Source organism: Neobacillus sp. (assembly GCF_031988165.1).
Taxonomy (GTDB): Bacteria; Bacillota; Bacilli; order Bacillales; family Cytobacillaceae; genus Neobacillus; species Neobacillus rhizosphaerae.
The window spans coordinates 23,758-81,428 of the sequence record NZ_DALZYO010000009.1; the positions used below are offsets into that span (position 1 = coordinate 23,758).

A 57,671-nucleotide genomic window follows, 5' to 3' on the forward strand; every position below is an offset into this window, starting at 1 on the left:
ATACGACAGTTACGTTGCTATCCGACAGTAATGCGCATCTATACGACAGTAATTCTGTTCTATACGACAGTTACGTTGCTATCCGACAGTAATGCGCATCTATACGACAGTAATTCAGTTCTATCCGACAGTAACATAACGCTTTACGACAGTTACCACTTTCCATGATAATGATTTCCTGAAAAACGTGTAACCAACTTCTCATAATGTTATGATATTTATGAACAAAAACCAAAAAGGGGAGTGTAATAAAAGTGAAAAATGAACTCATTGAAAGATTTACTTCCTATGTTAAAGTGGACACGCAGTCTGATGAAAGCAGTGAAACCTGTCCATCAACGGAAGGGCAGTGGACACTGCTCCGCATGCTGGTCGAGGAATTAGAAACGATTGGTATGGAAGAGGTAACGATCGACGAGAATGGCTATGTGATGGCAACCTTGCCGTCCAATACCGAAAAACAAGTGCCTACCATCGGCTTCCTCGCCCATGTAGATACAGCGACGGATTTTACCGGTACAAATGTCAATCCCCAAATTGTTGAAAACTACGATGGCGAAGAAATTGTTTTAAATAAAGCCCTAAAGGTTGTCATGTCACCAAAGGACTTCCCAAGCCTTCCAGAATACAAAGGCCACACCTTAATCACAACCGACGGCACGACCCTACTTGGAGCCGATAACAAAGCTGGTGTCACCGAAATTATGACCGCGATGGCTTACTTGATTAAACACCCAGAAATTAAGCACGGTAAGGTACGCGTTGCGTTCACCCCGGATGAGGAAATTGGCAGAGGTCCACATAAATTCGATGTTGCTGCCTTCAATGCCAACTATGCCTATACCGTGGACGGTGGTCCACTCGGGGAGTTAGAATACGAAAGCTTCAACGCAGCTGGTGCGAAAATCACAATCAAAGGGACCAATATTCACCCGGGTTCCGCCAAAGACAAAATGGTCAACTCAATGAAAATCGCCATGGAATTACATAGTAAACTGCCAGCTGGCGAGGCACCTGAACATACCGAAGGGTACGAAGGCTTCTTCCATCTGCTATCCTTCAACGGCGATGTAGAACAAACAAAACTAAACTATATTATCAGAGACCATGACAGAGAAAACTTCCTTGCGAGAAAAACGACAATTGAAAACATTGTCAACGAAATCAAGGGGAAATACGGCAGTGATAGCATCCTGCTCGAATTGAACGACCAATATTACAACATGGGTGAAAAAATCAAACCGGTAATGGAAATTGTCGATATCGCTCACGAGGCGATGGTGAGCTTGGACATCAAGCCAATTATTAAGCCAATCCGCGGCGGCACTGATGGCTCACAGCTTTCTTATATGGGGCTGCCAACTCCAAATATTTTTACCGGCGGCGAAAACTTCCACGGCAAGTACGAATTTATTTCTGTCGATAATATGATCAAAGCAACAAATACCGTTATTGAAATCATCAAACTTACAGAACAAAAGGCTTAATTTTTTTAAAAAAAGAAAGCTAACCCTATACGAATCACGGGTTAGCTTTTTCAAATATATAGAGCTGCGGCACATTGCTTAAGACTTGCAACAGTCTCTTTCAGCTGAGCATTCAGTTGATCCACTGGCCATTTGCCATCGTCAGCCTGTAAGTCTTTTTGAATAAGTAAGATCATCCAAATCGAGAAAACAGCTGAGAACAAATGATATTCCTTCATAAACACGGCTTCATCGATTTCCAGATTAACGTGGTCAAGATAATATCTCAAAACTCTCTCCCGAAACTTGCTCGTTATTTCCTTTGGAAAAAGGGGGTGGGACATGTCAATAATATGGTATAAATCCCAGTATGGTGTATTTAAATGGGAATGCTCCCAGTCCAAAATCATCAGCTTATTATTCACAATTGCATAATTCCCCAAATGCAAATCTCCATGCGACAAAACCAATTTCTTTGAAAATACAAATCTATCAAGCAGTGAGTAAATATGTTGAATGTGCCGCTCTTCGATTGGTAAAACTGGCAGTAACCGAAGAAATTCATCCTTCTTCAAACAAATATCAGCAGCAATTTCCTCGACCCGTGGTTTCAACCCTGTTAATGGAACATCCCTAAATTTTTCAACTGGAAGGGAATGCCACCAAGCTGTCCACTTGATTACACCCAAAACACTTTTCTCATTAAAATCATGTGAAAGCTGGCCAAGGTCCTCAAGAATCATCCAATTCAATTCCGGATCTTCACTAATCATGTAGGAGATTATTTTAGGAAAAATAGCTGGGAATGAGGAGAGAATATGCTCATGGACCCATACTTCTTTGCCTAATTGACCATCATTCGTTAATGGTTTAAAAATATAGCTTTCCGATGGGGATAAATAGAATCTTTCTACCCATCTTCCATTCATCCCTTTATAGAGGGTTTCTCTTTTTAAGATTAACCCGTCATTTAACATACCGCTGGTTAGGACAATATTTTGTGGCAGCGCCATAGACGACCCACCTATTCAGATAAAATTCGGTTCCACAGTGACCCATTAACATTCAACACCAATTACCCTACATCTAAATTCTCAACTTCGTCCTTTAGCTGTCTTTTCGGCAAAACTCCCATGGAGCTAGGTAGGGGATACAATTCCGACAATCTTTTCACCCGTCCATCGGCAGCTTTAAAAACAATATGGTCACGCGTGAATTTCCGTGGTGTATCGATGCCACAAGCAGCTGCCAGGGCAAAAAGACCTTGGCGGACATTGATAATATAATTCATCACTCGCCATTTCTTTTCCTCCGGCACAAGCGCTTCTTGGTATTTAGGATCGGTTGTCGTTACACCCGCCGGACATTTACCCGTATGACATTGCATCGCCATAATACAGCCATTGGCAATCATAAAGCCGCGGGCAGAATTGACCGCATCGGCACCAATTCCAAGGGCAATCGCAATTTTATCGGCAGATATTAGTTTTCCTGAAGCAAAAATCTTTATTTTGTCGCGAACACCAAACAGACAGGCTTTATCCACAACAGCAATTAAGGCTGGAAAAAGCGGGAGTCCCATGCTGTCCGCCATTGATTTAAAGGTTGCACCCGTGCCGCCTTCACCGCCATCAACGGTGATAAAATCCGGATAAATTTGCAGTTGATTCATGGCCTCAAAAAACTCATCGAGATTCGCATGATAGCCGACGACGATTTTAATACCTACAGGTTTTCCACCTTCAGCTTGTAGGGTTTTGATAAACTGCAAGGTTTCATAGGAATTATGCAAAAATGGAAAGCGGTTCGGCGAATTGATCGTTTGGCCTACGGGCACTTTACGTATGCTTGCCACTTTTGGCGTGACCTTCGTCCCTTCGAGATGGCCACCGCGGATTTTTGCCCCTTGACCAAATTTGAGTTCAAATGCTTTTATATTTGCTGCTTGTGCCTTCAATTTAAATTCTTCAAGCGAAAAATTCCCATCCGGGTCACGGTAGCCAAATAAGCCAGGTCCAATTTGGGCGACAATATCGGCACCGCTTTCTAAATGTTCCGGCGCGATTCCGCCTTCCCCGGTATTAATCCAGGAACCGCCGGCCATACTGCTGCCATGGCCTGTGGAAAGAATATAGTGCTCGCCAACCGCCCCATAAGAGGTTGCTGATGCACCGAAGGGTCCGCAAAGTCTCCAAGGGATATCACGTTCAGGGCCAACAACGATGGCATCTTCTTCAGGATAGAGCCAGCGTGTAACCTCATCCTTTTCAAAGTGTTCACGTCGAGTAAACAATCCCTCATGGTCAATTTTGTATTTCATCGCATGAATTTTTTCTTGATTGTCGACCTTTAATTCTTCATTTAATAGTGGAAATAAACCATTAGCAATATAATAACCTGGTTTTTCAAAGTCACGTTTGGAGCCAAAACTTAACAGGTCGCTGCGATATTTGGCTGAAAAAACAATTCCCAAAAAGTCCGCACGCGAAAAGGGACCGCTGCCATTATCGCTATCAAACCAATATTGCCTGAGCTCAGGACCCATTTTTTCTAACAGGTAGCGCATCCAGCCCAAATAAGGATGTGCTCGGATAATCGAATGCTGTGGTTTTTTCGCCAAAGAATGGAGCCAAAGAAACAAACAAATCGGGCCCACGATAAAAACAATCAATAAAATGATCAAAACCGTCAATAACAAATTCATATCCCCCTTATTGGGTGTCAGGCACCACCCTGCTAAACTAGGAATCTTATTAATAATATATATATTGTGTCAATGTATTTAATCCTAATATTAACATAAGGATTAAATCTGCTCCAACTTTTGGTGCATGAATCATTAATTCTGAAACCTGTCTAAAATACTAAAAAACTCACTTAGAAACTCATAAAATAGCTTTTCTGTTGGCAGCAGTTCACGTTCACTTGGAATAATAACCCCGACGGTCCGGGTGACATTGGGCTCAGTAATAGGGATTTTTACTGTTGAACGGGGGAAGCTGTCAATTAACGTGATTTCAGGAATAAGGGTGACACCAAGGCCGGCGGAGACCAAACCTTTAATCGCATCAATATCCTCACCCTCAAAGGACACTTGCGGATGAAAGCCTATCTGTCCGCAAGCATTGTCAATGATTTCACGTAAAATATACCCCTTAGGGAAGAGGATAAATGAATCCTCCCGTAATTCACCTAATTTTAAAATCCGTTTTTCGGCAAGAGGGTGAATGGAAGGCAGCAAGGCAACGATATTTTCTGTAAATAACGTTTTTCCCTTAATCTTTTTTTCCTTCTTAGGCACCGGACCAAGAAGCGCTAAGTTAAATTCCCCTTTCACGACACCATCGATTAACTCAGGGTAGGAACCCTGGTTCAGCTGGAATTTCACATGAGGATAGCGCTCGCGAAAGGCGGAAATGACCGTTGGCAAGGTGTAGGCTGCCAAACTGCTCGGGAAGCCAATTCGAATCGTTCCTTTCTCGGGATCTAAATATTCCTCCACTTCTCGTTTAGCATTGTCAATCAGCTTCATCGCTTGTTCCATTTGCTCTAAAAACATAGTTCCAATTGGTGTCAGCTTCACATTCCGCCCTTCACGAAGAAACAAACTTACTCCTAATTCAGCTTCCAAATTAAAAATCTGCCTGCTCACTGCCGATTGAGCAACATGCAAGATGTGAGCAGCCTCAGTCACATGCTCTCTTTTTGCGACCTCAATAAAATATTGAATCTGTCTTAACTCCAACACCTACCACTCCTTTTCTCCGCCAATGTGAATGATTTTTTACCATCACAAATGCGGAAATTACATTCGATGAACCGCCAAAGGGCCTACCGTTAGCTCATTTTCTTTATTAATCTAATTATGGCATTAATCTTATCTCTTTTTCATATTGTTTAGATTATTTATTAATAATAAAATAAAACGATACTTATAGGAAGAATATTCAATTAATATATATTTTTTTAAAAAGGGGTGAATTCCATGCAAACAATTGAGGAAGTAAAACAATCTGGAACTACAGCAGCAAGGGATTATGTGAATGAAGTGTTTGAAACTGTGAAAAATCGTAATGCTTTTGAAACAGAATTTCATCAAGCGGTGAAAGAAATCTTTGATTCCCTTGTGCCCGTTTTTGCGAAACACCCAAAATATATCGAACAAGGGATTCTTGAAAGGATTGTCGAACCAGAAAGAGTCATTACATTTCGGGTTCCCTGGGTGGATGATTGTGGCAGGGTTCAAGTAAATCGCGGATTCCGCGTTCAGTTCAACAGTGCGATCGGTCCTTATAAAGGCGGGTTACGTTTCCACCCGTCCGTGAATGCTAGCATTATAAAATTTTTAGGTTTTGAACAAATTTTCAAAAACTCTTTAACCGGACAGCCAATTGGCGGCGGAAAAGGGGGATCTGACTTTGATCCGAAAGAAAGATCGGATGGGGAAATCATGCGCTTCTGCCAAAGCTTCATGACAGAGCTTTATCGCCATATTGGACCAGATGTCGATGTTCCAGCAGGGGATATCGGAGTCGGAGCGAGAGAAATCGGCTATATGTTTGGGATGTATAAAAAACTCCGTAGTGGTTTTGAAGCGGGGGTGTTTACCGGCAAAGGATTGGGATACGGCGGCAGCTTAGCACGGACAGAAGCAACAGGCTATGGCACGGTTTATTTTGTCCACGAAATGTTAAAGGACAAGGGGCTGAGCTTTTTCGGCAGTACGGTTGTTGTTTCCGGCTCTGGCAATGTGTCTATATATGCAATGAAAAAAGCAGCGCAGCTAGGTGCTAAAGTGATTGCCTGCAGCGATTCCAATGGCTATATTTATGACGAAAACGGCATCGATTTAGAGACTGTCAAACAAATAAAAGAAGTCGATCGCAAAAGAATTTGTGAATACGTGAAATACCACCCACATGCACAGTATATCGAAGGGTGCTCAGGGATTTGGTCGATTCCATGTGATATCGCCTTACCGTGCGCCACCCAAAATGAAATTGATGAAAGCTCGGCAAAAATTCTTGTGGCAAATGGGGTTAAAGCAATTGGCGAAGGGGCAAACATGCCTTCAACACTTGATGCGATTGATGTATTCCTGAACAGCGAGGTGCTGTTTGGTCCAGGAAAAGCAGCTAATGCCGGTGGTGTAGCAGTTTCAGCCTTAGAAATGGCGCAAAACAGTGCACGCCTTTCATGGACGTTTGAGGAAGTTGATGCCAAGCTGCACCAAATCATGATTAACATTTATCAAAACAGCGTGAGGGCCGCTGAAGAATACGGTTTCCCTGGAAATTTGGTCGTCGGTGCCAACATTGCTGGTTTCCGTAAAGTAGCTGACGTGATGGTCGCCCAAGGCGTTATTTAAAAATCTCCTGAAAGGGAGATTTTTTTATATCATTAGACTTCGAGAATTGTCCAGCTTAGCGCCCAGCTGCTAGTGTATTGATCCTCTCCTCCTTACGATAAGTCAAGTTCGAATCGCTTACGCTTTTCTTTACATATTTCTATCTCGGTTGGTCACAATAACAATGGTTCAATTTATTGAGGAGGTGGACGACATGGATCAAAGGAACACCCATGAATTTGTCGAAAAACTGAAGGAAGATCAGGAAAAGGCCGAGAAAAACAAAGAACGCCACGGCAAAGGTAATCCAAGCGGGAAATTACCGAATCATAGGCATTAATTACTATCGATAGACATACTTCAAAGGGCTAAACCCCGGAACCAATTATTTGGCCAAGGGATTTAGCCTTTTTATATGCATTTAACTCGGTCCTCCTCATCCGATCACATCCTGCTAGTTCCTCAACCCCAATATGTGGTAGTAAAAAAATTCAATGCCACTAATCAGTCTATTCCAAATTTAACTAACGAAATTTACATCGATCCCCGTCAACATGATGCCCTTACTGCAACTAGAAAAAAAGCCCCGCTATGCTACAATGGCGGGGCCGCTAACTTTACTTATTCATATTCGTAAGAAACCCACTAAGAAGGTCGTCTGCATCAAGTTCTTCTTCTTCAAGTTCCTCTTTATTATGGAGAGGCTGTTTTTTGGTACTCTCCCAATCAAAGACATCTAAGTCGTCCTCAAGATCATTTACTTCACTAGTAGATGCTATTTCATTCTGAAAGTAGTTTTCCTTAAGTGCTGGCATGGCCGATTGATTGGTTGATATCTCTTCTTGAAGGTATAGTGCCTCATCGATATCTAGAGCATTACTATCTAAAGAGGCAAGTAAGGAGGTTGCACGAACAGGATCGGAAATTAGTTGATAGAGAATACTACCTAACAAGGCCTCAGAGTGCTCATGCTTTAACCAGTCCCGCTCTGCCTTCGTCAAATTTTTCGGAAGCGGAATGGTAATTGCCTCCTTTTCTCTGGAAAAAGAATGACTTACCCCCTGCATCACAAACTCGGCCAATTTACTGGAAAAATTCCGTCGCTCGGTTTCCTTTAACTTTTGCAGCTGTTTTAATATGTGATCAGGTGTATCCGAAGGGACACGAAAGGATAGCGCTTGGCCCCTGTTAATTTCATTTGCGGCAGCCTTTTTCATAGGATCACCTTATTTCAATTCTTTACTGGTGCAGCTTTTTGTTTCTCCGTTTTTCTAACAAAGTCCATGATGAGCTTATAATAAGCATTAGCCATCATCCAAATACTTTCTTTATCATCTTCAAAGAATTCAATATTATAACCGTCCAAATTGTTATTTAAAGTTTTAAGATAATCCTTTAATACGTGGGACCCACCACCAACAAAATAACAGATTTCTGTTTGTGAGTTTTTTGACCACACATTTCGCAATAAACGATATTGCTTTTTGGCAAGGTCAAGCAAAATCCGGTCGGTAATATCATGAACACTTGTCCGGCTTCCTTTCACCATGATATGATTTCGATCATTTTTTCGAGTAATAATTTCGACCACATCACGGCGGCTGTCCAGCTCCACTCCATGCTTGGTCCTTATTTCTTCACGAATGGCCTCTAACGATTCTGACACCCCTAGGTTAAACCCCTGTGCCTTATCATCATCGACATTACGATTTTTAATCACAGCAATATCCGTTGATAATCCGCCAATATCTTGAATTAATATGCGCTTATCAATTAAATCCTTATTAATAATTTTTAAATGATTGTCCATTACAAGATTAATAAAGGCAGCAAAACCTTCAGGATAGACCTTTACTTCATTAAATTTGATATTTACCTTCAATCCCTGATATTTAGGTGTGACGAGAAACTCAACCTGGTGAACAGACCCGATTAATTTAGAACGGTATCCAGCATCTTTTCCTTCCTTTACTTCACGAAGAGGCAGTCCTGTTCCTAATGTATAATTAGCATCAATGACATTCTTTGTTCGAGGAAAGTCTCCTTTCACTGCATCCAAGGCCAAAGTTGCAAAAAGCATAATTAATGTTTGATCTTCCTCCGATTTGCTGCTCCCAGGGTCTAATTCGGTAGCATTATTACTTTTAGCCGCTAAATTCCCCACACGATAAATCAGATTATTCTCCTTCAGGGCAGGGGAGTGCACCTTAATATGAATCCCATCTAACGGCTCTTTATTATCAAGTTCTTCGATACCGATCACAGGTCGGTCTTCCGTGTCTCTTGCTACAATGTTAGGAATATTCAATTCATACTCTAATTCTCCGAAAATAGCCTTGATGGAGTCATTGCCTACATCCACTGCTGCAATTCTGGACTTAGTCATAAAAAATCATTCCTTTTCATTTGATAGATTTATGTTAAAGAGGTTATGTATCTCTCTTGCTCTCTTTTAAGGCTATAGGAGTTTAATAGTTTCTACAATGGCACTAACCAAAACGAAACATAAGTGTAAAAAAGTAAACATTTTGTAAACTTAGGAAATCGTGTAAACGCTCTTGTAAACATTGCAGACAAATTTGTATACATCGCGTGGTTAGAAGATGTATACAGGTTTGTATACATGTAAACGGAGTTGTACACATGAAGTATACAAATAGTAAACAAGTTTACGTTTCTGTATGCAGGCAGGAGATGTTACAAATATTTCAGCAAAGAATTCTAGATAAGGAAAATACCTGAAGCATCGTTTATTTCAACTATCATGCCAAATTGAGGCCCTGTAATCATAATAAAGGCCAATACAAAAGGCACCCTCTAAAAGGTGCCTTTGCAAACTATTAAACTATCACACAAAATTGGAGTCGTGTCTGACACTTCCTACTTCATTACCTTCCAAAACTCACCTGCAACTGCTTGATATCCTGTCAAGCTTAGGTGAATATTTTGCGGATTTGGCAGGTATTCTAGAAACTTACTTGCAATCACTGTATCTGTTGGAACAAATGTATCGCCATGCTGGACAGCTTGGGATTGAATTTGACCATTAAATGCGGTTAACAATGGTAATAATTGCGCTTGTTGATCTTGAGGCAGGTATGGGAATGGATTGTAGTAGCCCATTACATAAACCTTCACCTTCGGATTTAGTTGATCAATCGTGCTCAAGATTGTGTTTAAATTTGTCGCTACCGTTGCAATTGCTGCCGGTGCTTGAGCTTGATTTGTTTGAATGACTGGGAGCAAATCATTAGCACCGATATCAAGGGTAATGTGAGTCGCTTCTTTGATTTCCTTTTGAACTTCTGCCTTGTTTAATTGGGCCATTAAATCAACCGTTGTATAACCCGAAACACCAAAGTTATCAAAACCAAGTAATTGATAAGATTTTTTGAAGTTCTGGGCAATATAATCAGGATAGCCTAAATCACCCTCCCGATCTTCTCCATTTGGAGTCATGCCAGCTGCCAAGGAGTCACCTAAAGCAACATATTCAACCTGAATCCATACACCATCTTCACCTATAATATAACCATTAATGGTTGTTTTCGCGGCCATTTCTCCATTTATATAGAGATAATACCATTTACCATCCAATTCCACCCAGCCGGTTGCCATTGTACCGCTATCACTGAGGAAATACTTTTTCCCAGCTTGATCCAACCAGCCTGTTTTCATCGCGCCCGATTCATCAAGATAATACCACTTACCTCGATCTTGCTGCCAGCCCGTTTTCATGGCACCTGAATTAACTAAATAGTACCACTTCCCGCTGCTTGCTAACCAGCCTGTTTTCATCGCACCACTTTTTTCGAGATAATACCACTTGCCATTAGTGAATACCCAACCTGTCTTCATCACGCCTGATCCATCAAGGTAATACCATTTTCCACCTTGGGAAAGCCAGCCTGTTTTAGCTACTCCATTTTCATAGAAATACCAATTTCCATTTGCTTGGACCCAGCCATTTGAGTTTACAGAAACGCCATTGGCTTTCGCAATTGCATCGAAACTGCTATCAGAGTAGGTAATAACGACAGTTGTGTGTAGTTGAATTTGATCATACAGCCATCGAACTTCCTCATTGTGCATCCGTACGCAACCCGAACTTACATACTTGCCAATGGAACTTTCATTATTATTGCCATGGATGCCGTATGTTGTACCATATGTACCCCTTGCTTCTAACCCCATCCAGCGATTTCCTAACGGGTTTCGCGGGTCACCACCAGGGATATTATCTTTGTAATACGGTCGGTTGACAATCTTGGTGACAATTCTAAATTTACCCTCTGGGGTTAGATCCCTTGATCTTCCTGTTGCTACCTTAAAGGTTTTAACTAACTTACCGCCATTGTAATAGGCCATTGTGTTGATCTTTTTGTTGATAATCAGCAGCTGTGAATTGCCAGCTGCATCGGTTGGAATGTTAAAGAAAAAGATACTAAATAAGAGAACAAAAATAATCGATATTTTTTTCATATCTATCTCCCCAATTATGTAGTTACTACTAAAATAACATGTGAAACCAAAATATTTTGTCAGAATTTGGTGTGATTTTTGTATTTTATTAAAAAAATAGTTTAATAGACTTGATGTTTCGACATTTCTATTTTTTAGATAATAGGAGATTGTTGTAATTCCAATATCTTTATGACATAAAAAACCAAACCCTTTATTGCGGAGCACTATGACAGGGGACACCATTCTGCCCATTTCCTTACTTTTTATGTATAGATTTGTCATTATATCCAATATATACAGCAATAACGTCAGAATTCAAGTTTTTTGCAAACGAAAGGGTATTATTCGCAATTCGGTGGATTCTTGAGACGAGAACAACAATCGTTTTTCACATTCTTAATAATAAAACGATGAAAAAAGCATCCAATTGAATGGATGCTCTGGAGAAGTTTTTTCCTTAAAGTATTTTTTCTACGATTGATTCAATATCCTTGGTTGTTGGTTTTCTTGGATTTGTTGGCGTACAGCCATCAATTAGTGCAGCCTCACTTATTTTTCCAATAGAAGCTAGTAATTTCTCTTTAGTAATCCCGCAAGCTCGTAAGTTAACGGGTAGATGTAGCTCTTTTTTTAATTGATTAATATGCTGGATCAGGCTATTGACCCCAATTCTACTATTTGTGGCAGGAAAACCAACAATTTTTGCCAACTGAGCATATTTTTTAGCAGCGAAACTTTGTCCGCCAGTGAAAAAACCTTGTATCTCCGCATTATATTCAATTACCGTCGTTAATAAAAGCGCATTCATTCTCCCGTGCGGAATGTGAAATTGCGCGCCACAGACGTGGGCGATACTATGGTTGACTCCTAAGCCGACCATATTAAAGGCCATTCCTGCTAAACAGGAGGCGTGATGGACCTTTTCCCGTGCCTCTAAATCATTTCCATCTTTATAGCACCGCGGTAAATAGTCAAAAATCAGCTGAACGGCTTTTTCGGCAAACGCATCGGAAAAGTCATTAGCATTGGTAGAAACATAGGCTTCGATAGCATGGGTTAATACATCCATCCCTGTGTCCGCTGTAACCGATGCCGGCACTGATTTTACCAAGGTGGTATCTAAGATGGCTTCGTCTGGTAATAAACTATCCGCGACAAGCGGGTGTTTTACTTGATTAACTTCATCCGTTATGACGGAAAATGAAGTCACTTCTGTTCCTGTGCCGCTTGTCGTTGGGATGGCAATAAATTTCATCGCTTGCTGCTGTGAGGATAATTTTATCGAGAAATCTTTCATTGCCTTTGCGGCATCAATAGCTGAACCGCCCCCAATAGCAATCATTATCCCTGGTCCAAACTCTTGAATAGCTTTTACCCCAGCTGCCACTGTTTCAATCGGCGGGTCTGGGACAATGTCACTAAAAATAAAATAGTCATTATCCTTATTTTCAAGGCGGTTGGTAACTTCCTTCATTATCCCTGACTGTTCAATAAACGGATCCGTAACAATAAACACTTTTTCACTTGTTATTTTCATCAGCCTATCTAATGAGTTTTCCCCGATAAAAATCTTCGTTCGAAAAGAAATTTCCTTCATATAAAAATCTCCTTGAAGTTAGTAAAATACCAATCTATTTAAGATAAACCTACCTACTCTAACTATACTATTACGACACCCCTCTTACAAATGACTTTTTTCTGGATAAGCTACCTCAGGTGATAATAGGAAAAATGGTGCCTGACACCATAGAACTTGAAAATATACGGACAGTTAGGTATTCTTAGACATACAATTATCCGCTTAAGGTGTGGTATAACATGCGAATTAATAAATTTATTAGTGAGTCTGGTAAGGCCTCAAGAAGAGGGGCCGATAAATTAATTAGTGAAGGTAGAGTCACGATCAATGGCAAAGTCGCCGAAATCGGCAGCCAAGTCGAGCCTGGGGATCATGTCCGCATTGATGGCAGCTCCATCAATGTCTCAAAAAACTACGTTTATATTGCTTTAAATAAGCCCGTGGGAATTACTAGTACAACCGAACGACATGTAAAGGGGAATATTGTTGATTTCGTCAACCATCCCTTACGGATTTTCCATATCGGACGCTTGGATAAGGATTCCGATGGCTTGATATTGCTTACGAACGATGGTGATATTGTCAACGAAATTCTGCGTGCGGAAAATAAGCATGAAAAAGAATATATTGTCACCGTCGATAAGCCCATCACTGCTGAGTTTTTAAAAAGAATGGCCGCTGGTGTAGAAATTCTAAATACAAAAACGCTTCCTTGTAAAGTAACACAGCATTCTAAATATGTTTTTCAAATTGTTTTAACACAAGGATTAAACCGGCAAATTCGCCGGATGTGTTCAGCACTTGGCTATGAGGTTGTTAGTCTGCAACGGACGCGAATCATGAATATCCATTTAGGCAACCTTCCGATTGGCCAATGGAGAGACCTATCAAAGAGGGAACGTAATCAATTATTTGAAGAGCTAAACTATGAGCCGAAAGAATGGTAAAAAAATAGAGGATGGATCGAAACACAAACAGTGGTTTCGGTCCATCCTCTATTTTGTATTGAAAAGATTCTATTAACTACACGGTTATTTCACTTGGCCATCTTTCATCTTGACGAAGTTCTTTAATGAGAAGTCCTCAACTACACATTTAAGGGCCATAAGACCCCTGCTGATGGAAGTTTCAATCTATGCAATTTAGAGTAGATTATGCAAATTTTCATAATTCGGAAGACTTCTTTTTGATAAAACGTTCTTTAAAACGAAGGAAATAAACGACCTGGATATTGATCCAAGCAGGATGCTACAGGAAAAAATATTGGCACGAAAATTGCAACTATTTTGAATAATTGGTTAATATTTTTATTTAAGGGAGGTCTGATGAACAGTTGAATAGCAGTTAGGTCCAGCAGACCTGTCAAACAAAATGAAACCCCTTTCATTTTGTTCCTATTTATAAACAATAATACTAATGAAAAGGAGCGCTGATAAATTTGGAGAATGTTACCCTTAAGCGATCACTGGGACTATGGGCAATCGTTGGACTTGGACTTGGTTATATGACACCCACCATTGTGTTTGATACATTCGGGATTGTGTCTAGTGAAACAAATGGAGTGGTCCCGCTTGCCTATCTTACAGCCTTGGCTGTTATGTTGTTTACAGCGATTAGTTACGGAAAAATGGTACAGGTTTTTCCTAGCGCAGGTTCGGCCTATACGTATACAAGGGAGACGATAAACCCGCATCTTGGATTCATTGTTGGCTGGGCGGCGCTACTTGACTATATCCTTCTTCCAATGGTTAATGCCTTGATTATCCGAATTTATATGGTATCTATTTTCCCTGAAGTACCAGCCTGGATTTGGGTTGTTAGTTATGTCGCGGTCGTCACTGCCATTAATGTGTGGAGTATGGGTAAAACCTCCAGTTTGAATTCCCTGCTTGTTATTTTTGAACTTGTCTTAATTGGAGCCTTTATTGTTCTTGCCTTTGTTAAGCTTTCCCATGGGATGGGGCAGGGGACCATTTTAACGACTGCGCCACTGTTTCATTCCGATATTCATCTTGGGGCTATTTTGACAGGGGCAACTGTTGTTTGTTTCTCCTTTATTGGCTTTGATGCCGTAACCATGTACGCAGAAGAGGCTAATGATATCAAAACGATGCCAAAAGCAATCATGTTGACCGTTTTTATCGGTGGGGCTATCTTTTTTATCGCCGGTTATTTCGCCCAAGCCTTATTCCCAGATGTCTCCAATTTCAAAGTAACCGACGACACCCTCCCTGAAATCGGCCTGTTTGTGGGCGGTACACTCTTTCAAATGATTTTTCTCGCTGGTGCCTTTGCTGCAACCGTTGCTTCCGGACTTGCATCCCACGCAAGTGTCTCCCGGCTATTGTACGTGATGGGCCGGAATGGCGTCCTGCCAAGGAAGCTGTTCGGCTATGTTCATCCGAAATTCCGAACACCTGCTTTTAATGTCATCCTGGTTGGCGTTGTTTCCCTGCTTGCCATCTCGCCTAGTCTCGAGTTAATTTCTTCCGTAATCAACTTTGGAGCACTGATTGCCTTTACCTTCGTCAACCTATCCGTCATTGCCCACTTTGTATTCCGACAAAAAAGATATAAAACAGCTAAAGAAATTTTCGCTTACTTAATTATGCCGATTATCGGGGCCGGATTAACGGGCATTTTGTGGTACAACTTACATGCGGATGCCCTCTTAGGTGGTATTGGATGGATTGTAATCGGGTTTATCTATATGCTTTTCCAAACAAAATTCTTTAAAATCAAAATTGCTGATTTAAAACTTGATGAGGCGGAAAGTACTTCATCCCTATAGTAAAAATTCAGAAGTACCGGAATAACGAAAGTCTAGGAAAAAACCGTTCATTGGCAAGTGCCTTTTCAACGGTTTTTTTCCTACGTGCTTTTCTCAACGGTCAGCGCTTTGCTACAATAAGTTACCGCATTTTTTCAAAAAAAGATCGCAAAATCTTGATTAAAGCACTAAGCGGATTTGATTTCCTGCAGGGTCGCTTGTTAAATAATAATCCGCTTCTTCTACAATTGGCGCACCTATTTGCCGCAGTTGTTTGAGCACTTTATCTCTTTCTCCATTATCAGGGAAAACTAGCGTGTACCAATTTAATCCGACACTATTTCTTGGTGCTGCAAGGGCCCCCACTCCCTGCCAAGTATTAATGGCAATGTGATGATGATAACCCCCGGTGGAGAGAAACGCTGCTTGAGGATAGTAGCTGACAATCTTAAACCCAAGCCCCTGTGTATAAAACTCTTCTGCCTTTGGCAAATTGGAAACGTGCAGGTGAATATGACCCATAACTGTGCCAGCCGGCAAGCCTGCCCATTCTGCATCGCTCTCCGCCAGAATCCCTTCCCCATCGAGCTCTTCCGTAGCCATTTCTACTAAGCCATTATTCCACTTCCACTCATTCAAAGGGCGGTCCCGATATACTTCAATCCCATTTCCGTCTGGATCGGTTATATACAGGGCCTCACTCACATAATGGTCCGCTGCTCCGAGTGGATATCCCGTTTGGAGCAAATGCCGTAAAAAGACAGATAAATCTGCACGATTAGGCAGCAAAATGGCAAAATGATACAAGCCTGACGTACGTCCTGCTTTTGGAATCACATCAGCCGGCTGCTCAAGTGTTAGTAACGGTGTTTTTCCGTTTGCCGTTAACACTGCTTTATTACCAGTCTTCTCCAATACCTGAAAACCGATTATATTTTGATAGAAGGTTACAGCGTAGTCCAGGTTTTTAACGTTAATATTGACTTCACCTACAAATATATTTGGTTTTTGATGAAACCGCTCCATAGTCCTCTTTCCCTTCATTAAATTCCTTGAATTTTTCATTCCCTACTTATTTATTATTCAATGTTACGACAAAATAAATTCAGTGTGAATTATTATCTCGAATTAAAGATATTATAAATTGAGATAAATGAAATGTAAATAATAATATGCAAATTTCCTTTTTTTATATTCCTTCCATATAACAGGATATTTCATGAAATATACTGTTATCGTTTTTAAATATGGCTGGTGTAACCATCAATACTCTTTTCCACTAATGCAATATGGTAACCCCTCAATTGACTCCAGATGAAATATATGAGAAAACATAAGAATAGAGATAATTTATGAAAGGAGGATCTCAATGGAACAGCGCTCACTTATTTTGCTTGGTTTGCTCATGAGCCAAAGTCAGCATGGATATCAAATTAATGAATTTATTGAGAGAAACTTAAGTACTGTTACAGACATGAAAAAACCTACTGCTTATGCAACCTTAGATAAACTCAGCCAAAACGGATATATTGATATTCAGTTCGAGCAAGAAGGAAATAGACCGACCCGAAAAGTATATTCCATAAATGAAAATGGCAAGCAATATTTTTACAAATTACTATTAAATAATTTATCTTCAGCAGAAAGTGTTAATTACCAAGGAGATATTGGGTTAATGTTTATTGACTTTCTCCCGTTGGAAAAAACAATACCTACATTACAAGATCGGTTAAATAAAAATAAAAATTTAATCGGGATGTTTAAACAAACCCCAGTCCATGGAATAAGGACCGGAGTCAACCTTGCAGTAGAACATAAAATTACAATGCTAGAAGCAGAAGTTAGATTTCTTACAAAAACCATTAATAATCTTATTCAAGAATCCGAGTAATTCTACCTCATATAATGAAAAAGACAAGGGAACCCTGTTATTGATTGGGTTCCCTTGTTTTGCTGTTAGTGGCTTCAACCATATCCCCTCCTATTTCACCTTTACTTTTCCCATAATGATTGAATTGCCTATTTTTTTAAAAAACATGACGCATTAAACCAAAAAGGAATCTCGCAAATGAATCCTTACCACATTTTTTAGAAACACTACAATACGACGAGAACGAATGTAAGGAGTTGAAAAGATGAACTTACATAGTGGGAAATTTTATTGGCAAACAACGTTGCCTAATCCCCCTGCATACCCTGTTTTAGAAGAAAACATAAACTGTGATGTCCTTATCATTGGGGGTGGATGTTCAGGGGCCCACTGTGCAAACTTTCTAAGCGATACGGACCTCAAAGTGGTTGTTATTGATAAACGAAAAATTGGAACAGGAAGTACTTGTGTTAACACCGCTCTCATTCAATATTTAGGAGATAAAATGCTGTTTGAATTAGTAAACAGCTTTGGTGAGGACGCAGCTATTCTACATACGAAATTATGCGAAGAAGCCATTAATGATATTGAAAAAGCTTCGCTAACGAGTGATATTGATACGGAGTTCAAGCGGAGAGATAGTCTTTATTATGCCAGTGATCATGAAGGCAATGAAAAACTTAAAAAAGAGTTTTATTATCTTCAAAAACACGATTTTAAAGTTGATTGGCTTACAAAAGAGCAAATAAGGAAACGTTATTCTTTTGAAAAGGAATCCGCACTTTATATTTATAATGACGGGGAAATTAATCCATTTAAATATACTCATGGACTACTGTTACATGCTCAAAAAAAAGGGATTCAAATTTTCGAGAATACAAAAATTAGCGGAAAAAAATTACAAAAGACAGTCGCAACTTTTTATACTGAAAATGGCTATTCCATTCAAGCACGTTATGTCATTATTGCTGCAGGTTATGAAGGATTAGAATTTAAGCTAGAGAAAAATAGTGTCATATCGAGCACGTATGCCGTCGTAACAAACCCGGTAGAGGACTTTACAAATTGGTATAAGCAGACACTCATTTGGGAAACAGCTCGGCCTTATATTTATATGCGAACGACTCAAGACCATCGGATTATCATCGGCGGATTAGATGTAAATACCACCTATCCTGATGATCGTGATGCTAAAATCATTCATAAAAAAGAGCAGCTAATTGAGGAATTTAATCATTTATTCCCAAACATAGTCGTTTATCCCGAGTTTTACTTAGGAGCATTTTATGGAGGTACTCATGATGGCCTGCCGATAATCGGGGAATATGAAGAGTTTCCTAATTGCTATTTCTTATTTGCCTACGGGGATAATGGCCTTGTTTATAGTAACGCATTGGCAAAAATAATGAGAGATGTACTAGTAAACGGATCCCATCCCGCTATGGACCTGTATCATCAAACTCGGAGTTGAAGAAGGTCATTAACCAAATAAAAGAAGCGTCAAGGACATTGACTTGTCCTTTAACGCTTCCTTTGATTCCTAGCTTGCAGTAGCACATTAACACACTGAGAGTCAGGCACCCCGCATTTCTTTCTTTTATCCTGACGTAGGCTGACCAAAATTGAGATTTTGCTGGATCAATTGATTTGTTTGCATTTGTGTTTGCTGATAGGTTTGCATTTGCTTGGTAATCTCCTGATTGACAGCGGGTGATGAGGTATTATACCAACCTTGTTGTGCCATTAATTGATATGTCTGATCCTGAAGCTTTAATGTACTTTGCAGAAGTTGCTCAAACATCTGCCGGACCGCTGGACAATTCGATTCAGTAACCGCTGTGGTATATTCCCTAGCAGTTCGTTTTAAATCCGCTAAAAAAGTATAAACGATGTCTTGATCTTGAAGCACAGGTGTCTGTTGATTCATAAAAAAATCCTCCTTCTCTCTTTACTATTGCTTTGGTGCAAGTGGAGCATGCTGTTGTAAGGTCGTTAACAATTGTTGATAATGCTGTTTATGCTGTGGTGTGAATTGTTGAAACAATTGTTGGATAGCAGGGTTTTGCGTATGGGACAAGGCAACAACGGTCTGCTTAATTAATAAATCCTCATTTGACATTGAATCCGTAATGTACTCAAGCTCTTTCGCTGTTATTGGCTGCATCATCGTATCCCTCCTTTTTATCATCCTTACTTTTTCCATATTGAGTGAATTTACTCACGAATTCTTACTAAATTTGTTCGAAATACTCATAATTAAGCCTGTAGACAGAATCCCTTGAGAATACATTCATTCTCAAGGGATTCTGTAAGGTTTTCTAATCAAATTTCTATAGACTACACCATTTTGGTCGTAGGTGGTAAGTTTATTTATGACCATAATACGATTTCTATTCTTATCACTGTGTTCGTCTTTATCACGCTATTTTTCCTTTTTATTGTGCTTTTCCTTGTCGTGTTGATTTTCCTTATCACGTTTCTTCTCCTTTTTTAGTTGATTTTCCTTATCACGTTTCTTTTCCTTTTTTAGTTGTTTTTCCTTATCACGTTGCTTTTCCTTTTTATGTTGTTTTTCCTCATCATGCTGTTTATTCGTTGCAACTACTTCTTGTGAGCCTTGATTTTCTTGCCTAGGTCCTCCTTGGTCCATTTCCACTTTAGTTTCTATTTCATTTTTCTCTTTTTCAGGTATATTAGTGTGGGGGATTTCAATGGCTTGCTTCCAAACTTCCAAAATTTCATCCGCTACTCTTTTCCACTCATATTTCGTGACTGCAAATTCTCGTCCTTTTACCCCCATTCTATTCATCAGAGACTTATCCGATAATATTTCTGTAATTTTTTCTGCAAAACAGCTTGGATCTTCTGGGTTATCAACCACTAGTCCGTTCTCTCTTTGTCTAATAACTTCCGCATTTCCTCCCCTTGCCGTTGTAACGATGGGAAGTCCCGCTGCCATCGCTTCATAATGAACACGTGCTAGAGGTTCTTGCCAAAGGGAAGTACAGACAAATAAATCAGCCGTAGCAAACCAGTTCTGAATTTCAGCTGGCGATACAAATCCTGTTGCCACGACTGGTATTGGCTGTATTTTTGCTAATGCCCTAGTATATGCCACATAATCCGTTACATCATTTTGACTAAACCATTTACTCCCGACAACCACTAAAGCTAAATCTTTGAATTTAGCTGATAGCTGAGGTAATGCTCGAATTAACCTATCTACTCCTTTGTTTACCGAAAGCCTTCCGGCAAATAATATGACCGTTTTATTCTCTAACCCGTGTTGTTTTCGATTGGCATTTCGTATGTGGCGCATTTTTGGATGGTCTCCAGGTAAAAAACGCTCAGTATCCACACCAGAATAAATGGTGCGGATTTTTGATGATGTTTCTGGATAAAGCGTTCGGATGACATTTCCGACATAATCACTGACTGTTACAATATTGGAGACTTCTTCTAGCGCTGCCTTTGCTTCGACAGGATCAATTTTTTCTATATTAAACATATCATTGTGCATGCTTAAGGTAATTTTTGATTGTGGTGCTACACTTCTGATTGGCATAACAAGTCGTGGACGATTAAAAATGTGGATAAGATCAAATTGATTGGCTTCAACAAATCGGACTACCTCTTCTCGATATAATTCAAATACTTTTCCTGTTACTCGAACATATTCGATGCCCTCTTTTGTTTCTTTATCAGGAAGAGATGGATCACTAATCCCCAAAACAGTAATATCATGAAATTTACTTAAGTGTGGGAGAGTACCAGTAATATAAGTTTGTATAGCTCCACCTAATACTGGAGGGACAGGTAGTTTTTCTGTACATACCATTAATATTTTCATATATTTTTACTTCCTCCAGTCATTTTGAATTTCGTTTAACGTAGGCCATTTTGATTGATCAGTATCGACAATCGTTTGAATTAATTGTGTTGTTATTTCATTTAAAAATAGTTCCGGCTCATATACGACCTCTTTAATATTTTTATAAAATTCATTAGGGAGGGAGAAATCTATCATTAATAGCTCATAGAGTTCGGGTGTTAGGGGACTTGCTTCATGGTAAGCTCTAATCATTTCTCGTACCCATGTCACATCCCAATGATATAAATCGGCCATCGTCCCAGAAATCAGTTTCCTTAAATCACGGATTGGTAGGTCGTAGGCAACACCATCTAGGTCAATAATCCACATCCCATTTGGTCCCATTTGGCCGTTTGACCAACCATAGTCCTGATGTACAAGCCCCCAACTCGTATTCCCTTTTTCCACCAACGACCAATAACTTGATTGATTAAGAGCGACTAGGCTTTTTCTAGCCTGTTCTTGAAAACTATCGACCACACTCAATAAAGATTGACTTGCAGGCATCTCCTTGTAAGCTTTAGCAATGTTTCGGAACCAATCCATTTTCCTGACGGTTTTTTCGTAGCTTTTTGGCCATTTGGCCAATCTTGAAGCAACTTCAGCTTGACGGGGCGGTATATACCCTTTGCTTAATTGGTGGAATTCCCCAAGCGCGTAACACAGCTGTTTTGCTCCTGCCAAATCTTTTGATACCGGTGCCAATGGCTCAATCCATTCGGCTACAAACCATAATTTCCCGCCTGCTTCAATGTATTCCTCTCCATTCTTCGTTTTGACGATACCTGGTACTCTTGCCCTCTGAACTTCGACTAAATATTTTTGAGCTCCGAGGCTAAACATACTTCTGGTTGGTCTACGATGTAACAGCTTTAAACTTTTTGGTCCTGAATCCGTTTCAAGTTTCCATATGGCTCCACCTTTATCCGGCTTCGTTGTCACCACCTGCATGCTTTTAACTTGAAAACTGTAATGTTTTAAAACCTCAACAGCTAGCGTATTAATATAATCCGGAATAAAAAATTCATGAGTAAGTTCATCCTCATCCCAAGGTACAATCGCAAAATTATCCAATATATCCCTCCTACAAATTTCGAACACTCCAAAAACTCACCATTTCTAAATTAGAGTGGAATGCTTTAAAAAATGTCATATTTCACGTTCTATAGACCTCATTAAATAATATGAATTTGTCCCAGTTTGGTGAGGGGGCAATTGCGGATTCTGAATCAGAAAAGCGGAAGTGCCCGTTTATCCAGCATTAACGGGCAGTAAGACCCCCACTTCAAGACTTAGAGGAAATCCAATAAGGATAAGAAGGGGAGCATGCAAAACCTGAAAATAGTTACTAAAATTGAAATAAAAGTAATAAACCACCTTTACGAAATAAAAAAACTCCTATTGTAGAAGTTGTTGACTTTGTTTTGTTCCCTTAAACAAACAAGTCTTCTACAAAGGAGTTTTTACTTTGAATAAAAAGGTTTAGGACAAGAAAATCGGCCATCCACCATTGAATCTGGGTAAACGTCAAATAGCCCCCATCTTTTCAAAAGATAGGGGCTATTTGACGTTTACGGAGGAGCACAGTATTTCAAGCTACCGTTAACCCGGCGAGTTAGCTCTTATCAGGTATAGCTGTGTGACTTGTCGACTGAATCGCTTCCCCTTTAGGTGCTGTGATCTGGAAACAACGAGCTGACAATCAAAGACAACGTTTGCTTGTATATTGCATGGGCCGATTGTACATCTCCCAAGTGTCCACCAATGTAAAGATGAATAACGCCGTGGAGCGATGCCCAGAATATACGTACAACGGATTCCGTGCCATACTGGCCAGGAATCAGTCCTTGCTCTTGTGCATTGCTGATCACGGACAATAATTGCCGCATGGCTGTTGCTGTGCCATTCATGCTTTCCTCGTCCGGTTTGAAATCTGCGAATGCGCCTCCGAACATCAGTTTATAATAACTGGAGTACCGCTGCCCGAATTGCCAATAGGCTTCGCCTAAATGAAGCAAATGCTGCGCCGGATTAGCAGCTTTCGGCGTCCCCTCGAATTCGTTAGCGAGAAGCTTACAACCGTCCAGATACAGCTGCTGAGCCAAGCCCTCTTTATTGACAAACAAGCTATAAATGATTTTTGTCGAGCAACCCATTTTCTGCGATACTTTACGCACCGTAACGGCTTCCGGACCCTCTTCTTGCAAGATCGTTGCCGCAGCATCAACAACGAGCTTGCGGAGATTTTCAATATTTTGTAAGCGAGCTTCTTGATAGGTTTTCAACACTCGTGAGTGCTCATTGGAGGAGATATCTTTGCCGCTCATCATCATCACCTTCGGTTATCATATTTTTGTCTGGAAACAAAGTTTCTGACTCTCTTGCAAGGAATTTTATACAGTTGTTAAGCAGTTGTCAATAAGACGTTAGATGTTCAAAAATCATATTGACTTTCTAAAAAGGGCAAGTTACAATGATATCAATTAGAAACACTGTTACCGAATAGTATAATGATTCGTAACTTCTTGGGAATCGGGATTTACTTCTGCTTGTTTGGTAACAATGTTTCTATATTATAACATAGTATCTAAAAGGAGAGTAGCACTATGACAATTCAAGGTAAATGGGCGCTCGTTACGGGAGCTTCTTCCGGTATTGGAGAGCAATTCGCAAGACAACTAGCCAAACAAGGCAGTCATTTGATACTCGTGGCCCGATCGAAGAGCAAGCTTGAAAGTCTGGCATCAGAGCTCAGAAAGATGCATGACATCAAAACCGAGGTTATCTCTATAGATCTTTCGAAAGAGGGTGCGCCCAGCGAGTTATATCAGCAATGTCGATTTTTGAAAGTGGATATCGAACTACTGGTCAACAACGCAGGCTTTGCTACACATGGTTTGTTTGAACAAGTGTCAGGTGAGCGTCAACATGAGGAAGTTATGCTCAATGTTGCCGCTGTTGTAGATATGACCCACTTGTTCTTGCCGGACATGTTGCGCAAAAGCTCTGGCGCAGTTATCAATGTGGCTTCAACCGCCGGGTTTCAGCCACTTCCATATATGGCCGTATATGGGGCGACGAAAGCTTTCGTCCTGTCGTTTACTCAAGCGTTATGGTGGGAAAACCGCAACCGCGGCATTAAATTCTTCGCACTTTGTCCAGGTTCGACGGACACCAGTTTCTTTAGTGTCGTAGGAGCGGAGGAAGCCTCCGTCGGAAAGAAAGACACACCGGAAAGAGTCGTAGAGGTTGCGCTTCGCGCGTTGAACGAAGGGAAACTGTACGTCGTACCAGGTGTGCAGAATTATCTCGGGGCGCAGTTATCAGGAATCATAACACGCAAGCAGGGTCTTCGGCTTGTTGGAAGCATGCTTCGTCCACGCGAAGGATCCGGCAATAACAAAAATCCGGGTAATCAATCTGATCTTGCAGGGAGGACAATTCGATGAAAGCTATACAATTGGCAAACGGCTTCGGCTACTTGAATTGGAGAAGCATTCGCGCTCTTGGCTGAAGGAAAGCAATATTTCGGTAAAATCGTTGTCCAAATCTAAAATCTCAATTATATGAAAAGGAGGCGCTCTAATGCCCACTAAAGCAAATGAAGGCGTAAATCGCCCGAAACGGTCACGACGTGCTAGGATATGCAGATTGGGGTTATCGCTGCTTGTGACGCTCCTTCTAGGAGTGATAGTTTTCTTACTTGTACCTTCACCGATCGAACCGGCAAAATGGTCCGTGCCGACGGCCTCATCCTTTCCAGAACCGGGCCCGTGGCAACAGAACAACAAACTCAGCTCGGCTCAGCTTGTTACTGATGCCCCTAAATCCCCGGAATTCATTACATTCGATAGGGAAGGCCAGCTATATACAGGAGATTCCAACGGGAAAATTTACAAAGTTCCTTTCGATACAAAGGGTAATCCGCAAAAGGCCCAAGTGTTTGCAGACACCAAAGGAACGCCCAATGGGCTTAAATTCGACGCCAATGGAAATTTGATCGTTACTGATATCAAGAGGGGACTGCTGTCTATAAACCCATCCGGGAGCATAGAGGTATTGGCCGATCAAGTTAACGGCAAGCCGATCTATTTAGCTAACGAGCTTGATATTGCCCAGGATGGCTCGATTTATTTTTCCGACACCTCGAACTATGGCCGCGTGACTTTCAGAGAAATTGCCGAGAACAAGCCGCATGGACGTTTGCTAAAGTACGATCCAATGACCAAGCAGACTACCGTCCTGTTAGAAGGTCTCTATTTTGCAAACGGGATTGCTTTGTCTAGTGAGGAGGATTTTGTGCTTGTGGCGGAATCGTATCATTATCAATTGACCAGGTACTGGCTGAAGGGTCCTAAGAAGGGTACATCTGATATTTTCGCAGACAATCTCGCAGGCTTTCCCGACAACATTACGCGCGACGAGCAAGGTCGTTTCTGGGTCGGTATCTTCACGACTCGCATTGCATTTGTAGATCAGATGCATCGTAACCCTTGGTTGGCTGGTACCATGGCGAAATTGCCGGAAACACTGCTTAGCGGCGCAAGCGCACCTGCGAAGCATGGACTTGTTGCTGAGTTCAGCCCACAGGGGCAGCTTATCGGAAGTTGGCACGATCCAGAAGGCTCACTCTATGGCATAACTACGGCTGTAAGTCATAACGGCAATTTATATATAGGAACGGCGCCTGGAGGTAGCCAGGGTGTTCATCGCGTTCCTTTAACAAAATAACGCTAGAATCCGGGAGGGTGCGAAATGAAACTGGATGATTGAGCAGTCCGGGCATGTAAACATTCCGGCACTGACCATCATGCCTGCAAGGCAAGCCCAGCGTTTCAAATAAAGCGATGTCAATTGAGCGTTCAATACCGTGTTCAGATACAACTCTTAAGTTTGGCAATTACGGGCTGTCAGCAAACCACTCGAGAGAGCACTCCACTGGCAGCGATGAGGTCAGAGGTTCGATCCCACTAGCCTTTGCGCAATTTGAAAAAAGTTTCTTAAATCGAAATAAAAGTTATAAAACACCTTTACCAAATGAGAAAAACTCCTATTGTAGAAGTTGTTGACCTTGTTTTACTCCCTTAAATAAACAAGTCTTCTACAAAGGAGTTTTCACTTTGAATAAAAAGGTATAGGACAAGAAAAGCTTATTTGCCAATGTTTATCCCTTCTTCCTTCAGCGGATTTTGATTGTCCCCTGATAGATTATGGAAAGAAGCTTTCCACATAAGCTCTATTAATAATATTTCGTAGCTACTCTGCTGAATCAATGGAGTTCGTATAGCAGGATAGCCAACATGGAGATAAAACTAAGAACGTACGGTTCAACCAACCATCAGTGGGGATGAAAAAAAACCAACTGATGGAAGTTTCAATTTATATCGCTTTGTCCGAACTTTCTTGTTTCTGATTACATATCATATTTCAACGATGGAAAGGTAAGGAGGGATAGAAGATTAATAACATTGCTGGTCGTATATTTGTAACCGGTTGTGCGGGCTTCATTGGATTTCATCTTTCTCAGCGTTTATTAGAGGAAGGCATCCAAGTGCTAGGCATTGATAATATTAATGATTATTATGACACGAGCTTAAAATTAGATAGGTTAGGTATTTTAAAGAGGCATCAGCATTTTAGTTTCGTAAGAGGATCTCTAGAAAACCTTGAGTTATTGGAAAGTCTCTTTGAACAAAATGATATCGACATTGTCGTTAATTTAGCAGCTCAACCAGGTGTAAGATACAGTTTTAAGAATCCCCAATCGTATATTCAATCCAATCTTGTTGGCTTTGCCAATATTTTAGAATGCTGTAAAAAACAGCCAATCAAACACCTCATTTACGCCTCATCGAGTTCAGTCTATGGAAATAATAAAAAAGCCCCATCTTCTGTTAGTGACCGTGTTGATCAGCCGATTAGTTTATATGCCGCTACTAAAAAAGCCAATGAATTAATGGCTTATACGTATAGTCATATATATAAACTACCCACAACCGGATTGAGATTTTTTACTGTTTACGGCCCTTGGGGCAGACCTGATATGGCCGCGATAAAATTTTCGAATGCCATTATTAACCATCAGCCAATTGAGGTATATAACTACGGAAATATGAAAAGGGACTTTACTTATATTGATGATGTAATAGAATCCGTCTTTCGTTTAATAAAAAAAGGACCACCTTCTGAAGCAGTTTCGTTTCATAAAATCTATAACATAGGTAATCATCAACCTGTTGATTTAAATAATTTTATCCAATTGCTAGAAAAACATCTAGATACAAAAGCGGTGTTGAAATTACTACCATTACAGCCTGGCGAGGTTTTGGAAACCTATGCAGATATCGAAGAATTAGCAAACGATATTAACTATACACCAACGACGACGATCGAAGAGGGAATCACCAAGTTTACCAAGTGGTTTAAAGCGTACAAAAAGCTTCCGTAAACATCCTTTAATCGGTAATTTCGATTGGGACAACCTTATTCATAAAAAAATCCCTTAAGAATATTGTTCATTCTCAAGGGATTTTTTGGTCTCTTTTATCCTGATACCGGCTAAATTTTCCTCATCAAATTGATAAAAACAATCTTCTAAAATCTAGGGAGTTTCGTCTTCCAAATGAACTTTATTTAAGCTTCTTTTTGTACTGAAACAACTGTTTCCTGTCTTTTTATTAAGTTGACGAGTAAATAGACAATCGGAGTAGTCGCCATTGATGCAAAAAATTTAAAGACATATTGAGTTAGAATTAAGCTGACCAGAACAGCCATTGGCATCGTACCATAGAAAGCAATCGTAATGAAAATGGTGGTGTCTATCAATTGGCTCAGCATGGTGGAAGCATTATTACGTAACCATAGCTTTTTTTGCCCATGGATGGTTTTTAATTTATTGAACACAAAAACATCCAAATTTTGACTTATCGCGTATGAAGTTAAACTAGCAATAATAACCCGAAAACTCCCGTTTAAAATGGTCTGGAACGACTCCTGATCATTAAATATCGGTGCTGCAGGCAAGTGTATCGTAATGGTGATGAAAAGAAGGGCAAGAATTTGCATAATCAATCCGGCTTTTACAGTTCTCTGTGCTTCTTTTTTCCCATAAACCTCAACGATTACATCTATAATGGGAAAAGTAAAGATATAAATTACCACGGCAGCAGGAAGTATAATCCCATTTCCGATGCTAAAAAGCTTAACTGCCACAATGTTTGCTAATATTAAAAGTCCAACAAATATGCCATTTAAATATAAAATCATTGCTTTATTCCTTCCTTTATCGATTATCCACTTTTTCAGGATAGAGGTCATGATTCATCAAACGAAAATGGGCCATCTCTTCATACTTCGTTCCAGGTTTCCCATAATTGCACCATGGATCAATCGAAATTCCTCCACGTGGTGTGAATTTCCCCCAAACCTCAACATACCTTGGATCGAGTAATTTAATTAAATCGTTCATGATAATATTGACGCAATCCTCATGGAAATCTCCATGGTTTCTGAAACTGAAAAGATAAAGCTTCAGTGATTTGCTCTCGACAATTTTTTGATCAGGGACGTACGAGATGTACATCGTTGCAAAATCAGGTTGATGCGTCAGTGGGCATAAACTAGTGAACTCCGGACAATTAAACTTCACGAAATAATCACGATCCGAGTGAAGATTATCTACGGCCTCCAATACCTCGGGTGCATAATCGAAAGAATATTGTGTATGTTGATTCCCCAATAACGTCAAATCCTTTAATCCCTCTTCATGGCTTCTTCCAGACATAAAAAAACCCCCTTCTAAAATGTATCCCAACACTTTTTAAAAGAGAGATCTGCTCCACCATTCTATATTGCAACTATAAGGATTAAAACATAAAAAAGCCACGTCCGGTATGGACATGGCATATTGTCATGTATCCATAGTTTTTTATAGAGGGTATCAGCTATGAACCTCTCCCGTTCAAGTACGGGTATCTCATCCTCATATGATATAGAATACCTAGCAAAACGTCAAATGGAAATAAATATAATTTACATGCATATTTTATTTCGCCAAAACATGAATGGAGTTTTCAGGTCACTTTCCCATGGAGGAAACTGTCTTATAGAACAGCTCTATTGGACACTATCAACCAGGGGCACCGGGAAACTGGCTTATAGAACCGCTCTATTGGACAATTTCTCCCAGGTCCACGGGGGAACTGGCTTATAGAACCGCTCTATTGGACAATTTCTCCCAGGACCACGGGGAAACTGGCTAATAGAACAGCTCTATTGGACACTATCAACCAGGGACACCGGGAAACTGTCTTATAGAACAGCTCTATTGGACACTATCAACCAGGGACACCGGGAAACTGGCTTATAGAACCGCTCTATTGGACAATATCTCCCAGTCATACCGGGAAACTGGCTTATAGAACCGCTCTATTGGACAATATCTCCCAGGGCCACGGGGGAACTGGCTTATAGAACCGCTCTATTGGACAATATCTCCCAGGACCACGGGGAAACTGGCTTATAGAACAACTCTATTGGACAATATCTCCCAGTCATACCGGGAAACTGGCTTATAGAACCACTCTATTGGACAATATCAACCAGGGACACCGGGAAACTGACTTATAGAACAACTCTATTGGACACTATCTCCCAGTCATACCGGGAAACTGGCTTATAGAACAGCTCTAAAAGACAGTTCACCGTATTATATGAAAATCAGGTTTCTCTACTAATTAATCATTTAAAAAGAACACTAATTTTTTTAACGATCTACTTTTTTAAAATATCGATAAATCTTTTCTAGTTTTTTTGTTTGTTTTCCCTTGGGACTTTCCATATTACCAAACTCAAAGAATTTCACTTTTTTGATGCCTACAAAATGAAATAAGGCTTTTTTCATCAATATTTTATGCGCATTATTTAACCAGAGAAGTGGATAGTTTGTAGGTCCCTTCATGGTGGACACACATACAACTGATTTTCCTTTCAATTGTCCCTCTGGTAGAAGTCCCTTCTTATCCTTGTAAGCAAAATTTGCTGCAAATAATTGATCAATGTATCCCATCAGCATCGCTGGAGGTCTTCCCCACCAAATGGGATAGACAAAGACAATCTTGTCAGCCCAAGTAATCTGCTCTCTATATTTTTCAAGGTGAGGATCACGATACATATCACGTCTTCGTTTCTGTTCATTAAACACTAGAAGTGGATTAAAGCCCTCTTCATACAAATCTAACACCTGTAATTCCTCTATGTTAGGATTTTCATTACTTCCTTTAATGACCTTTTGTAAAAATGCGTAACTTAAACTATTGTGATTAGGGTGCGTGTAAATAATTAGGATTTTCATAACCTACCTCTTTTACTTATCATTTGATAACAAAATCATAACATCCAGAATTTTTAGTTGTCAAATGATAATTGTAATATGATAACAATTTTGTTATCTTCTCAGTAAGAGGTGAAAGAAATGGACAAAGAAGCTCTATTTTTAAAATGTGTGTCCTTTACAACTTCAGTTCATCGTGTAACACATGAATTAACAAAAAATGCAAAATCAGACGACGTCACACCTGTTCAATATAATATGCTTGAGTATATAACTGTTAGTCAGCCTGTTACTCTCAGTGAAATTAGTGATTGCCAGCATATGTCTATGCCAAATACGAGTCGTGAGTTGAAAAAACTGAGTGAAAAAAAGCTAATTGAAAAGATAAGTGATACTGAAGATCGACGGAAACAATACATTCGTCTCACTAAAGATGGAGAAACCATGATGAACGAATCCTTTGCCTGTGTAGAATCTCGTTTCCTGCAGCGAATACAAAATGCTACGAACGATGATTTAGCGGATATTGACCATGCTCTAGATATTCTTCAGACAAAACTATTTTATTAATAGCAATGAAATAACAGGAAAAGAACCCTTTCAATAAGAAAGGGCCATTCTATTAAGTTTACATTAATCATTTTTACCTACTGTGAAATTCAAAAAAACCTATTAAACTAGACATATGTAATACTGAAGCAAAGGAAGTGCCCATATTGGTTGAGAATCATAACTATCCAAACCCAAAACGCGACAATAGCGGCAACAGTCTGCATGCTGATTGTGAAAACTGCTTCGGCTTGTGTTGTGTTGCGCTACCCTTCGCAGCTTCGGCAGATTTTGCCATTGATAAAGACACTGGCAAGCCTTGCCCCAATCTGCAAGCGGACTTCCGTTGCAGCATTCACAAAAGCCTCAGAAAACAGGGCTTTAAAGGGTGTACTGTTTTCGATTGCTTCGGCGCAGGGCAAAAGGTTTCCCAAGTCACTTTCGAAGGAGCCGACTGGCGTGGAGGTCAAGAAACGGCGAAAAAAATGTTCGATGTGTTCCCTATTATGCATCAACTTCATGAGATGCTCTGGTATTTGACCGAAGCTTTGACGTTGAAAGCGGCTCGTCCGATTCATAGAGAGCTTATCATCATGCTCGACGAGACGGAACGACTTACTCAACTTAGTCCCGATTCACTCATGGAACTAAATGTTCCATCACACCGGGCAAATGTAAACACTCTGCTGCTAAGGACCAGTGAACTTGTGCGGACCGAGTCACTTCTCCAGTATAAGAATTCAAAAAAAAGTGAAAAAAGCGACCATCAAAGGGCTGATCTTATGGGTGCAAACCTTAGAGGTGCTGATCTCAGAGGAGCCAACTTAAGAGGAGCATACCTTATTGCTGCTGACCTCCGAAACGCTGACTTGAGAGGAGCTGACCTGATTGGAGTTGATTTTCGAGACGCCGACCTTAGAGGAGCTGATCTCACCGGGAGTATCTTTCTCACTCAAGTTCAGATTAACTCGGCGAAGGGCGATGCACACACAAAATTACCACACTGGCTATCTCACCCAACACACTGGTCTGCTTTTGAGCATAAAAACAAATAATATAACTTTCATTTATTCTAATCTATCTTATGCCTTAAAAAATGTTTACCGTTACAAATGATACGGTTCTCCAAAACGGTTGTAACGCCGAAATAGTATAGATAATATTAAAATGAAATTTACCTTTAATACGATTAAAAAACAACGTTAAAAAGGAATGGCTACTTCCATTCCTTTTTCTGATCTATTTCCTACGAATCATTATTGAATTCTTTGTTCTTTTTGCTTCATAAGGAGCTTCTCCCTATGCCCCCGGATGGTCCAATGCGTAGAGACGTCGGTATCTTTCTTCGTTTTTTAATAAATGTTGGTGGCTGCCAGTCATTGTTATTTTTCCTTGGTCGATGAACAGGATTCGATCCATCTTCTCCATCCCTGCCAGATGGTGGGTTACCCAAATAATCGTTTTCCCTTCTAGCGTATCAAAAATTGTGCTTAACAATTTATTTTCTGTAATGGGGTCAAGGCCGACAGTCGGTTCATCCATTATTACCACGGGTGTCTGCTGCAAAAGAATTCGGGCAAGGGCAATCCTTTGCCGTTCTCCTCCTGAAAAGCGCTGTCCTGTTTCGTGCATGTTTGTGTCATAACCGTTTGGTAATCCGTTAATCATTTGATGCAACTGAACCTTCTCTGCGACCTCATATACCTCTTCATCTGTTGCTTGCGGATTTCCAAGCCGGATGTTATTCAAAACAGATGTATGGAATAAATAGGCTTTTTGATTTAATACCGACAGCATTTTGGGTATCGACACAAGCACATCGTTGGGCTTTCTTCCATTTAAAAGGACTTCACCGCCGGTTGGTTCAAGGGATCCTTGGATTAATTTCAATAAAGTTGATTTGCCGGCACCGCTTGGTCCAAGAATCGCAATTTTCTCCCCTTGGGCCACCTTTAAGCTAAAATCGTTTATCAATAGTGGTCCCGACGAATAGTGGAAACAAACATGATTTAATTCAATCGATATTTCCGAAAAATTAGTTGCATCATTATTGTCTTCTTCACTCCACTTTGGTAAATCTTTAGATTCCATGCTTTCAAGGCGCTTGATCGAATCTTGATAGGTTGATACTTCACTAACCGCAGTGGCAATCGGTAAAAAGGATTCCAATAACGACAACGAGACAAGACCAACTGCTGCAATAAAGGTTGCCGGGATTTCCCCGTTTAGTGTCATCCCATTGGCCCAATAGATTGATACCACCACAATTGCGCCAAGCACAATTTGATTAAGCAGATCCCGCCAATTTACATATGAATGGATTTTTGTTTCAAGCTGTTGCAATTGGTGCTGCTGGTCTTCATAACGCTGAATAAAATCTTTATATCTCCCGCTAAAGAGCCAGTCGTTCATGCCAAACACAGCATCCGTAAACTGCTGATAAAGGCGGTTCCTTCCCTGCTTTACCTTTTCATTATTCTCCCTCATATAAATAAAGGAAAGGATAGGTCCTACAAAGATTAGTAATCCAATTAAGGCAGCTAACAGAATAGCAAATGGAATGGAGAAAAGACCGGCACAAAAAATGATTACTGTGTAAACAACGAGTGAAACAATCGATGGGAACAAGGTTTTCAAGTAAAAGTTCTGTAAGTTTTCAATATCATCGGCGAGAACACCAAGGATATCTCCTGTTAAAAAACGCGACCTTAGTAACACTGCTTGAGGCTCGAGCACTTTATATAGACGGACACGCATGTTGGAAAGAATTTTTAAAACGAACTGATGGCCTGTCAGCCTTTCGATATAGCTTAATACTGACCGGCCAATTCCAAAGGTGCGAACGCCAACAATCGGTACATAAACCATTAAAATCGATTCCGGCCGTGTTGAAGCTTTTGAAATTAAGTAACCGGAAGTAAACATTAAGCCTCCACCAAAAAGAATGGTGAGTCCTCCGAGAAAAATGGCCAGCATAAACAAACCGCGGTATTGCTTTAAATAGGGGATAATCCATTTTTCCTTATCCATCAGAACCCCTCCCATTGCGACTTGACCAGCTGACTATAAAATCCTTGTTGTTCTATTAATTGTTCATGTGTCCCTGTTTCAACCAACTTCCCGTGATCTAAAACCAATATTTGATCCATATCCATCATCCAATGCAGACGATGGGTAGCAAAGAAAACTAATTTCCCTTCAAACAATTGCAACATGGTTTCTTTTAATTCATATTCTGTTTCAATATCCAAATGGGCGGTAGGTTCATCTAACAAAAGAATCGAACGGTTTCCTAAAAATGCCCGTGCAATGGCCATTCGCTGCTCCTGTCCTCCGCTTAACATTCGTCCGCCTTCCCCAACTATCGTATTCAACCCATCCGGCAATGTTTGAATAACCTCCGTCAATCCTGCTGCAGATACAGCGGCTTTAACTTCCTCTTCCGTTGCATGAGGGTGATAAAAACGAATATTGTTAAAAACGGTATCGGAATAAAGATATGGGTGCTGCGGGATATAGGTCACCTGCTTTTGCCAGTTTTTTTGCAAGAGGTTTTTGAATCCTTTACCATCAATCAGAAATTCACCTTCCGTAGCAACTAAAAATCCACTTAATAGATCGATTAATGTAGATTTGCCGGCACCACTTGCGCCAATGATCCCCACTTTTTTCGTTCCTGATATGGAAAAATCAATATGCTCTAACCCATTATCGTTTTGATCATCAAACCGTAAACTCATATCCTTTACAGTGAAAACACTAGTTGGTTGCCATGCTGGAATGGGGTCTTGTCCTAGTTCAGTCATTTCCTTTTGCAGAATTTCCTGCATCTTTTTACCCGCTTCTTTTCCATCAAGTGTCGCATGGTAATCAGCTCCAACTTCCCGAATTGGTAAAAAATATTCCGGTGCCAAGATGAGGATGGTTAAGGCTGGTTTCAGATCCATAGTCCCATTAATTAAACCGATTCCCAGAAATACAGCCACCGTTGCGATAGAAAGCATGGTGAAGAAATCGAGTGCAAATGTGGACAAAAAAGCAATCCGCAATGTAGACATCACGGCTTTTCGGTATCGTTCACTTACGAAATGTATTTTTTCAATATGTTCTCGGCTGAGGCCTAAATACTTAAGCGTCTCTAATCCTCTTAAAGAGTCAACAAAATGGTTGGATAGCATTTGATAAGATTCATACTGACGATTTGCTTTTTCTCTTGCTGCCACCCCAAGAAGAATCATGAAAACAACCAAGATTGGAAGGGCAATGATTAAAATAACCGCGGAACGGATATTTTCAAAAAAGATGAAAAGGCAAACCATAGCCGGAATAACGGCGGTATTCATTAATTTCGGTAAAAAAAGCTCCAAATAGCGCCGAAATTTCATGGTACCTTCCATCATTAAGGTTACGGTCTGGCCGGATCCTTCCGCTGAGACAAACCGCGGACCAAGTTGAAATATCTTTTCCAAAACTAATTCCCTTAAATGAACACTCGTGTTGACTGCAAAACGATAGGAAATCTTTTTTTTCAAAAATGTAAGTACTTGGCGAATAATGAGAGCTAAAAAGAAAAAGGCCAATTCTTTCATGACATGACGAAACAAATCTCCCCCAAAAAGGGAGGAGATTGAATCTGCCAAAAAATAGGCCTGAGTGATAATCATGATACCTTGAAGGATGGTTAATAATGCCAAACTTCCAAGGACCTGCTTTATTCCCGTGTATGAGAACAATGACTTATCCATTAGTACGTTAAATGCTCCTTATCTGTAACTCGTTTTCTAAAGACATAATAACTCCAGATCGTATATCCTAAGACAAACGGTAAAATTGTTAGGGCCACAATGGTCATTATTTTCAAGGAGTATGCTCCACTTGAAGCATTATAAACCGTTAAATCAAAAGCTTTATTTATCGAACTAATCATCACCCTTGGGAAAAGCCCCACGAAAATCGCTGAAACCGTCAACCCTAAGCCAAGACCAGACATCGTAAAGGCTAAACCTTCCCGTTTTTTGGAGATAAAGGTATAGGACATCACATAGGCAAGGACAATTAAAACGACAATGATCAGTTCTGGTATAAGACGAACTTCAAAAATATCAGTCATGGACCAAGATAATCCAACAAAGACGACGAGTGCCCCCAGAACCGCTAGGACTACTTTCTTCGCTAAGGCGGCTGACCGTTCTCGGAGTTCCCCTTCCGTTTTCAACGTCAAGAAGTTTAATCCATGTAAAAGGCATAACAATGTAACAGTTAAACCTCCCCATAGCGAGTATACATTAATGAAATCAGTGAATCCAGCTGTCATATTCATGTCTTTATGGATTGGCATTCCTTTAAGCATACTTGTAAATAAAACACCTAGTAAAAACGGAGGCAACAAGCTGCCAGAAAAGAGCGCCCAATCCCAGACATTTGTCCAGCGACTGCTGGGAACCTTGCTGCGGAATTCAAAGGAAACACCGCGGGCAATTAAAGCAAGTAATACAACTAATAATGGAAGATAGTATCCGCTGAACATAGTTGCATACCAATTTGGGAAAGCAGCAAAAATCGCACCACCGGCAGTTAAGAGCCAAACTTCATTCGCATCCCAAACAGGCCCAATGGCATTGATCATGATCGATCGCTCAGTCTGAGTGCGAGCCAAAAACCTTGTTGACATACCGACACCAAAATCAAAACCTTCAAGAAAGAAGAAACCAATAAATAAAACGGCGATTAAGACAAACCATAATTCACTTAATTCCATCCTAAGCACCTACCTTATCAAACGGATCAATTGTTTTATTTGGGGTAATTCCTAGCTGGTCTGCAGGACCCTTTTTGATTTCTCGAATCATTAAATAAACCATGACAATAGCTAGAACTGTAAAAATTAACACATACAGGATGATTGAAAATAAAACGCTGCCCCCGGAAACATTTGGTGAGACCGCATTGGCAGTGGTCATCAAGCCAAAAACACTCCAAGGCTGGCGGCCTACTTCCGTCATGATCCAACCAAACGTATTGGCCAGGAACGGAAAGGAAATCGCCGGAAGTAAAAACTTCAAAAACAACTTGCTGTTTTCAAGTCTTCCTTTCTTCCATAGGTATAATCCAATCATAGATAATAAGATCATTCCTACACCGAAACCAATCATTAACCGGAAGCTCCAATAAGTTGTTTTTACCGGAGGAATGTAATTTGTCCCTTTACCTACTTTGTCATCATATTTCGCTGCATACTCTTTTTGAAGTGTCTCCATTCCTTTTAAGCTGCCCTCAAATTTGGAATAAGATAGAAAGCTAAGGGCGTAAGGAATGTTAAGTTCAAACTTGTTTTCCTTTTTAGCTGAGTCAATGATCGCAAGAGCTGACCAAGGTGCCGGGTCTGCTGTATCTTGCCAGATGCCCTCTGCAGCCGCCATTTTCATTGGTTGTGTTTTTACTAGATATTGAGCTTGGCTGTGGCCGGTTAATGCAGTACCAATGCTACCAATCAATCCAATGATTAAAGCAATATTCATTGATTTTTTATAGAACTCCATATTGCGTTTCTTTAACAAATTATAGGCGCTAATTCCTGCTGTAAAGAAAGCTCCTGTACATAAGGCGCCTGCCAAAACATGAGGAAATTCAACCCACAGTTGGCCATTTGTGATAAGTGCAAAAAAGTCATTCATCTCTGCCCGTCCATTTTTGATTGCATAGCCGACAGGAACCTGCATAAAGGAATTGGCCGTTAAGATCCAAAATCCTGAAAGAATGGTTCCGATCGATACAAGCCAAATACATGCTAAATGCATTTTTTTAGAGAGACGATCCCAGCCGAAAATCCACAATCCGATAAAGGTTGACTCCATAAAGAAAGCTAGCAGTGCTTCAATTGCAAGTGGGGCACCAAAAACGTCTCCTACAAATCTCGAATAATCAGACCAGTTCATACCAAATTGGAATTCTTGAATAATACCTGTTACAACCCCGACGGCAAAGTTAATCAAAAACAAGTGACCCCAAAATTTTGCCATTTTCTTGTAGGTCTCATTTTTCTTCGTAACATACAAAGTCTCCATTAAAGCGACCATAAACACCAGACCGATTGTAAGTGGAACAAAGAAAAAGTGGTAAACTGTGGTCACACCAAACTGAAGTCTCGCTAAAAAGACTTGATCCATACTCATTTCCTCCCTAAGCATTTTTCATGATTTTTCTGTTTAAATTATGTTCATTACTTCACAAAGATGAGAGTAGTTATTGCGAATTCTAATTAAAAGATTGCTAAAAAAGCCAGATTATTAAAATAAATATTAAATTAAAATTATTATCGTTTTAAAATTAATATTTACATAAGTATAATATCAAACATTTATGAATTAATTCGTCGGTTTTTTGACGAACTTATGACACTTTTCTGAACCGTAGAGAGTATGTGCCAAATAAAGCCCTATTATGAAAGGTTTTATGGCAATTCCATCTTGTTTTTATGCAACTTTTAAAGAAACAACAAAGATATCAATGGTAAAAGTCACTGCTAATATTTTCAAAAATGCTGAAATAAAAACCTGAACACGTTAGAACTAAAATGACCCATGGAAATAGACTCCCTTTATTATACTGATTATCAAATCTAGAATAGTTGAAACTTTCTCCCCTTTCTACCAAATTTCCATATTTTGCACTAGTCAAAATAAAGAATTCTGTTATAATGTGTTTGGAATATAATTTAATAGTTAGAATTGTAGGGGAACCGGTGTTGCCGGTTGAGATTACATCCTTAAGATGTTGACTCTTAAAACCTGATCTGGTTGATACCAGCGGAGGGAACATATTCTTGAACAAATAAAATTGTTTGCTTATATGCGCCCTGGGTTCTCCCCTAGGGCGCTTTTTAATTGTCTAGCTCCACAAGGAAAGCTTCGGCAGCATAAGCAGCGCACGAAGAAAAAGCGTTAGCTTTTTCGAGGAGGTCATACGCCGCTGACCAGGGCGCTTGCGCTTTTCTATTGTCTAGCTCCAGCGCCCTAGCGGCTAGTGACCTTCGCTCTCCGCCCTACGATAAGTCAACATCGAATCGCCTTCGGCTCTTCGTGTTTCCTTTATCTCAGTTGGAGAGCTCCAGGTCATACGCCGCTGACCAGGGCGCTTGCGCTTTTCTAATTATCTACATAGGAGGAGTAGGAATGAAAAAGTGGTTAATCGTTTTATGTTCATTATTAATGATTGCAGGTTGTAGCAATCCGAAATCAGCATCAGAAACGAATAAGAAAAACACACACTCTCTGAAAAAGGTATCTGTCGTTCTAGATTGGACACCAAACACGAATCATACCGGTTTATATGTGGCAAAAGAAAAAGGTTATTTTAAAGACGAAGGATTAGATGTGAACATCATTATGCCAGGTGATGCTGGAGCAGATCAGCTTGTGGCTTCAGGTAAATCAGAGTTTGGGGTAAGCTATCAAGAATCGATCACACAGGCACGTATACAAGGCGTTCCTCTCGTTTCTATAGCAGCCATCATTCAACATAATACTTCAGGTTTTGCCTCACCAGCTGCGAAGAACATTGTTACACCAAAGGATTTTGCAGGTAAAACATACGGTGGCTGGGGCTCACCTGTTGAAAAATCTGTTCTTTCTTCCTTAATGAAAAAAGAAAATGCCGATGTGAACAAAGTTTCGATTGTAAATATGGGTGATACTGATTTCTTTACAGCGGTGAAACGAAACATCGATTTCGCATGGATTTATTATGGCTGGACCGGTGTAGAGGCAGAGCTGCGTGGAGAAAAGCTCAATATGGTATACCTAACCGACTACTCTGATAAACTCGATTATTACACGCCAGTTCTCGCAACGAATGAAAACATGATGAAAGAAAACCCTGATACAGTTAAAGCTTTTGTAAAAGCTGTTTCCAAAGGGTATGAATTTGCTATTAAACATCCATCCGATGCTGCCGACATTTTAATTAAAGCAGTGCCTGACTTGGATCCAAAGCTTGTTAAAAAAAGTCAAGAATGGCTAGCCTCTAAATATCAAGATGATGCACCAAGATGGGGCGAGCAAAAACAAAAAGTATGGGAAAATTATGCTTCATGGATGTTTGACAATGGACTTCTTGAGAAAAAGCTTGATGCTAAAAAAGCATTTACAAATCAATTTTTACCACAATAAGGGGTGATGAAATGACAAATTCACTGATCAGTATTCAAATCATACCAAAAACAAAAAATGGCGAAAGTGTTATTCCATATGTAGATGAAGCAATCCGAGTAATTCAAGAGTCAGGGGTAAAATTTGAGGTACATCCTCTTGAAACAACAATGGAAGGCGATTTACAGCAATTACTGCAGGTGATCACGAAAATGAACGATCGCATGATTGAGCTGGGAAGCAGTAACGTTATCTCCCAAATAAAAGTATTGTACCAGCCATCAGGCATCTCCATGGATCAGCTTACGGAGAAATATAGATAATGATGAAAATCATAGCGAAAGGGTGGAGACCGTTATTGGTTCTCCTCCTTTTATTCATTGTCTGGGAAACGGTTGCGATTAAATCTGGAGTTCCGGATTGGCTTTTACCCACACCGACAAAAATATTTTATGAGGGTTTCGATGGTTGGTCTAACTTTTACCCCCATTTATTATCAACCATCAATCTATCCTTACTTGGATTTGCATTAGGTTTACTAATCGGTCTACTTACGGCTATTCTATTGCACTTGCTCCCTTTCATTCGGGAATCGATTTATCCGTTGCTAATCATTTCACAAAACATTCCTATTATCGTCCTAGCTCCTCTTTTAGTGATTTGGTTTGGCTTTGGATTATTACCAAAAATGATTGTCATCACTCTCGTTTGCTTTTTTCCCATTACCGTTGCCGCATTAGATGGATTTAAGCAAACTTCCAATGAGTTAAAGCATTACATGATTATGGCAGGGGCATCGAATAAGCAATTATTTTGGAAACTAGAGCTTCCCTATGCCCTTCCTTCACTATTTTCTGGTTTAAAAATATCCGCTACCTACAGTGTCATGGGTGCAGTTATATCCGAATGGCTTGGAGCGAAGGAAGGTATTGGTGTTTATATGACCCTTGCCTCCTCATCCTTCCGTACAGATAGAGTTTTTGTAGCCATATTTGCAATTGTGACATTAAGTTTATTATATTTTTCTATCATCGTTCTTATTGAACGCTGGCTCGTTCGGTGGCAGTTGAAAGGGGCGAAATGGAAGTGAGTCATCTTACGGTTTCAAATATTTCTAAGCAATTTGACAAGAATGAAGTGATCAAGAATCTCGCATTCACAGTTGATGAGAATGAGTTTGTCTCCATTCTTGGTCCATCAGGTAGTGGGAAAAGTACCATTTTTAGTCTTATCGGAGGAATCCTCTCTCCGGATCAAGGTACCATTCACTTAGATCATCAAGTCATTAACGGAAAACGGGGTTATATAAGCTATATGCCACAAACCCCTTCTCTCCTTCCATGGAGAACCATTCTTGAAAATGTATTGCTAGGGCAAGAGCTTCAAGGAAAAAAAGAGAAAGAAGCAGCATTAGAAATGATCAATATCGCTGGATTAACGGGGTATGAAAATGCGTATCCTCATGAATTATCAGGTGGTATGAAACAAAGGGCTTCCTTTATTCGAGCATTATTAAGTCCACAATCCATCATTTGCTTGGACGAACCTTTTTCTTCCTTAGATGAATTAACACGACTTGATATGCAAAAATGGCTTTTATCAATTTGGGAAGAACATCGAAGAACCATCCTTTTTGTGACCCATAATATTGAAGAAGCATTATTTCTATCCGACCGAATTATTGTTTTATCTAATAAACCTTCTCAAGTGGCAGCTGAATTTCACGTCCCTTTTTCACGTCCAAGAGAGGAAAGTCTATTTCTAGAAGACGAGTTCTTAGAATGGAAAAGGAAAATTTACTATTCTCTCAAAAATGCAGGAGAGTGATTACATTGCTAAAAATGATTGATGCACATATTCACTTAGATCATTATAACGATCAAGAAATAAAGGATATCATTGAAAGGGACTCATCTTTAGAAGCACTAATATCCGTTTCTTTTGATTTAGAATCAAGTAAAAAAAATAAGGATCTTGCCAAAATATACTCAAAGGTTAAGCCAGCTTTCGGCTTTCATCCTGAACAAACGCCCCCTACGGAGAAACAAATGGAGGAACTTTTCAGTTGGATAAAGAGCAATCAAAATGACATGGTCGCAGTTGGTGAAGTGGGGCTTCCTTATTATTTAGGAAAAGAACAAAAACTAACTACTGTTCAACGTAGCCAATACATTGAACTATTAGAAGCATTTATTAAACTAAGTAAGGAATTAGAAAAACCTATCGTCCTTCATGCTGTTTATGAAGATGCCCCCATCGTTTGTGACCTTTTGGAGAGATACTCCGTTCCAAAAGCCCATTTCCATTGGTTCAAAGGTGATTCCAAAACGATCCTGCGAATGGCAGAAAACGGGCACTACATTTCTGTCACGCCCGATGTTTTGTATGAGGAGGAAATTCAACAGCTCGTTCAATCCTATCCACTTCAGCAAATCATGGTCGAAACAGATGGTCCATGGCCTTTTGAAGGACCTTTTACCGGAAAGATGACGCATCCCTCCATGATGAAAGAATCGATTAAAACGATATCCGAAATAAAAAAGCTTTCAATTAATGAGGTTTGTCATCACGTTTTTTATAATACGAAATCATTCTTTTCTATTTAATGAAGCAAGAATACTGCTGTCTCTTTTTAATGGATCTATATCAAAAATGAAGTGAAAGTACGAAAACACTGGAGAAGGATTTACACCTGCTCCTTTTGTTTCTTTATACCAAAAATAACTGTGGATCAAACAAGAGTGATATCTAAAAAAATAACCCTATATCTCTGGTAATTAAGAGAAGTAGGTTTATTTTAAAACTTATTATTTATTGGGTTACCGTTACTTGTGATAAGGTTCTCCGTAACGCATCTAAATGAGGTTATTTATATAATTTCCTTAAAAGAAAAATTCTCAGGCTAATAAGGATAAAAAACAGACCGCTTGAATGATTCATCAGCAGTCTGAATTTGATAAGCAAATTTATCCATTTTTCTTTACATATTTATAGCCACCGGTTTTAAACTTAATCTTAATTAATTTCTCAAGCTTATCCTCCCAAGAGTCTTGAATATTCTCGGGATTGAATTTTGCAACTCCAGCTTTTACTTTAATCCATTTCTTTGAATCATCATCGTGGAAATACCCAGTTATCGATGTTGATAATGGATGGAATGGGTTAAGTGAAGAATATATTTGTCCGTAATAGATATAACTTTCACCATATTGATCATGAATCCAATCATCATGGACATTCAGAAGCCAGAGCATTCCTTTATCGACACTTCCGACCAATTTGGCCTTTTTCTCAAAGATATATTGCATGAAAACAGCCCCCCTTGTCTGAACTAATCACCAGGAGTCCCTACTTAAATTAATGTTAAGGCTTCTCTTAAAACAGGAATCGCCGTGACAACATGCCTTTGAATTGCCAGTTCTTCAGGTGAGAATCCTAATGCCAATCCGATAAGCTGAGGTAAGTGTAGGATTGGCATTGTAATATCTTCACTGAAGCCCTTTTGTGCATCTGGCTGATAGGCATCAAGCTGCATTTGGCATAAAGGACAAGGTGTAACAATACAGTCTGCACCAGAAGATTTAGGTGATAAACAATTTCTCCCTGTAAGATCCATTACTTCTTTTTCAGCTGGAAACACAGCATGGAACCCGCAGCATGCCAATCGCTGATCAAAATCAACGCTCTCTGCACCAAGTACACTTGCTACCATTTCCATGGACTGCGGATTCATATGATTTTCAAATCCCATAATATTTGGCGGCATCAGGATATGACATCCATAGAAATTGGCAACTTTTAAACCAGTTAGCGGCCGTTTGACCTTTTTCTTCAGATTTTCTAATCCATAGTCCTGAATTAGCGCCCACAATAAATGGGTTACTTCTACTGTCCCCTTGTATTCCATCCCTGTCCTGCCAAGGCCTTCATTTACTCTCGTACGCAGCTTTTCATTCTTGTCCATTTTAAGCTTGGCTGTACGAAGCATTAGGGTACAGGTATTACATACTGTCAGTAATTTATCAACCTTTAGCTCTTCCGCTAGCGAAATATTTCTGGCATTAATAGATGTTGCCAGAAAGTCATCTACATCTTGAATATGGCTCGCTCCACAGCATGTCCAGCCCTTAAGTTCGATTAGCTCAATCCCTAAAGCAGCCGCCACCTTCTTTGTTGAAATCATGAGCTCCTCTGCTGCAGACTCAAGTGTGCAACCTGGAAAAAATGCGTATCTCATTATTATTCAACCTCCTGTGCAAACTTGTAAATTTCCCTAACGCCCTTGATACCCTCAATTTCCTTTGGTATATGAAAAGGATTGATTTTCCCCTTTTTAATCATTCTTAAGGCGAACGGCACCTTTCTCATTGCTGTATTAACTAAGCCATCCGTTTTGATTGGAAGCATCACTTCATTTAAACGTCCTTTGTTTTTTACATCATCATGGAAAGCAAAAGCATGTTTCGCCCCTTGATTACGCACCTGGCCCATCTTGATGGACTCTTGTCTCAAAAAGGCGATTTCATCTGTTAATGGAATTCCTTTTGGACATTTCGTGACGCACTGCATACAATGAAGACATTTCCATAATTCATTTTCATATACTGGCATGATATGCTCCTCAGGAGAACCATCTCTTGAGTCAACTGCAAATCGGTAGGCCCTGTTTAAAATAAACGGATCCAAATAGGTACCATCATTTACGGCCAGTTGATTACATTCAGAAGCACAAACACCGCATAAAATACAATCGGTAGGAGTAGCAATTTGGTGATAATCTTCTTCACTCTGGATGAACCCATCTTCTTTGCTTCCTTCATTAGAAGGAATAAGCCATGGCTTCACTTGCTCCATTTTTTCCATCTTCGGTTCCCATGCTACAGCCAAGTCTTTTATGACATCAAAATTCTTTAATGGTTCAAAGGTTAAACGATTCGTTTTAAATGTCTCAAGTACTTCATCAAGTGAGGTTTTGCATACTAGGAATGCATTGTCATTAATTCTCACAGCGCAGCTTCCACAAATGGCATGGCGGCAAGCCGATGTAAATACAAGAGTGGGATCAAGCTGTTCACGAATGGTGGTTAAGACCCATAAAATGGTTTTTCCCTTTTCATATGGCAGCTCATAATCCTGAAACCATTCATTTTCGCCGTCAAATCGCTTAATTTTAAAATATAGTTTTGTATACATTAGTATTTTCGCTCCTCCGGTTGATATTTTGTAACCTTTACCGGGCTATATTCCAAACGATATTGATCCCCATCTTGATAGATTAATGTATGTTTAAGGAAATTAGCATCATCACGAATTGGGTAGTCAGCCCGTGAATGCGAGCCCCTGCTCTCTTTTCTGTTGAGCGCCCCCATTGTTATCGCCTTTGCTAACTTTAAAATATTTTCGATTTCAACATAGTTAATGAAAGCCATATTATATTTTTCAGAAGAATCGCCGATCACAGCATCCTTATATTTTTCCAGAAGTTCAGACACTTTTTTAAAGGCCTTTTCCATTTCACTTTCCGTCCTAAAGATGCCTACATTATTCCACATGGTTTCAGCTAACTCGTCACGAATCTTAAACATATTAATCCCAGTCTTTTTATGACGGATGGTTCTAAATTTCTCCATCCATTTTTCAGTTTCTTCGCTCAACTTTTCCGTAGTAGTAAATGAGCGTCTCTTCGCACTTTCCTTTGCACCCAGTCCAGCGTACTTTCCAAACAGGACTACGTCAGCCACTGAATTACCGCCAAGTCGGTTGGCACCATGGATAGAAACACAGCAGCACTCACCCGCTGCATGGATTCCTTCAATAGGAGTGCTGCAAGTCTGATAGTCACTTATATGAATGCCGCCCATTGTATAGTGGCAGCTTGGGCGGATCGGAACAGGTTCTTTTATGAGATCCACACCTTCAAAATCCATAGCCAGTTCCCTAACCTGTGGCAGTCTCTCCATAATTCTCTTTTCTCCTAAATGGCGAAGATCCATCAAAACGTATGATTGCATTCCTTCACCAAATCCACGGCCCTCTTTAATTTCTGTTTCAATTGCCCTTGAAACAAGATCACGTGGGCCAAGCTCCATTTTGCCCGGAGCATATCGAGCCATAAACCGCTCTCCGTCTTTATTAATTAAATACCCACCTTCTCCGCGGCATGCTTCAGAAAGAAGAACACCGGTAGAGGCAAGACCTGTTGGATGGAACTGGACAAATTCCGGGTCTTTTAAAGGAATGCCTGCATTAAAGCAAGCAGCCGTTCCGTCTCCCGTCATATTAATTGCATTCGTTGTTCTGCTCCAATAGACACGTCCAAACCCACCTGTTGCGATGACAACTGATTTTGCTTGAATGGCATGTATTTCACCACTTCGAATATCCATAGCAACAATACCTTCAAAATGGCCATTGTTTACAGCAAGCGACAAAAGGTGCCAGTCATTGTGGAACTTTACGCCGTTTTTTAAACACTGTTCATAAAGGGCATGAAGAATGACATGTCCCGTTTTATCAGCTGAATAACAGGTTCTTGGACTAGATGCACCGCCAAACGGTCTTTGAGCGATACGGCCATTTTCATCCCTTGAAAAAGGAACCCCGTAATAATTTAGTTCTGAAATCACCTTTGGCATATTCGATGTAAAAAATTCGACTGCATCCTGATCGGCTAAGAAATCACTGCCTTTTACGGTATCCATGAAATGGCTCGCAGGCGAGTCATTTGCATCCCTGTATCCCATTGCTGCGTTAATTCCACCCTGTGCGGCTCCAGTATGGGAACGCGTCGGGAAAATTTTTGAAAGGCAGGCGACACGAAGACTTTTATCTTCACTAGCAGAGAGGGCTGCCATCATACCAGCCCCACCCGCTCCTACAATTACAACATCATAGCTAAGCATTGTTGTTTCTCCTCTCGTTGGTGATTAATCTTCTACTTTATATTTCTTTACACCAATCTCATATAAATCATTTCCTTCACTGTCAACAGCAACGATACAAGGATAATCTGTCACTTCCATGCGGCGGATAGCTTCAGGACCAAGTTCTTCATAAGCTACAATATCTACCTTTTTAATCGTATCGGCGATTAATGCCGCAGCTCCGCCAATAGCTGCAAAGTAAACAGCTCCATTTTTCTTCATGGATTCGATTACTTCTTTGCTTCTCGGACCTTTACCGATCATGCCCTTTAAGCCCTGTTCCATCATTTCCGGCGAGAAGGCATCCATGCGGCCGCTTGTCGTAGGCCCACAGGAGCCAATCACTTTCCCCGGCTTAGCAGGGGTCGGCCCTGCATAATAGATGATTTGTCCTTCTACATCAATGGGAAGGGGCTTGTTTTCTTTCAAAGCATCTACCATGTTTTTATGGGCGGCATCACGAGCCGAGTATATAACTCCAGTTATAGACACTTGGTCTCCTGCTTTCAGGTCTTTAATTTGATCGTATGTTAATGGTGTGTTCAACCTTTTTATGTTTGTCATTTTGTTCACCCCTTATAAAATAGCTTCTTTATGACGAGCAGCGTGGCAGTTCAAAGTGACACAGACAGGCATCATGGCAATATGTGTCGGATAGGTCTCAATATGAACAGCAAGAGCAGTTACCTTTCCTCCAAATCCCTGAGGTCCGATTCCAAGCTTGTTAATCCGCTCTAACAGCTCAGCTTCCATTTCTGCATAGGCCGGATTAGAATTTGGCTCTCCAGCTTTTCTTGCCAATGCCTTTTTTGCTAATAACGTACATTTATCCATTGTCCCTCCAATACCGACACCGACAATAACTGGAGGACATGGGTTTCCGCCAGCCTGAGTTATGGAGTTAACAATAAAGTCCTTTACTCCATCTATTCCCTCTGCTGGCTTACACATCTTGACTGCTCCCATATTCTCGCTTCCTGCGCCTTTCGGAAGCACCTCAATCTTTACTTTGTCTCCTGGGACAATTTCCATATGGATGACTGCAGGGGTGTTGTCACCTGTATTTTTACGATCAAATACAGGATCCTTTACTACAGATTTACGCAAATAACCTTCCTCATATCCCTGTCGAACCCCCTCGTTAATGGCTTCGGTCAAATCTCCATCAACAATTCGAGCTTCTTGCCCGACCTCAACAAATACTACAGTCATGCCAGTATCCTGGCACATTGGGGCATGCTCGGCACGAGCTAATTTAACATTCTTCAATATTTTCTCCAGGCTATACTTCCCAAATTGTGATTCTTCCTTTTCCAGCCCAGCTGCAATAAGAGCTTCTACATCCTCTGGAAGGTCACAAGCAGCCTGCATACAAAGATCTCTGACCGTTTTGGTAATTAATATTGCTGAAATTTCACGCATTCTGTTCTCCTCCTGCAATTAAGCAATTGCTTCTTGTTTGTTTTCCTCTATATATTGGAAATTAACTGCTCCGCACTTTGTACAGATAAGGTAGGGTATCATTAATTCATAATCATCATCACACCCGTGGTAAAGCTCCGAAGAATATTGAGTTTCCAAACTTTCAAAACAGCAAGTGGACTTCATTAAACCTCATCTCCTCAATCTCTCGTTTACCAAAGACCTAGTAATTTCCACCATGCACCGCCAATACCAATCCAGACAACAATATGAATGATAGAAATGATGAATCCGAGTGACCACCATTTATTCTGAGTGACATATCCACTGCCGAAAAAGACAGGAGCTGGTCCGCAGCTATAATGAGTTATACAGCCAAACAGATTACTGAATACCCCCAACAATAGAGCTGATACAAGTGGCGGTGCTCCAGCAGCAACCAAAACGGCAAGGAATGCTGAATACATGGCACTGACGTGAGCCGTGTTACTCGCAAAGAAATAGTGAGAATAAAAATAGACAACAGACAGGATGATCAGTGTCCAAATCCAAGGCAAACCGCTGACTGCACCTTGCATAGTGTGGCTGAACCATGGTATTAAACCTAATTCATTCAGGAAGCTGGCCATCATAACTAGGACAGCGAACCAGATTAATGTATCCCAGGCGCCCTCTTCTTTTTTAATGTCTGACCAATTTAGTACTTGTGTAACTAGCAGTGCACCCAGTCCAATAAAAGCTGTAGTAGTAGCGTTGATGTTTAAACTTGTTCCGAAAATCCAAAGGGATAAAATAAGAAGGAAAACACCGATCATGTAGTATTCTTCTTTTTTCAGTGGTCCCATTTCTTTTAATTTCTTATCAGCCATTTGCGCTGCTGCAGGTGTTTCTTTAATTTCCGGTGGATATAACTTATATATTACATAGGGAATCAATATCAAGCTGAGCAGTCCAGGAACGATTGCCGCTGTTGCCCAACCTAACCAGGTAATGTGTTTACCGGTGATATCCCCGGCAATTTGAGCAGCCAGCGGGTTTGCAGCCATAGCCGTTAGAAACATCGCAGAGGTAATCATGTCACCCTGGAAGGCTACTTTTGTTAAAAATGCCCCAACTTTTCTTTCCGTTCCGTCCCCTACCTTTGAGCCATATGCTTCGGATAGGGAGCGGATGATTGGGAGCAGTATTCCGCCCGCACGAGCCGTGTTGGATGGCATAGCCGGTGATAGAATCAAATCGCTCGCAATCAAGGAATACGATAAGCCGAGCGTCTTCTTCCCAAACTTTTTAACAAACATATAGGCAACCCTTGTACCTAATCCAGTCTTTATAAATCCTCTTGAAATAAAAAACGCAATGACAATCAACCAGATTGTTGTATTTTGAAACCCACTAAGCGATTGCTCAATCGTGAGTGTTTGTGTAATAACAGTCGCTGTTAGCGCCAAAATCGCTACACTTCCCATTGGTAAAGGCTTGATGATTAAGCCGACAATGGTAGCCACAAAAATAGCAAGTAAATGCCAAGCCTGCAGGGATAAACCTTCAGGGGGATGAATAAACCAAATGATGGCCCCAAGTGCAAGTGTTACTAATAATGGAACAAATTTTACTTCTCCTGAAATCTTTGTTGTTAAATTGGGGTTTTTGGGATGTTGCTGTAATTTCATAGCAGGGATAGCCATTATTTCAGCTCCTTTTAGTTTTAGATAAAATGTTCACAAAATGTTCAATAATGTGATATATTTCACAAACTTTCTTAAAAAATAACGACTAATGCATGATTAGAAGTTTTCCATTCAAACGATTGATTTTTATTGGTTTAAAGTTATTTCTGAACTATCAATCCCTCCGCCGCCAAGATATCTACTAACATAAGAAATATATAACTACACCTGTAGAATACTAGGTACTGCATGTCAGGAATAGTTTATGGAATTTATTAAAGAGTTTAGTAATTAAAGTAATTGACTTAAGTAAAATAAGAAAAGCGCAAGGCGCCCGAAGCTGGACATTTCTCAAAGTTCAATGTAATAAATTCTTATATTAGAACAAAAAAAACAGTGTCTCCCTTCTTGGGAACACTGCTTCATTGGTTTGTATAAATTTTTTAAGGCGTGTAAGGTTAAAAGTTATTATCGATGTAGTTTTGGATTATACTACTACCCTCGTTAGCAATCCTATGCATGTATACTGGACGACCGATCGTACCATATACAACTTCAGTTTCCAGTACATGAATATCAGCCAAAAAGATTACATATTTTCTTATGGAAACTCTTGATATTCCTACTTTACAGGCGAGCTCCTCTGTTGAAAAAGGGGTCCCCCCCATTTCTGTTACCTGTTTCCATACTTTACAGAGAGTATTTTTTGTCAGTCCCTTAGGCAAATCGTATCCTGCCGAGATTTTTTGTTCTTTACGAAGAAGGAATTGGTCTAAATCAATTTGATTTAACTTTTCCTGGTCATTCATCATCATTTGTTCTTTTCGATAAGAAAGAAGGGCCGTTTGAAATCTTTCAAACTCAAAAGGTTTTATTAAGTAGTCAACCGTTCCAAAACGAAGTCCTTTTTTTATGCTTTCCTTATCACAGGAAGCAGTTATGATGATAACATCAATCTCTGTTCCTAGACCACGAATCTTTGACAAAAGACTCCAACCGTTGTCTCCTGGCATATGAATGTCGAGCAAAATGAGATCAACTTTATTCCCTTCAAGAAGTGGAATGGCTTCTTCAACAGACCCTGCTATTCCAACAAGCTCAATTCCCTCAATTTGCTCTAAATAACGTCGGTTTATTTCTGCAACCATAGGATCATCTTCAACAATTACAGTTTTAGTCATGATTCCTACTCCTTTCCCTCGAATGGAATGATAACGTGAAGGATTGTTCCCTTTGCAGGTTCAGATAGAATGGTAATCTTTCCATTTAACTTCTTAATTGTCTCCAGGACTAAATATAGCCCAATGCCGCGGTTCTCCCCCTTTGTTGAAAAACCTCTTTCAAATACTTGCTCTTGGACTTCCTCGTTTATTCCCGACCCGGAATCAGAGACTTTTATTGAAAGTTTTTTGTTTTCAATTGGATGTATTTCTACCTCTACCTTTTTCTCCCTACAACCATTTAGAGCTTCTATCGAATTATCTATCAAGTTTCCAAGGATGGTTACCACATCCTGTACTACTTCATTATTATTCGGTTTTGGAAGAAAACTATTCTCTGTAACATATAGTATGGCTCCATGTTCTCTAGCATGGCTAGCCTTGCCGATTATAAATCCTGCAATCACAGGATCTTTAATTCTAGCTGTTAAAAATCCTACTTCCGTCTGAAAAGAATTAGAAATTTGCTTCACATATTCGGCCAACTTATCATAGATTTTCATATGGACCATTCCTAGGATAACATGAAGCTTATTCATGAATTCATGGGTTTGTGCTCGTAACGCCTCCGCGTAAGTCCTTGCTCCAGTAAGCTGTTCAGCCAGTTGTCTGATTTCTGTTTTATCTCTAAAAGTTGCAACTGCTCCGGTAATTTCCTTATTAACGTAAATTGGAACGATATTAGCTACAATTACTAGCTCCCTTAATGAGTATTCTTGGTCAAGTAATTTTTCACCGGTTGCCATTAGTTTGGTCAATTGAAGCTGAGGTAGCACCTCTTCTATTTTCATTCCAATAGCGTCATTAGAAACCCCGATTGATCTCATCAATTTAGAGGCTTCTTTGTTTAGAAGAGTAATTCTTGATGTTTTATCAATAGCAATTACACCTTCTCTGGCATATTCCAATACAGCACTTCTTTGTTCTAGTAAATTAGCTATTTCTGTCGGTTCCATTCCAAACATAATTTTCTTTACTTTCCTTGAAAGTAAGACCGCGCCAATTAAACCAACGATCAATCCTAATAGCATACTAATATATATCACTCTTGTACTTTTCCAAACTTTTTGTTCTACATCGTCAAGTAAAACGCCAACCAAAATGGCACCGATTTGCTTTCCATCTTCATTGTATACTGGAGTAAAATATCTTAACGATTTACCTAATGTGCCTTCTGCTATAGAGATATGTTCATGTCCTTTAAAGACTTCTCCTGCATCCCCACCTGCGTATTCCTTACCAATTTTATCGGGTAATGGGTGAGACTTTCTAATTCCATTCATATCCATTACTACAAGAAAGGGTACATTTGCGGCTTTCCTCATTTTCTCAGCATACTGCTGGATTGTTTTATCACTCGCTTTCCCGCTAAGTCCATCAATAAAAACTGGAGAAACTGCTGCAGTCTTGGAGATGTCCTTAGCTTTCTCTTCTATATGACCAATAATCGTTTTCTCTACATTTTCTTGAATAAAAACATTGGTTACTATTAGACATAGTATACTTACCCCGCATACTAGAAATGTTATTTTAATTTGCAGCGGGAGATTAAATTTATACTTCATAAGCTGATAGTCCCCTTTAACCCTTAATGGAATTTTTCTTCTTATCTCACTTTCTTATATTTTAAAGGTGGAAAAGGAATAAAAGTGTTTCAATATTGTGAAGGAATTAGAATACTAAAAAAAGGGTCAGTCTCCCACTACAATAAGGTAGTAGGGACTGACCCCTTGGACAAAGATCAATGAGTAAATTGAATTAGACAAATGCAGTGATAAAATGAATGTACAAACAACCTATCCAGCTTCGATAAATTTCGGATGGTGCCAGGCAATTGCAAGTCTTTGACTAAAAAATAGAAAACCTCATTTACTTATGGTACGGTTCACCGTTACACCACTATCGGAGGTTCTTTGTTCTATTCACAGATTCATCCTTGATTAATATTCTATCCTTAGATTGTTTTATTTTCTTAACGCAACAGCAGGCTCGGTATGAATGAGCTTATGGCTGGCTATTACACTGATTACAATAACAACAACACCTGTAGAAAACATGGAGAGCAACATCTGCAATGGGGTAATAATAATTGCTAAATCAAAAATCATACCGGCTAAATAGGTACACCCCATAAGAACAACATTGAAAACAGCTGCTATAACGGATAATATCATATTTTCGCAGACAATCATTTTTCGTAATGTTCCTTTATTAAATCCCAGTGCAGATAGCAGACCTAATTCCTTATATCTTGAATTTTGCAGTTTGATCAGTAATATAGTACTTATAAACAAACCAATTGCCAAAATCAATATAGAAACGGTAAGGAATAAGCGATAAAGGCTTTTAAATGTACTTTGTAAAGCAGCCACTTCTTTCGATACATTTTTGCTGTCAATTTTTTTGTCTTTCAGCATTTGACTCACTGAAACAATATCCTCAAAATCTTTTACATCATAGCTGATTGAATAGGATTTTTCATTCCTGACATTCTTATATAACTCTCTCTCAATATCAGAGCTTACAAAGAAGTCATCATAGTCTGCGTTAAAAATTCCACTAATGGTCAACTTGTATTCTTTCTCACCATACATTAAAGTTAACTCTTTCCCAAGCAAGCTGCTAATATCACTTGCAAATTTTTTCGCAAGGCTTGGAGCAAACGCTATCTCATTTTTACTATTCCGCGGCATGGTCCCGTATGACATGTTTTGGGTAGCCATTGGCATTGGGTATTTTTCAGCCATTATTTCTGTTTTATCACCCATACTTAAATTTACATTGGCTATTTTATATTGATAGTAAACATTTTCGATACGTTTATCAGTTTTCAGTATATTAAAAACGGTTGCACCATTCTCGACTTTAATATAACCGTTACTAAATGCTGTGTTTTTTTCTTTGAAATCTGTAATAGACTTTTCGATAATATTACCCGAAGATAAAGACAGCATAAATGCAAGAATACCGATGGCAATTGCCAAGCCAATCGCAATGTAACGTGTGATATGAACATTAAAATTCTTAAATGCCGACTTGAATACAGATACTTTAACCATTCGATTATTAATCATTCTACGCTTACTGTTTATATCTGTTTGAATAGCAGTATCTTTTGAGACAATCTTGCCGTTTTCAATGCTAATTACATGATCAGCAAAGCTACATATTTTCTGATCGTGTGTTATCACCACCACCAAACGGTCTTTTGAAATTTCCTTTAATAGCTCCATAATCTCAGTAGCGTTCTTGCGGTCCAATGCTCCCGTTGGCTCATCTGCTAAAATAATATTTGGACCACTGATTAACGCTCTTGCAATGGCGACCCTTTGCTTTTGACCGCCCGAAAGATTTTCGATTTTCTCATTTATTTTTTGTGACATCCCGAGTTTATTTAATAATTTTTTTGCGTTTCCTATGTTTTCCTCTTCACTTAAAGAGTTAAGCTCACAAGGGCGCAACATATTATCGAGCACGGTGTATCCTCTCAAAAGATGATAATCTTGAAAAATGAAGCCTATGTTGTCTCGACGGTAGGCACACAATTCATTATCGTTCATTTTACTGATAGAAATCCCGCAAACACTTATATCACCGCTATAATCGCTATCAAAGCCTGCAAGCATATTCATTAAAGTGCTTTTACCGCAACCCGATACTCCTAACAGACAAACCAGTCCATTGTTTGGAAATTTAAAACTCGTATCGTCAAGAATGAATGAATCATCATATTTTTTCGTGAGGTTTTCTATCTCTATCATTATCTATCACCTGTTTTTAAAGCGGTGGTAATATTAGTTTTAATAATGGAAATTGAGGTCGTCAGATAGGCAACAACTGCCATTGCAACCATCATAAGTACTCCCGTAACCATCATCTTTGAATTTGAAATATTTACGTTAAATAAGCTTTTCGTAGCCATATTTAAAAGCGGTGAGGTAATAAACATTATAACAATTGCCGTTATGGTGGCTATTGTTGTTTCTGTCAAGTTAAGTAAACTCAATTGCTTGTTATTAAAACCGCTCACCTTATAAATCGCGAATTCTCTTTTTCTCATAAAACCTGTGATAAGGAAAATAGCAATAACCACAATGACAGACAATACTCCGACAATCGCACTTGCAGAACCTGATTGTTCAGTAGTTTGCGTGTTTAATCTAACAAGATCCTCAACAAGCTCAAATCTGCCTATAGGAACAATTCCTTTTTCATTTAGTTCATCTTTAATAGCTATCATATCAGCAGGTGTTTTTGCACGGAATAAAAAATTCAGTTTTCCTATATCCATTCCTGCCTGATTTAGCATATCGGCAAGAGCTGCTTTACTGAAAAGGAATGAGTCATCTACGGTGTATTCCATTACTTGTCCTGCATAGTCATATTTAACGGTCGTATCCATAACACCTACAATTTTAGCCTTTGAAGAAGTGTTTTTTGAAATAGGGGTTCCGTTACTCCAATCGCTGATTGCACCTTTAAACATTATTTCTTTACCAATTACTTCTTTGGGTGAAATACCTAATGTTTTTACAAAGCTCTCTGGTACAACAACTTCATTTCCTGTACCCATTGGCATTTTACCGGCAACTAATTTGTTAATGGTCGGGGTACTTCCTGAGCTTTTTATTTGGTACTCCTTGCCGTCAAGTATTATTTTTATATTGTCAATTGCTTGTAAATAAGCCGTGAATGCAACTCGTTCGTCTTTAGCATACACATCATATAAGCCGCTAATATCTTGAGTAACCTCGCCACTTGGCTTATCATTTTCCTTTCCGTCTGTACCAGCCGCATCTGTAAAGCTGTTGTATAAACCAATATCCAAAAGAGCATCGCCATAGGTATCAATTAGCTTGTCAAATTCACCTTGACTACTGTTCTCCACCGTCCCATTTACAGTGGTAAGCAATAATATTCCTGCTACCATAAGAGCTAAAGTAGCTATTACAAATCGTCCAAATTTGCTTTTTATATTTGACTTTGTAAGTATAAAAGCATTCTTTATAGATAAACTATGGCTATTCTGTATTTTAAGTTCGGAACTTTTGAAAGATACAATTTCTGATTTGGAGATAAGCTCACCCTTATCAAGCTCAAAAATGTTATCTTTAGACGTTATCAAAGAAGTATCATGAGTTACGACTATGACTGTTCTACTCTTAGAAATGTCCCGAAGAATATCCATTGTTATCTTTGCTGTTTTCTTATCCAGAGCACTTGTTGGCTCATCAGCAATAATAACTTGCGGATTTTTCATGAGCTCTCGTGCAATAGCAATGCGTTGTTTTTGACCACCCGAAAGATATTTAACCTTTTGTTCGGCAATATCAAATATTTTTAGCTCTTTCAAAATATTTACGGCAACCTTTTTGTTCTTGTTATTTTTCAAATACTGTGGGAGCAGTACATTTTCTAAAACTGTACCGTCTTCAAGCAGATTGAAATCCTGCCAAACAAAACCAAAGATGTTGTTATAAAAATAGCTTTTTTCGTTGGATGTTAATTCTTTAATACTCTTCCCGCAATATAGAACTTCGCCGTCAAAATCCTGTTCCATACCACTCATAATTTTTAAAAGAGTGGTTTTACCGCTACCTGAAGAGCCTACTATAAAGTTCAGGCCTTTCCCCATCCTAAAAGAGATATCATTTAATGCAAATTCTCCATTATATCGTTTTGATATATTCTTTATTTCGAACATTTTCCTCATCCCTTCAAAACTAGCTTTCTTTTTTCTTCACGAGTGATAGCTTTCCTTCAGATATCCCCCAAATTTCATCCGCATAGCCGGCAACCTTTTTTGAGTGGGTAACAATAATTACACACTTTTTTTCTTTTTTAGAGAGTGAAGTAAGTATTTCCATAATACTTTGTTCGGTTTCAATATCTAAATTTCCCGTCGGCTCATCTGCAATGATAATGTCAGGGTTATGCGATAAAGCTCTAGCAATTCCTACACGCTGTTGCTCGCCACCACTTAACTTTAATACTTTGCGATCAGCCGTTTCTTTATCGATACCAACTTTTTGCAATAAGTTATAAG

Annotated in this window: 49 protein-coding genes and 2 riboswitches (1 of these 51 running past the window's edge); of the genes, 17 read left to right on the forward strand and 32 right to left on the reverse strand. The window is 39.7% G+C overall.

Going from position 1 to position 57,671, the window contains the following annotated elements:
* Window positions 1-254 precede the first annotated feature (254 nt).
* Window positions 255-1,487, forward strand: a complete 1,233-nt coding sequence (pepT, locus tag RTR43_RS06840; RefSeq protein ID WP_312470626.1) for a peptidase T — start codon at window positions 255-257, stop codon at window positions 1,485-1,487.
* A 50-nt stretch (window positions 1,488-1,537) separates the two neighbouring features.
* Here the strand turns inward: pepT and RTR43_RS06845 are convergent, their stop codons facing one another.
* The 3 genes from RTR43_RS06845 to gltC form a co-directional block, all read right to left on the reverse strand.
* Window positions 1,538-2,479, reverse strand: coding sequence for a phosphotransferase (locus tag RTR43_RS06845; RefSeq protein WP_312470627.1), 942 nt, complete (start codon window positions 2,477-2,479; stop codon window positions 1,538-1,540).
* 62 nt (window positions 2,480-2,541) lie between these two features.
* Entirely contained in the window at window positions 2,542-4,170 is a 1,629-nt protein-coding gene (locus tag RTR43_RS06850; RefSeq protein ID WP_312470629.1) for a glutamate synthase-related protein, read from the reverse strand.
* Between the two features lie 135 nt (window positions 4,171-4,305).
* Entirely contained in the window at window positions 4,306-5,211 is a 906-nt protein-coding gene (gene gltC, locus RTR43_RS06855) for a glutamate biosynthesis transcriptional regulator GltC (protein WP_312470631.1), read from the reverse strand.
* Between the two features lie 240 nt (window positions 5,212-5,451).
* Here gltC and gdhA point away from each other — a divergent pair, with 240 nt between their 5' ends.
* A complete protein-coding gene (gene gdhA, locus RTR43_RS06860) occupies window positions 5,452-6,834 on the forward strand; it encodes an NADP-specific glutamate dehydrogenase (protein ID WP_312470633.1) in 1,383 nt (460 codons plus the stop codon).
* Between the two features lie 193 nt (window positions 6,835-7,027).
* Window positions 7,028-7,153, forward strand: coding sequence for a DUF4023 domain-containing protein (locus RTR43_RS06865; RefSeq protein WP_312470635.1), 126 nt, complete (start codon window positions 7,028-7,030; stop codon window positions 7,151-7,153).
* A 277-nt stretch (window positions 7,154-7,430) separates the two neighbouring features.
* Here the strand turns inward: RTR43_RS06865 and RTR43_RS06870 are convergent, their stop codons facing one another.
* The 4 genes from RTR43_RS06870 to RTR43_RS06885 all read right to left on the reverse strand — a co-directional run bounded on the left by RTR43_RS06870 (window position 7,431) and on the right by RTR43_RS06885 (window position 12,874).
* Window positions 7,431-8,030, reverse strand: a complete 600-nt coding sequence (locus RTR43_RS06870) for a hypothetical protein (RefSeq protein WP_312470638.1) — start codon at window positions 8,028-8,030, stop codon at window positions 7,431-7,433.
* Between the two features lie 14 nt (window positions 8,031-8,044).
* A complete protein-coding gene (locus RTR43_RS06875) occupies window positions 8,045-9,199 on the reverse strand; it encodes an Alp7A family actin-like protein (protein WP_312470639.1) in 1,155 nt (384 codons plus the stop codon).
* Window positions 9,200-9,693: 494 nt separating this feature from the next.
* Window positions 9,694-11,295 (reverse strand): L,D-transpeptidase family protein, encoded by a 1,602-nt coding sequence (locus tag RTR43_RS06880; RefSeq protein ID WP_312470640.1) that lies wholly within the window; start codon window positions 11,293-11,295, stop codon window positions 9,694-9,696.
* 439 nt (window positions 11,296-11,734) lie between these two features.
* Complete coding sequence (locus RTR43_RS06885) at window positions 11,735-12,874, reverse strand: 1-propanol dehydrogenase PduQ (RefSeq protein WP_312470641.1); 1,140 nt, start codon at window positions 12,872-12,874, stop codon at window positions 11,735-11,737.
* A 221-nt stretch (window positions 12,875-13,095) separates the two neighbouring features.
* Between RTR43_RS06885 and rluF the strand changes: the two genes are divergently transcribed.
* Together rluF and RTR43_RS06895 are read left to right on the forward strand one after the other, a co-directional pair.
* Window positions 13,096-13,803 carry a 23S rRNA pseudouridine(2604) synthase RluF gene (gene rluF, locus RTR43_RS06890; protein ID WP_312470643.1) on the forward strand — a complete coding sequence of 236 codons (708 nt, stop codon included), beginning with the start codon at window positions 13,096-13,098 and terminating at the stop codon, window positions 13,801-13,803.
* 491 nt (window positions 13,804-14,294) lie between these two features.
* The gene (locus RTR43_RS06895; RefSeq protein WP_312470644.1) at window positions 14,295-15,647 is read left to right on the forward strand and encodes an APC family permease; all 1,353 of its coding nucleotides are present in this window, start codon (window positions 14,295-14,297) and stop codon (window positions 15,645-15,647) included.
* A gap of 159 nt (window positions 15,648-15,806) precedes the next feature.
* Here RTR43_RS06895 and RTR43_RS06900 read toward each other — a convergent pair whose 3' ends face one another.
* Window positions 15,807-16,652, reverse strand: a complete 846-nt coding sequence (locus tag RTR43_RS06900) for a VOC family protein (protein WP_312470646.1) — start codon at window positions 16,650-16,652, stop codon at window positions 15,807-15,809.
* A 343-nt stretch (window positions 16,653-16,995) separates the two neighbouring features.
* On the opposite strand from RTR43_RS06900, the gene RTR43_RS06905 reads away from it, so the two are divergent.
* Window positions 16,996-17,517 (forward strand): PadR family transcriptional regulator, encoded by a 522-nt coding sequence (locus RTR43_RS06905; RefSeq protein ID WP_312470647.1) that lies wholly within the window; start codon window positions 16,996-16,998, stop codon window positions 17,515-17,517.
* A gap of 244 nt (window positions 17,518-17,761) precedes the next feature.
* Entirely contained in the window at window positions 17,762-18,967 is a 1,206-nt protein-coding gene (locus RTR43_RS06910; RefSeq protein WP_312470648.1) for an NAD(P)/FAD-dependent oxidoreductase, read from the forward strand.
* 126 nt (window positions 18,968-19,093) lie between these two features.
* Here RTR43_RS06910 and RTR43_RS06915 read toward each other — a convergent pair whose 3' ends face one another.
* From RTR43_RS06915 to RTR43_RS06935, 5 genes are all read right to left on the reverse strand, one after another.
* Window positions 19,094-19,423, reverse strand: coding sequence for a spore coat protein (locus tag RTR43_RS06915; RefSeq protein ID WP_312470649.1), 330 nt, complete (start codon window positions 19,421-19,423; stop codon window positions 19,094-19,096).
* 24 nt (window positions 19,424-19,447) lie between these two features.
* Complete coding sequence (locus RTR43_RS06920; RefSeq protein ID WP_248735023.1) at window positions 19,448-19,663, reverse strand: hypothetical protein; 216 nt, start codon at window positions 19,661-19,663, stop codon at window positions 19,448-19,450.
* Between the two features lie 255 nt (window positions 19,664-19,918).
* A complete protein-coding gene (locus RTR43_RS06925) occupies window positions 19,919-21,346 on the reverse strand; it encodes a glycosyltransferase family 4 protein (protein WP_312470651.1) in 1,428 nt (475 codons plus the stop codon).
* A gap of 6 nt (window positions 21,347-21,352) precedes the next feature.
* The gene (locus RTR43_RS06930) at window positions 21,353-22,441 is read right to left on the reverse strand and encodes a CotS family spore coat protein (protein WP_312470652.1); all 1,089 of its coding nucleotides are present in this window, start codon (window positions 22,439-22,441) and stop codon (window positions 21,353-21,355) included.
* Window positions 22,442-23,034: 593 nt separating this feature from the next.
* Window positions 23,035-23,694, reverse strand: coding sequence for a TetR/AcrR family transcriptional regulator (locus RTR43_RS06935; protein ID WP_312470654.1), 660 nt, complete (start codon window positions 23,692-23,694; stop codon window positions 23,035-23,037).
* Window positions 23,695-23,973: 279 nt separating this feature from the next.
* Between RTR43_RS06935 and RTR43_RS06940 the strand changes: the two genes are divergently transcribed.
* The 3 genes from RTR43_RS06940 to RTR43_RS06950 all read left to right on the forward strand — a co-directional run bounded on the left by RTR43_RS06940 (window position 23,974) and on the right by RTR43_RS06950 (window position 27,815).
* Window positions 23,974-24,816, forward strand: a complete 843-nt coding sequence (locus tag RTR43_RS06940; RefSeq protein ID WP_312470656.1) for an SDR family NAD(P)-dependent oxidoreductase — start codon at window positions 23,974-23,976, stop codon at window positions 24,814-24,816.
* A gap of 136 nt (window positions 24,817-24,952) precedes the next feature.
* A complete protein-coding gene (locus tag RTR43_RS06945; RefSeq protein ID WP_312470658.1) occupies window positions 24,953-26,098 on the forward strand; it encodes an SMP-30/gluconolactonase/LRE family protein in 1,146 nt (381 codons plus the stop codon).
* Window positions 26,099-26,846: 748 nt separating this feature from the next.
* Window positions 26,847-27,815, forward strand: coding sequence for a GDP-mannose 4,6-dehydratase (locus RTR43_RS06950; RefSeq protein ID WP_312470750.1), 969 nt, complete (start codon window positions 26,847-26,849; stop codon window positions 27,813-27,815).
* A 185-nt stretch (window positions 27,816-28,000) separates the two neighbouring features.
* On the opposite strand, the gene RTR43_RS06955 is transcribed toward RTR43_RS06950, so the two are convergent.
* From RTR43_RS06955 to RTR43_RS06965, 3 genes are all read right to left on the reverse strand, one after another.
* Complete coding sequence (locus tag RTR43_RS06955; protein ID WP_312470661.1) at window positions 28,001-28,633, reverse strand: queuosine precursor transporter; 633 nt, start codon at window positions 28,631-28,633, stop codon at window positions 28,001-28,003.
* A 16-nt stretch (window positions 28,634-28,649) separates the two neighbouring features.
* On the reverse strand, window positions 28,650-29,150 hold the full coding sequence (gene queF, locus RTR43_RS06960; protein WP_312470662.1) for a preQ(1) synthase: 501 nt from the start codon (window positions 29,148-29,150) through the stop codon (window positions 28,650-28,652).
* 130 nt (window positions 29,151-29,280) lie between these two features.
* Window positions 29,281-29,327: riboswitch (PreQ1 riboswitch) on the reverse strand.
* A gap of 804 nt (window positions 29,328-30,131) precedes the next feature.
* Entirely contained in the window at window positions 30,132-30,719 is a 588-nt protein-coding gene (locus tag RTR43_RS06965; protein WP_312470663.1) for an NAD(P)H-dependent oxidoreductase, read from the reverse strand.
* Between the two features lie 120 nt (window positions 30,720-30,839).
* Between RTR43_RS06965 and RTR43_RS06970 the strand changes: the two genes are divergently transcribed.
* Together RTR43_RS06970 and RTR43_RS06975 are read left to right on the forward strand one after the other, a co-directional pair.
* Entirely contained in the window at window positions 30,840-31,268 is a 429-nt protein-coding gene (locus RTR43_RS06970; protein WP_312470664.1) for a MarR family winged helix-turn-helix transcriptional regulator, read from the forward strand.
* Window positions 31,269-31,414: 146 nt separating this feature from the next.
* Window positions 31,415-32,302 (forward strand): pentapeptide repeat-containing protein, encoded by an 888-nt coding sequence (locus RTR43_RS06975; protein WP_312470665.1) that lies wholly within the window; start codon window positions 31,415-31,417, stop codon window positions 32,300-32,302.
* Between the two features lie 244 nt (window positions 32,303-32,546).
* Here the strand turns inward: RTR43_RS06975 and cydC are convergent, their stop codons facing one another.
* The 4 genes from cydC to RTR43_RS06995 are packed head-to-tail and all read right to left on the reverse strand — an operon-like array spanning window position 32,547 to window position 38,413.
* Window positions 32,547-34,277: a thiol reductant ABC exporter subunit CydC gene (gene cydC, locus RTR43_RS06980; protein ID WP_312470666.1), complete on the reverse strand. Its 1,731-nt coding sequence runs from the start codon at window positions 34,275-34,277 to the stop codon at window positions 32,547-32,549.
* Entirely contained in the window at window positions 34,277-35,992 is a 1,716-nt protein-coding gene (cydD, locus tag RTR43_RS06985; RefSeq protein WP_312470667.1) for a thiol reductant ABC exporter subunit CydD, read from the reverse strand. The genes cydC and cydD overlap by 1 nt, the downstream gene beginning before the upstream one ends.
* Entirely contained in the window at window positions 35,992-37,005 is a 1,014-nt protein-coding gene (gene cydB / locus RTR43_RS06990; protein ID WP_248735004.1) for a cytochrome d ubiquinol oxidase subunit II, read from the reverse strand. Before cydB ends, cydD begins: the two co-directional genes overlap by 1 nt.
* Window position 37,006: 1 nt before the next feature.
* Complete coding sequence (locus RTR43_RS06995; protein WP_312470668.1) at window positions 37,007-38,413, reverse strand: cytochrome ubiquinol oxidase subunit I; 1,407 nt, start codon at window positions 38,411-38,413, stop codon at window positions 37,007-37,009.
* A gap of 555 nt (window positions 38,414-38,968) precedes the next feature.
* Window positions 38,969-39,078: riboswitch (TPP riboswitch) on the forward strand.
* Window positions 39,079-39,418: 340 nt separating this feature from the next.
* Here RTR43_RS06995 and RTR43_RS07000 point away from each other — a divergent pair.
* Genes RTR43_RS07000 through RTR43_RS07020 form a run of 5 tightly spaced genes read left to right on the forward strand, consistent with a single transcriptional unit; the run spans window position 39,419 to window position 42,999 of the window.
* Window positions 39,419-40,414 (forward strand): ABC transporter substrate-binding protein, encoded by a 996-nt coding sequence (locus RTR43_RS07000; protein ID WP_312470669.1) that lies wholly within the window; start codon window positions 39,419-39,421, stop codon window positions 40,412-40,414.
* Window positions 40,415-40,425: 11 nt separating this feature from the next.
* The gene (locus tag RTR43_RS07005) at window positions 40,426-40,716 is read left to right on the forward strand and encodes a thiamine-binding protein (protein ID WP_312470670.1); all 291 of its coding nucleotides are present in this window, start codon (window positions 40,426-40,428) and stop codon (window positions 40,714-40,716) included.
* Window positions 40,716-41,483 carry an ABC transporter permease gene (locus RTR43_RS07010; protein ID WP_312470671.1) on the forward strand — a complete coding sequence of 256 codons (768 nt, stop codon included), beginning with the start codon at window positions 40,716-40,718 and terminating at the stop codon, window positions 41,481-41,483. Before RTR43_RS07005 ends, RTR43_RS07010 begins: the two co-directional genes overlap by 1 nt.
* On the forward strand, window positions 41,480-42,220 hold the full coding sequence (locus RTR43_RS07015; protein ID WP_312470673.1) for an ABC transporter ATP-binding protein: 741 nt from the start codon (window positions 41,480-41,482) through the stop codon (window positions 42,218-42,220). The genes RTR43_RS07010 and RTR43_RS07015 overlap by 4 nt, the downstream gene beginning before the upstream one ends.
* Window positions 42,221-42,225: 5 nt before the next feature.
* Window positions 42,226-42,999 (forward strand): TatD family hydrolase, encoded by a 774-nt coding sequence (locus RTR43_RS07020; RefSeq protein WP_312470675.1) that lies wholly within the window; start codon window positions 42,226-42,228, stop codon window positions 42,997-42,999.
* Window positions 43,000-43,359: 360 nt separating this feature from the next.
* Here the strand turns inward: RTR43_RS07020 and RTR43_RS07025 are convergent, their stop codons facing one another.
* From RTR43_RS07025 to RTR43_RS07080, 12 genes are all read right to left on the reverse strand, one after another.
* Complete coding sequence (locus RTR43_RS07025; protein ID WP_312470677.1) at window positions 43,360-43,701, reverse strand: molecular chaperone GrpE; 342 nt, start codon at window positions 43,699-43,701, stop codon at window positions 43,360-43,362.
* A 44-nt stretch (window positions 43,702-43,745) separates the two neighbouring features.
* Entirely contained in the window at window positions 43,746-44,630 is an 885-nt protein-coding gene (locus RTR43_RS07030; RefSeq protein WP_312470678.1) for a CoB--CoM heterodisulfide reductase iron-sulfur subunit B family protein, read from the reverse strand.
* Between the two features lie 2 nt (window positions 44,631-44,632).
* A complete protein-coding gene (locus RTR43_RS07035; RefSeq protein WP_312470679.1) occupies window positions 44,633-45,586 on the reverse strand; it encodes a succinate dehydrogenase/fumarate reductase iron-sulfur subunit in 954 nt (317 codons plus the stop codon).
* Complete coding sequence (locus RTR43_RS07040) at window positions 45,586-47,295, reverse strand: FAD-binding protein (RefSeq protein ID WP_312470680.1); 1,710 nt, start codon at window positions 47,293-47,295, stop codon at window positions 45,586-45,588. The genes RTR43_RS07035 and RTR43_RS07040 overlap by 1 nt, the downstream gene beginning before the upstream one ends.
* A 24-nt stretch (window positions 47,296-47,319) precedes the next feature.
* Entirely contained in the window at window positions 47,320-47,880 is a 561-nt protein-coding gene (locus RTR43_RS07045) for a Fe-S-containing hydro-lyase (RefSeq protein ID WP_312470681.1), read from the reverse strand.
* A 12-nt stretch (window positions 47,881-47,892) separates the two neighbouring features.
* Complete coding sequence (locus RTR43_RS07050; RefSeq protein ID WP_312470682.1) at window positions 47,893-48,738, reverse strand: fumarate hydratase; 846 nt, start codon at window positions 48,736-48,738, stop codon at window positions 47,893-47,895.
* Between the two features lie 212 nt (window positions 48,739-48,950).
* Complete coding sequence (locus RTR43_RS07055; protein ID WP_312470751.1) at window positions 48,951-50,408, reverse strand: anion permease; 1,458 nt, start codon at window positions 50,406-50,408, stop codon at window positions 48,951-48,953.
* 455 nt (window positions 50,409-50,863) lie between these two features.
* Window positions 50,864-51,586 carry a response regulator gene (locus RTR43_RS07060; protein WP_312470683.1) on the reverse strand — a complete coding sequence of 241 codons (723 nt, stop codon included), beginning with the start codon at window positions 51,584-51,586 and terminating at the stop codon, window positions 50,864-50,866.
* A 5-nt stretch (window positions 51,587-51,591) separates the two neighbouring features.
* Entirely contained in the window at window positions 51,592-53,190 is a 1,599-nt protein-coding gene (gene dcuS / locus RTR43_RS07065) for a DcuS/MalK family sensor histidine kinase (RefSeq protein ID WP_312470684.1), read from the reverse strand.
* 399 nt (window positions 53,191-53,589) lie between these two features.
* Window positions 53,590-55,386, reverse strand: a complete 1,797-nt coding sequence (locus tag RTR43_RS07070) for an ABC transporter ATP-binding protein/permease (protein WP_312470685.1) — start codon at window positions 55,384-55,386, stop codon at window positions 53,590-53,592.
* Entirely contained in the window at window positions 55,386-57,329 is a 1,944-nt protein-coding gene (locus RTR43_RS07075) for an ATP-binding cassette domain-containing protein (protein WP_312470687.1), read from the reverse strand. The genes RTR43_RS07070 and RTR43_RS07075 overlap by 1 nt, the downstream gene beginning before the upstream one ends.
* A 19-nt stretch (window positions 57,330-57,348) precedes the next feature.
* Window positions 57,349-57,671, reverse strand: the 3' end of a protein-coding gene (locus RTR43_RS07080) for an ABC transporter ATP-binding protein (protein ID WP_312470689.1). It continues 355 nt past the right edge of the window; only the last 323 of its 678 coding nucleotides appear in the window; the start codon falls outside the window, past its right edge; the stop codon is at window positions 57,349-57,351.

What these genes read in the sequence shown, in the direction of transcription:
- RTR43_RS06955 (WP_312470661.1), bottom strand. Translation starts at nt 28,633, where the DNA reads ATGATTTTATATTTAAATGGCATATTTGTTGGACTTTTAATATTAGCA.
- RTR43_RS07070 (WP_312470685.1), bottom strand. Translation starts at nt 55,386, where the DNA reads ATGATAGAGATAGAAAACCTCACGAAAAAATATGATGATTCATTCATT.
- RTR43_RS07075 (WP_312470687.1), bottom strand. Translation starts at nt 57,329, where the DNA reads ATGTTCGAAATAAAGAATATATCAAAACGATATAATGGAGAATTTGCA.
- RTR43_RS06920 (WP_248735023.1), bottom strand. Translation starts at nt 19,663, where the DNA reads ATGATGCAGCCAATAACAGCGAAAGAGCTTGAGTACATTACGGATTCA.
- RTR43_RS07000 (WP_312470669.1), top strand. Translation starts at nt 39,419, where the DNA reads ATGAAAAAGTGGTTAATCGTTTTATGTTCATTATTAATGATTGCAGGT.
- RTR43_RS06875 (WP_312470639.1), bottom strand. Translation starts at nt 9,199, where the DNA reads ATGACTAAGTCCAGAATTGCAGCAGTGGATGTAGGCAATGACTCCATC.
- RTR43_RS06845 (WP_312470627.1), bottom strand. Translation starts at nt 2,479, where the DNA reads ATGGCGCTGCCACAAAATATTGTCCTAACCAGCGGTATGTTAAATGAC.
- RTR43_RS06865 (WP_312470635.1), top strand. Translation starts at nt 7,028, where the DNA reads ATGGATCAAAGGAACACCCATGAATTTGTCGAAAAACTGAAGGAAGAT.
- RTR43_RS06880 (WP_312470640.1), bottom strand. Translation starts at nt 11,295, where the DNA reads ATGAAAAAAATATCGATTATTTTTGTTCTCTTATTTAGTATCTTTTTC.
- RTR43_RS07035 (WP_312470679.1), bottom strand. Translation starts at nt 45,586, where the DNA reads ATGTATACAAAACTATATTTTAAAATTAAGCGATTTGACGGCGAAAAT.
- RTR43_RS07010 (WP_312470671.1), top strand. Translation starts at nt 40,716, where the DNA reads ATGATGAAAATCATAGCGAAAGGGTGGAGACCGTTATTGGTTCTCCTC.
- RTR43_RS06965 (WP_312470663.1), bottom strand. Translation starts at nt 30,719, where the DNA reads ATGAAAATCCTAATTATTTACACGCACCCTAATCACAATAGTTTAAGT.
- RTR43_RS07025 (WP_312470677.1), bottom strand. Translation starts at nt 43,701, where the DNA reads ATGCAATATATCTTTGAGAAAAAGGCCAAATTGGTCGGAAGTGTCGAT.
- RTR43_RS06935 (WP_312470654.1), bottom strand. Translation starts at nt 23,694, where the DNA reads ATGAGCGGCAAAGATATCTCCTCCAATGAGCACTCACGAGTGTTGAAA.
- RTR43_RS06900 (WP_312470646.1), bottom strand. Translation starts at nt 16,652, where the DNA reads ATGGAGCGGTTTCATCAAAAACCAAATATATTTGTAGGTGAAGTCAAT.
- RTR43_RS07045 (WP_312470681.1), bottom strand. Translation starts at nt 47,880, where the DNA reads ATGACAAACATAAAAAGGTTGAACACACCATTAACATACGATCAAATT.
- dcuS (WP_312470684.1), bottom strand. Translation starts at nt 53,190, where the DNA reads ATGAAGTATAAATTTAATCTCCCGCTGCAAATTAAAATAACATTTCTA.
- cydC (WP_312470666.1), bottom strand. Translation starts at nt 34,277, where the DNA reads ATGGATAAGGAAAAATGGATTATCCCCTATTTAAAGCAATACCGCGGT.
- RTR43_RS06850 (WP_312470629.1), bottom strand. Translation starts at nt 4,170, where the DNA reads ATGAATTTGTTATTGACGGTTTTGATCATTTTATTGATTGTTTTTATC.
- RTR43_RS06870 (WP_312470638.1), bottom strand. Translation starts at nt 8,030, where the DNA reads ATGAAAAAGGCTGCCGCAAATGAAATTAACAGGGGCCAAGCGCTATCC.
- RTR43_RS06905 (WP_312470647.1), top strand. Translation starts at nt 16,996, where the DNA reads ATGGAACAGCGCTCACTTATTTTGCTTGGTTTGCTCATGAGCCAAAGT.
- cydB (WP_248735004.1), bottom strand. Translation starts at nt 37,005, where the DNA reads ATGGAATTAAGTGAATTATGGTTTGTCTTAATCGCCGTTTTATTTATT.
- RTR43_RS07030 (WP_312470678.1), bottom strand. Translation starts at nt 44,630, where the DNA reads ATGAGATACGCATTTTTTCCAGGTTGCACACTTGAGTCTGCAGCAGAG.
- RTR43_RS06925 (WP_312470651.1), bottom strand. Translation starts at nt 21,346, where the DNA reads ATGAAAATATTAATGGTATGTACAGAAAAACTACCTGTCCCTCCAGTA.
- RTR43_RS06940 (WP_312470656.1), top strand. Translation starts at nt 23,974, where the DNA reads ATGACAATTCAAGGTAAATGGGCGCTCGTTACGGGAGCTTCTTCCGGT.
- RTR43_RS07050 (WP_312470682.1), bottom strand. Translation starts at nt 48,738, where the DNA reads ATGCGTGAAATTTCAGCAATATTAATTACCAAAACGGTCAGAGATCTT.
- RTR43_RS06885 (WP_312470641.1), bottom strand. Translation starts at nt 12,874, where the DNA reads ATGAAGGAAATTTCTTTTCGAACGAAGATTTTTATCGGGGAAAACTCA.
- RTR43_RS06970 (WP_312470664.1), top strand. Translation starts at nt 30,840, where the DNA reads ATGGACAAAGAAGCTCTATTTTTAAAATGTGTGTCCTTTACAACTTCA.
- rluF (WP_312470643.1), top strand. Translation starts at nt 13,096, where the DNA reads ATGCGAATTAATAAATTTATTAGTGAGTCTGGTAAGGCCTCAAGAAGA.
- RTR43_RS06915 (WP_312470649.1), bottom strand. Translation starts at nt 19,423, where the DNA reads ATGAATCAACAGACACCTGTGCTTCAAGATCAAGACATCGTTTATACT.
- cydD (WP_312470667.1), bottom strand. Translation starts at nt 35,992, where the DNA reads ATGGATAAGTCATTGTTCTCATACACGGGAATAAAGCAGGTCCTTGGA.
- RTR43_RS06995 (WP_312470668.1), bottom strand. Translation starts at nt 38,413, where the DNA reads ATGGATCAAGTCTTTTTAGCGAGACTTCAGTTTGGTGTGACCACAGTT.
- RTR43_RS07055 (WP_312470751.1), bottom strand. Translation starts at nt 50,408, where the DNA reads ATGAAATTACAGCAACATCCCAAAAACCCCAATTTAACAACAAAGATT.
- RTR43_RS07005 (WP_312470670.1), top strand. Translation starts at nt 40,426, where the DNA reads ATGACAAATTCACTGATCAGTATTCAAATCATACCAAAAACAAAAAAT.
- queF (WP_312470662.1), bottom strand. Translation starts at nt 29,150, where the DNA reads ATGTCTGGAAGAAGCCATGAAGAGGGATTAAAGGATTTGACGTTATTG.
- gdhA (WP_312470633.1), top strand. Translation starts at nt 5,452, where the DNA reads ATGCAAACAATTGAGGAAGTAAAACAATCTGGAACTACAGCAGCAAGG.
- RTR43_RS07060 (WP_312470683.1), bottom strand. Translation starts at nt 51,586, where the DNA reads ATGACTAAAACTGTAATTGTTGAAGATGATCCTATGGTTGCAGAAATA.
- RTR43_RS06910 (WP_312470648.1), top strand. Translation starts at nt 17,762, where the DNA reads ATGAACTTACATAGTGGGAAATTTTATTGGCAAACAACGTTGCCTAAT.
- RTR43_RS07040 (WP_312470680.1), bottom strand. Translation starts at nt 47,295, where the DNA reads ATGCTTAGCTATGATGTTGTAATTGTAGGAGCGGGTGGGGCTGGTATG.
- RTR43_RS06945 (WP_312470658.1), top strand. Translation starts at nt 24,953, where the DNA reads ATGCCCACTAAAGCAAATGAAGGCGTAAATCGCCCGAAACGGTCACGA.